This is a genomic window from Streptomyces sp. NPDC058620, from assembly GCF_042717135.1.
Classification (GTDB): domain Bacteria; phylum Actinomycetota; class Actinomycetes; order Streptomycetales; family Streptomycetaceae; genus Streptomyces.
Map to the genome: position 1 here is coordinate 1 of NZ_JBHXQO010000042.1, position 56211 is coordinate 56211.

At 70.5% G+C, this 56211-nt stretch carries 55 protein-coding genes, 1 pseudogene and 2 riboswitches (1 of these 58 only partly in view); of the genes and pseudogenes, 21 read left to right on the top strand and 35 right to left on the bottom strand.

Translation table 11 applies throughout. From position 1 onward, the window contains the following. Positions 1 to 408: 408 nt before the first annotated feature. Positions 409 to 594: pseudogene (locus ACFWSK_RS28420) on the top strand (DUF4126 domain-containing protein); the annotation flags it as partial. A gap of 82 nt (positions 595 to 676) precedes the next feature. Further along, on the top strand, positions 677 to 2188 hold the full coding sequence (locus ACFWSK_RS28425; protein ID WP_383792038.1) for a phytoene desaturase family protein: 1512 nt from the start codon (positions 677 to 679) through the stop codon (positions 2186 to 2188). A 19-nt stretch (positions 2189 to 2207) separates the two neighbouring features. Here the strand turns inward: ACFWSK_RS28425 and ACFWSK_RS28430 are convergent, their stop codons facing one another. From ACFWSK_RS28430 to ACFWSK_RS28450, 5 genes are all read right to left on the bottom strand, one after another. Further along, positions 2208 to 3116 (bottom strand): hypothetical protein, encoded by a 909-nt coding sequence (locus ACFWSK_RS28430; protein ID WP_383792040.1) that lies wholly within the window; start codon positions 3114 to 3116, stop codon positions 2208 to 2210. A gap of 50 nt (positions 3117 to 3166) precedes the next feature. After that, a complete protein-coding gene (gene metF, locus ACFWSK_RS28435) occupies positions 3167 to 4084 on the bottom strand; it encodes a methylenetetrahydrofolate reductase [NAD(P)H] (protein WP_383792043.1) in 918 nt (305 codons plus the stop codon). A gap of 146 nt (positions 4085 to 4230) precedes the next feature. After that, the gene (gene thiE, locus ACFWSK_RS28440) at positions 4231 to 4881 is read right to left on the bottom strand and encodes a thiamine phosphate synthase (RefSeq protein WP_383792046.1); all 651 of its coding nucleotides are present in this window, start codon (positions 4879 to 4881) and stop codon (positions 4231 to 4233) included. An 80-nt stretch (positions 4882 to 4961) separates the two neighbouring features. Then, positions 4962 to 5327, bottom strand: a complete 366-nt coding sequence (locus ACFWSK_RS28445) for an Rv2175c family DNA-binding protein (protein ID WP_383792049.1) — start codon at positions 5325 to 5327, stop codon at positions 4962 to 4964. An 80-nt stretch (positions 5328 to 5407) separates the two neighbouring features. Further along, complete coding sequence (locus tag ACFWSK_RS28450) at positions 5408 to 6652, bottom strand: NAD(P)/FAD-dependent oxidoreductase (protein ID WP_383792052.1); 1245 nt, start codon at positions 6650 to 6652, stop codon at positions 5408 to 5410. A 130-nt stretch (positions 6653 to 6782) separates the two neighbouring features. Further along, positions 6783 to 6895, top strand: a riboswitch (TPP riboswitch). On the opposite strand from ACFWSK_RS28450, the gene thiO reads away from it, so the two are divergent. The 6 genes from thiO to ACFWSK_RS28480 all read left to right on the top strand — a co-directional run bounded on the left by thiO (position 6893) and on the right by ACFWSK_RS28480 (position 12642). Next, a complete protein-coding gene (gene thiO / locus ACFWSK_RS28455) occupies positions 6893 to 8083 on the top strand; it encodes a glycine oxidase ThiO (protein WP_383792055.1) in 1191 nt (396 codons plus the stop codon). It overlaps the preceding riboswitch by 3 nt. Beyond that, positions 8080 to 8304: a sulfur carrier protein ThiS gene (gene thiS, locus ACFWSK_RS28460; RefSeq protein ID WP_383792057.1), complete on the top strand. Its 225-nt coding sequence runs from the start codon at positions 8080 to 8082 to the stop codon at positions 8302 to 8304. Before thiO ends, thiS begins: the two co-directional genes overlap by 4 nt. 4 nt (positions 8305 to 8308) lie before the next feature. After that, on the top strand, positions 8309 to 9103 hold the full coding sequence (locus ACFWSK_RS28465) for a thiazole synthase (RefSeq protein WP_383792060.1): 795 nt from the start codon (positions 8309 to 8311) through the stop codon (positions 9101 to 9103). A gap of 99 nt (positions 9104 to 9202) precedes the next feature. After that, complete coding sequence (gene pknB / locus ACFWSK_RS28470) at positions 9203 to 11128, top strand: Stk1 family PASTA domain-containing Ser/Thr kinase (RefSeq protein WP_383792063.1); 1926 nt, start codon at positions 9203 to 9205, stop codon at positions 11126 to 11128. A 6-nt stretch (positions 11129 to 11134) separates the two neighbouring features. Further along, complete coding sequence (locus tag ACFWSK_RS28475; protein WP_383792065.1) at positions 11135 to 11998, top strand: deoxyribonuclease IV; 864 nt, start codon at positions 11135 to 11137, stop codon at positions 11996 to 11998. A 68-nt stretch (positions 11999 to 12066) separates the two neighbouring features. Further along, a complete protein-coding gene (locus tag ACFWSK_RS28480) occupies positions 12067 to 12642 on the top strand; it encodes a DUF4396 domain-containing protein (protein ID WP_383792068.1) in 576 nt (191 codons plus the stop codon). Between the two features lie 18 nt (positions 12643 to 12660). Here ACFWSK_RS28480 and ACFWSK_RS28485 read toward each other — a convergent pair whose 3' ends face one another. Continuing rightward, entirely contained in the window at positions 12661 to 13293 is a 633-nt protein-coding gene (locus ACFWSK_RS28485) for a sulfite oxidase-like oxidoreductase (protein ID WP_383792071.1), read from the bottom strand. 154 nt (positions 13294 to 13447) lie between these two features. Here ACFWSK_RS28485 and bfr point away from each other — a divergent pair, with 154 nt between their 5' ends. Next, positions 13448 to 13927, top strand: a complete 480-nt coding sequence (bfr, locus tag ACFWSK_RS28490) for a bacterioferritin (protein ID WP_383792074.1) — start codon at positions 13448 to 13450, stop codon at positions 13925 to 13927. Between the two features lie 66 nt (positions 13928 to 13993). On the opposite strand, the gene ACFWSK_RS28495 is transcribed toward bfr, so the two are convergent. Beyond that, positions 13994 to 14263: a bacterioferritin-associated ferredoxin gene (locus tag ACFWSK_RS28495; protein WP_383792076.1), complete on the bottom strand. Its 270-nt coding sequence runs from the start codon at positions 14261 to 14263 to the stop codon at positions 13994 to 13996. Positions 14264 to 14425: 162 nt separating this feature from the next. After that, positions 14426 to 15781: a class II 3-deoxy-7-phosphoheptulonate synthase gene (locus tag ACFWSK_RS28500; protein ID WP_383792079.1), complete on the bottom strand. Its 1356-nt coding sequence runs from the start codon at positions 15779 to 15781 to the stop codon at positions 14426 to 14428. Between the two features lie 146 nt (positions 15782 to 15927). On the opposite strand from ACFWSK_RS28500, the gene ACFWSK_RS28505 reads away from it, so the two are divergent. After that, a complete protein-coding gene (locus ACFWSK_RS28505; RefSeq protein ID WP_079159714.1) occupies positions 15928 to 15984 on the top strand; it encodes a trp operon leader peptide in 57 nt (18 codons plus the stop codon). A gap of 93 nt (positions 15985 to 16077) precedes the next feature. Next, positions 16078 to 17964: an anthranilate synthase family protein gene (locus ACFWSK_RS28510; protein ID WP_383792081.1), complete on the top strand. Its 1887-nt coding sequence runs from the start codon at positions 16078 to 16080 to the stop codon at positions 17962 to 17964. A gap of 37 nt (positions 17965 to 18001) precedes the next feature. Here the strand turns inward: ACFWSK_RS28510 and ACFWSK_RS28515 are convergent, their stop codons facing one another. The 4 genes from ACFWSK_RS28515 to ACFWSK_RS28530 all read right to left on the bottom strand — a co-directional run bounded on the left by ACFWSK_RS28515 (position 18002) and on the right by ACFWSK_RS28530 (position 21845). Continuing rightward, positions 18002 to 19006 carry a 2-hydroxyacid dehydrogenase gene (locus ACFWSK_RS28515; protein WP_383792171.1) on the bottom strand — a complete coding sequence of 335 codons (1005 nt, stop codon included), beginning with the start codon at positions 19004 to 19006 and terminating at the stop codon, positions 18002 to 18004. A gap of 93 nt (positions 19007 to 19099) precedes the next feature. Further along, positions 19100 to 19795, bottom strand: a complete 696-nt coding sequence (locus tag ACFWSK_RS28520; RefSeq protein WP_383792084.1) for a response regulator — start codon at positions 19793 to 19795, stop codon at positions 19100 to 19102. Next, positions 19792 to 21015, bottom strand: coding sequence for a MacS family sensor histidine kinase (gene macS / locus ACFWSK_RS28525; RefSeq protein ID WP_383792087.1), 1224 nt, complete (start codon positions 21013 to 21015; stop codon positions 19792 to 19794). Before macS ends, ACFWSK_RS28520 begins: the two co-directional genes overlap by 4 nt. 32 nt (positions 21016 to 21047) lie before the next feature. Beyond that, on the bottom strand, positions 21048 to 21845 hold the full coding sequence (locus tag ACFWSK_RS28530) for a lysophospholipid acyltransferase family protein (RefSeq protein ID WP_383792090.1): 798 nt from the start codon (positions 21843 to 21845) through the stop codon (positions 21048 to 21050). Between the two features lie 243 nt (positions 21846 to 22088). Here ACFWSK_RS28530 and ACFWSK_RS28535 point away from each other — a divergent pair, with 243 nt between their 5' ends. Further along, on the top strand, positions 22089 to 22868 hold the full coding sequence (locus ACFWSK_RS28535; protein WP_383792092.1) for an alpha/beta hydrolase: 780 nt from the start codon (positions 22089 to 22091) through the stop codon (positions 22866 to 22868). Further along, the gene (locus ACFWSK_RS28540; RefSeq protein WP_383792095.1) at positions 22861 to 23529 is read left to right on the top strand and encodes a hypothetical protein; all 669 of its coding nucleotides are present in this window, start codon (positions 22861 to 22863) and stop codon (positions 23527 to 23529) included. Before ACFWSK_RS28535 ends, ACFWSK_RS28540 begins: the two co-directional genes overlap by 8 nt. Before the next feature lie 42 nt (positions 23530 to 23571). Here the strand turns inward: ACFWSK_RS28540 and ACFWSK_RS28545 are convergent, their stop codons facing one another. The 6 genes from ACFWSK_RS28545 to ACFWSK_RS28570 all read right to left on the bottom strand — a co-directional run bounded on the left by ACFWSK_RS28545 (position 23572) and on the right by ACFWSK_RS28570 (position 28533). Continuing rightward, positions 23572 to 24345, bottom strand: a complete 774-nt coding sequence (locus ACFWSK_RS28545) for an endonuclease/exonuclease/phosphatase family protein (RefSeq protein ID WP_383792098.1) — start codon at positions 24343 to 24345, stop codon at positions 23572 to 23574. Positions 24346 to 24415: 70 nt separating this feature from the next. Further along, complete coding sequence (locus ACFWSK_RS28550) at positions 24416 to 25357, bottom strand: ROK family glucokinase (RefSeq protein ID WP_382737914.1); 942 nt, start codon at positions 25355 to 25357, stop codon at positions 24416 to 24418. Positions 25358 to 25443: 86 nt separating this feature from the next. Continuing rightward, positions 25444 to 25911, bottom strand: coding sequence for a DUF5304 domain-containing protein (locus ACFWSK_RS28555; RefSeq protein ID WP_383792102.1), 468 nt, complete (start codon positions 25909 to 25911; stop codon positions 25444 to 25446). 60 nt (positions 25912 to 25971) lie between these two features. Beyond that, positions 25972 to 27177: an ArsA family ATPase gene (locus ACFWSK_RS28560; RefSeq protein WP_383792105.1), complete on the bottom strand. Its 1206-nt coding sequence runs from the start codon at positions 27175 to 27177 to the stop codon at positions 25972 to 25974. Positions 27178 to 27181: 4 nt separating this feature from the next. Beyond that, the gene (locus ACFWSK_RS28565) at positions 27182 to 27625 is read right to left on the bottom strand and encodes an SRPBCC family protein (RefSeq protein ID WP_383792107.1); all 444 of its coding nucleotides are present in this window, start codon (positions 27623 to 27625) and stop codon (positions 27182 to 27184) included. Positions 27626 to 27723: 98 nt separating this feature from the next. Next, positions 27724 to 28533, bottom strand: coding sequence for a metallophosphoesterase (locus ACFWSK_RS28570; protein WP_383792110.1), 810 nt, complete (start codon positions 28531 to 28533; stop codon positions 27724 to 27726). Positions 28534 to 28812: 279 nt separating this feature from the next. Between ACFWSK_RS28570 and ACFWSK_RS28575 the strand changes: the two genes are divergently transcribed. Then, a complete protein-coding gene (locus ACFWSK_RS28575) occupies positions 28813 to 30609 on the top strand; it encodes an AMP-dependent synthetase/ligase (protein ID WP_383792113.1) in 1797 nt (598 codons plus the stop codon). 80 nt (positions 30610 to 30689) lie between these two features. Here ACFWSK_RS28575 and ACFWSK_RS28580 read toward each other — a convergent pair whose 3' ends face one another. After that, entirely contained in the window at positions 30690 to 31832 is a 1143-nt protein-coding gene (locus tag ACFWSK_RS28580; protein ID WP_383792174.1) for a glycosyltransferase family 4 protein, read from the bottom strand. A 100-nt stretch (positions 31833 to 31932) separates the two neighbouring features. On the opposite strand from ACFWSK_RS28580, the gene ACFWSK_RS28585 reads away from it, so the two are divergent. Next, entirely contained in the window at positions 31933 to 33183 is a 1251-nt protein-coding gene (locus ACFWSK_RS28585; RefSeq protein ID WP_383792116.1) for a glycosyltransferase 87 family protein, read from the top strand. On the opposite strand, the gene ACFWSK_RS28590 is transcribed toward ACFWSK_RS28585, so the two are convergent. The 5 genes from ACFWSK_RS28590 to ACFWSK_RS28610 all read right to left on the bottom strand — a co-directional run bounded on the left by ACFWSK_RS28590 (position 33159) and on the right by ACFWSK_RS28610 (position 38671). Then, positions 33159 to 34418: a hypothetical protein gene (locus ACFWSK_RS28590; RefSeq protein ID WP_383792118.1), complete on the bottom strand. Its 1260-nt coding sequence runs from the start codon at positions 34416 to 34418 to the stop codon at positions 33159 to 33161. The two genes, ACFWSK_RS28585 and ACFWSK_RS28590, sit on opposite strands and share 25 nt — an antisense overlap. Before the next feature lie 16 nt (positions 34419 to 34434). Continuing rightward, on the bottom strand, positions 34435 to 35466 hold the full coding sequence (locus tag ACFWSK_RS28595) for an NlpC/P60 family protein (protein ID WP_383792121.1): 1032 nt from the start codon (positions 35464 to 35466) through the stop codon (positions 34435 to 34437). A 248-nt stretch (positions 35467 to 35714) separates the two neighbouring features. After that, complete coding sequence (locus ACFWSK_RS28600; RefSeq protein ID WP_383792124.1) at positions 35715 to 36740, bottom strand: NlpC/P60 family protein; 1026 nt, start codon at positions 36738 to 36740, stop codon at positions 35715 to 35717. A gap of 291 nt (positions 36741 to 37031) precedes the next feature. After that, positions 37032 to 38393, bottom strand: a complete 1362-nt coding sequence (locus tag ACFWSK_RS28605; protein ID WP_383792176.1) for an NYN domain-containing protein — start codon at positions 38391 to 38393, stop codon at positions 37032 to 37034. A gap of 35 nt (positions 38394 to 38428) precedes the next feature. After that, a complete protein-coding gene (locus ACFWSK_RS28610; RefSeq protein ID WP_328909734.1) occupies positions 38429 to 38671 on the bottom strand; it encodes a hypothetical protein in 243 nt (80 codons plus the stop codon). Between the two features lie 169 nt (positions 38672 to 38840). Between ACFWSK_RS28610 and ACFWSK_RS28615 the strand changes: the two genes are divergently transcribed. Further along, positions 38841 to 39593 (top strand): rhomboid family intramembrane serine protease, encoded by a 753-nt coding sequence (locus ACFWSK_RS28615; RefSeq protein ID WP_383792128.1) that lies wholly within the window; start codon positions 38841 to 38843, stop codon positions 39591 to 39593. After that, on the top strand, positions 39590 to 39871 hold the full coding sequence (locus ACFWSK_RS28620) for an Lrp/AsnC family transcriptional regulator (RefSeq protein WP_003969641.1): 282 nt from the start codon (positions 39590 to 39592) through the stop codon (positions 39869 to 39871). Before ACFWSK_RS28615 ends, ACFWSK_RS28620 begins: the two co-directional genes overlap by 4 nt. A gap of 80 nt (positions 39872 to 39951) precedes the next feature. On the opposite strand, the gene ACFWSK_RS28625 is transcribed toward ACFWSK_RS28620, so the two are convergent. From ACFWSK_RS28625 to ACFWSK_RS28650, 6 genes are all read right to left on the bottom strand, one after another. After that, positions 39952 to 41376: an aminotransferase class V-fold PLP-dependent enzyme gene (locus ACFWSK_RS28625; protein WP_383792131.1), complete on the bottom strand. Its 1425-nt coding sequence runs from the start codon at positions 41374 to 41376 to the stop codon at positions 39952 to 39954. Between the two features lie 175 nt (positions 41377 to 41551). Next, positions 41552 to 41668, bottom strand: a riboswitch (SAM riboswitch). An 84-nt stretch (positions 41669 to 41752) separates the two neighbouring features. Next, positions 41753 to 42817, bottom strand: a complete 1065-nt coding sequence (gene trpD / locus ACFWSK_RS28630) for an anthranilate phosphoribosyltransferase (RefSeq protein WP_383792134.1) — start codon at positions 42815 to 42817, stop codon at positions 41753 to 41755. Positions 42818 to 42940: 123 nt separating this feature from the next. Further along, a complete protein-coding gene (locus ACFWSK_RS28635; RefSeq protein WP_383792137.1) occupies positions 42941 to 44566 on the bottom strand; it encodes a cytochrome bc complex cytochrome b subunit in 1626 nt (541 codons plus the stop codon). After that, positions 44563 to 45615: a Rieske 2Fe-2S domain-containing protein gene (locus tag ACFWSK_RS28640; protein ID WP_383792139.1), complete on the bottom strand. Its 1053-nt coding sequence runs from the start codon at positions 45613 to 45615 to the stop codon at positions 44563 to 44565. The genes ACFWSK_RS28635 and ACFWSK_RS28640 overlap by 4 nt, the downstream gene beginning before the upstream one ends. Continuing rightward, the gene (locus tag ACFWSK_RS28645) at positions 45612 to 46421 is read right to left on the bottom strand and encodes a c-type cytochrome (protein ID WP_383792142.1); all 810 of its coding nucleotides are present in this window, start codon (positions 46419 to 46421) and stop codon (positions 45612 to 45614) included. The genes ACFWSK_RS28640 and ACFWSK_RS28645 overlap by 4 nt, the downstream gene beginning before the upstream one ends. Positions 46422 to 46476: 55 nt before the next feature. Then, the gene (locus ACFWSK_RS28650; protein WP_266807862.1) at positions 46477 to 47097 is read right to left on the bottom strand and encodes a heme-copper oxidase subunit III; all 621 of its coding nucleotides are present in this window, start codon (positions 47095 to 47097) and stop codon (positions 46477 to 46479) included. 187 nt (positions 47098 to 47284) lie between these two features. On the opposite strand from ACFWSK_RS28650, the gene ACFWSK_RS28655 reads away from it, so the two are divergent. After that, positions 47285 to 47686: a hypothetical protein gene (locus ACFWSK_RS28655; protein WP_383792146.1), complete on the top strand. Its 402-nt coding sequence runs from the start codon at positions 47285 to 47287 to the stop codon at positions 47684 to 47686. 55 nt (positions 47687 to 47741) lie between these two features. On the opposite strand, the gene ACFWSK_RS28660 is transcribed toward ACFWSK_RS28655, so the two are convergent. The 4 genes from ACFWSK_RS28660 to coxB all read right to left on the bottom strand — a co-directional run bounded on the left by ACFWSK_RS28660 (position 47742) and on the right by coxB (position 52229). Then, positions 47742 to 49001 (bottom strand): Ig-like domain-containing protein, encoded by a 1260-nt coding sequence (locus ACFWSK_RS28660; protein ID WP_383792149.1) that lies wholly within the window; start codon positions 48999 to 49001, stop codon positions 47742 to 47744. A gap of 131 nt (positions 49002 to 49132) precedes the next feature. Further along, positions 49133 to 49531, bottom strand: a complete 399-nt coding sequence (locus ACFWSK_RS28665) for a cytochrome c oxidase subunit 4 (protein WP_383792152.1) — start codon at positions 49529 to 49531, stop codon at positions 49133 to 49135. Further along, on the bottom strand, positions 49528 to 51264 hold the full coding sequence (gene ctaD / locus ACFWSK_RS28670) for a cytochrome c oxidase subunit I (protein ID WP_383792155.1): 1737 nt from the start codon (positions 51262 to 51264) through the stop codon (positions 49528 to 49530). Before ctaD ends, ACFWSK_RS28665 begins: the two co-directional genes overlap by 4 nt. After that, positions 51261 to 52229, bottom strand: a complete 969-nt coding sequence (coxB, locus tag ACFWSK_RS28675) for a cytochrome c oxidase subunit II (protein WP_383792156.1) — start codon at positions 52227 to 52229, stop codon at positions 51261 to 51263. Before coxB ends, ctaD begins: the two co-directional genes overlap by 4 nt. Positions 52230 to 52497: 268 nt before the next feature. Between coxB and ACFWSK_RS28680 the strand changes: the two genes are divergently transcribed. Then, positions 52498 to 53880, top strand: coding sequence for a cysteine desulfurase/sulfurtransferase TusA family protein (locus tag ACFWSK_RS28680; protein WP_383792159.1), 1383 nt, complete (start codon positions 52498 to 52500; stop codon positions 53878 to 53880). A 10-nt stretch (positions 53881 to 53890) separates the two neighbouring features. On the opposite strand, the gene ACFWSK_RS28685 is transcribed toward ACFWSK_RS28680, so the two are convergent. Beyond that, complete coding sequence (locus ACFWSK_RS28685) at positions 53891 to 54865, bottom strand: carbohydrate kinase family protein (RefSeq protein ID WP_383792162.1); 975 nt, start codon at positions 54863 to 54865, stop codon at positions 53891 to 53893. 160 nt (positions 54866 to 55025) lie between these two features. On the opposite strand from ACFWSK_RS28685, the gene ACFWSK_RS28690 reads away from it, so the two are divergent. Both ACFWSK_RS28690 and ACFWSK_RS28695 read left to right on the top strand, forming a co-directional pair. Continuing rightward, positions 55026 to 55223, top strand: coding sequence for a hypothetical protein (locus ACFWSK_RS28690; RefSeq protein ID WP_383792165.1), 198 nt, complete (start codon positions 55026 to 55028; stop codon positions 55221 to 55223). Positions 55224 to 55361: 138 nt separating this feature from the next. Beyond that, on the top strand, positions 55362 to 56211 hold the 5' portion of the coding sequence (locus ACFWSK_RS28695) for a hypothetical protein (RefSeq protein ID WP_383792168.1). 584 nt of this gene lie beyond the right edge of the window; 850 of the gene's 1434 nt are visible here — the first part of the coding sequence; its start codon is at positions 55362 to 55364; its stop codon lies beyond the right edge, outside the window.

Here is a 56211-nt window from a genome sequence, read left to right on the forward strand (position 1 = left end):
GGATGTCCTGGCGGGGGCCGGGGGGGGTCCGGGGGCGCTGCGGCGGCGCCGGGGGGCCCCCGGGGGGGCCGCCCCCCAAGCCGCCGTTCGGGGGGTTTTCGACCCCCCTCAACCCCCACCGGACCGGCGTTTTCCGTGCTGCCGGAGAACCCTTCCCCCGTGACCCCGTGCTTCCCCCGTGGTCCCGGGCCCTCCGCCGTGCACCCCCGTTGCGTCAGGGGTGCGCACCGTTCCGCCGCCCCGTGCCGGCGGTCCCGGAGCCGCGCCCCTTCCGTGCCCCACACTCTTCCGTATGCGCAGGTGAGGGCCTATCCGCGTCCCTACTCATCTCGCCCGCTAGGTACGGATACTCAGAGCTGTGTGCGCGACCCCGCCCGGGCCGGACCCCGTCTGGTTACGATCGCGTCCGTGTCCGAACTCCCCCTGGTGTTCACGAGTGGCTGGGCGAGCGGGATCAACGCCTACGCGGTGGTCCTGTTGCTCGGCGTCTTCGGTGCGACCGGCCTCACCGACGAGGTGCCCGCCGCGCTGCAGCGCACCGATGTCCTCGTGGTGGCCGGTGTGCTGTTCCTGTGCGAGGCGGTGGCCCAGCGGCGCGAGGAGAGACGCATCGCGGAAGCGGGCGGGCACCGGCCTCCCGGCTGAGCTGTCGGAGGCACCCCTTAGGGTCAATGACATGGCACGAATTGCGGTGATCGGCGCCGGGACGGGCGCGATGGCGGCGGCGGCCCGGCTCGCCGTGGCAGGCCACCGGGTGACGGTGTACGAGCGGTCCGCGACGTACGGCGGCTCGGTCGGCCGGTTCGCCCGGGACGGCTTCGCCTTCGACACCGGGCCGCCCCTGCTGCACCTGCCCGCCGTCTACCGCGATCTGTTCGTGAAGACCGGCAAGGAGTCCCTGGAACAGTGCGTCACGCTGACCCAGGTGGACCCGGCGAGCCGTCATGTCTTCGCGGACGGCATCACGGTGTCGCTGCCGAACGCCTCCCGGGCCGGTGTGGTCGCCGCTCTGGACGAGGCGCTCGGAGCGGGCGCCGGTGGCCGCTGGGGTGCGTTCCTGGACCGGGCCGGGGACGCCTGGGACCGCTCGCGGCGCCCGCTGCTGGAGGAGCCGCTGCGTCCCGACTGGCAGGTCCTCGGCCGTGATCCCTACCCCGCGGTCCGGCAGCGCAGACTGCTGCGCCCGGCCCGGCAGGCGGGGACGGTGGCGGAGATCGGCGCCTGGGAGCTGACCGACCCCCGGCTGGCGGCCCTGCTGGACGGGTACGCCCTGTCGTACGGACTGGACCCGCGCACCGCTCCGGCGAGCGCCGCCCTCGTGCCGTACATGCAGGAGACCTTCGGCAGTTGGTACGTGACCGGAGGCATGAGGGCGCTGGCCGAGGCGCTGTACGAGCGGTGCCTGGCCCGGCGGGTGAGCTTCGTCTTCGGGGCCGAGGTCGTCCGGATCACCGAGAAGGACGGCCGGGCGGCGGGCGTCGAGCTGGCGGACGGGGAGAGCGCCGAGGCCGATCATGTGGTGCTGGCCGCGCAGCCGCGACCTGAGCTGACGCCGGGTCAGGAGCTGTGGCGGGACGGGGACGTGGCGGCACGGCCGCGTCCGGGGCGCGGTGCGGTGCCGGGCCGGTTCCTGGTCCTGCTGTCCTTGCGCGGGGCCCGGGAGCCGGGTGCGGTGCACCGGACCGTGGTGCACGGCTCGGACGCGGAGCGGGATGCCGTCTTCGGGGGCCGGATCGCCGAGCGGCCGACCGTGACGGTGGTGCGGCCCGATGATCCGTCGACCCGCCCGGACGAGGCGCACGAGGCGGTGACCCTGATGGCGACGGTCGCCCCGCACGGCCCGGTCGACTGGACGGACGCGGCGCTGCGCGAGCGGTTCGCGGACACGGTGATCGGTGCGGCCTGCGCCGCCGTGCCGGACCTCCGGGACCGGGTGATCCATGCGGAGGTGCGGACGCCCGCGGAGACCGCGGCGGACACCGGCGCCGAGGGCGGTTCGGTGCCCGCGCCCGCGCTGGCCGGGGCCGACGGCGCCTGGCTTCACCCCGGCAACCGCACCCGGCTGCCGGGCCTGTATCTGGCGGGCGGCTGGGCGCATCCCGGCGGCGGACTGGCGCACGCCGGGATGTCGGGGGCCCTGGTCGCCGGCCTCATCGTGGAGGGCGACGGGTTCCGCGGCTCCCGGTGAAGCCCCGGAGGGGGCCGGCTCAGTAGCGGTACGGCTCGTTCTGGCCGGTGTCGTACCCGTTGCCGTACGGCGCGGGTTCCGCGGGCTCCTGCTGCGGCATCGGCGGGTACTGCTCGGCGTCGCGCTGCTGCGGAACCCAGACCCCGCCCGGCGGGGTCTCGCCGTACTGCTGCGGGTAGGGCTCGGCGTACTGCTGCTGGCCCCCGTAGCTGTCGTACCCGTTGCCGTAACTGTCGTACGAGGCGTACGGCGCGGAACCGCCGGTGGTGCCGGTCCCGATGTACGGGTCGGAGTACGCGGCGTAGCTCTGCCGGTCCGTGCCGTAGTCGTACTGGCCGGCGTAGGTGTCCTGCCCCGGGGACGTGCCCTGCGTGGCGTAGCCGTCCTGGCCGGTGTAGGCGTCCTGGGCGGGCGGACTGTAGTCGGGGTACGGCGCGTAGGCGTCGTACTGGACCTCGCCCTGCTCCGTCCGGCTCCCGCCGGCGCCCGCGGCCGCGTAGGCGGCCTCGGTGTACACGCCGTACTGCCCGGTGTCGTCCGGCAGCGGTTCCGGCGCGTAGACCGCGGCCGGAGCCTCCGATTCGGCCCGGTACTCCAGGTCGGAGACCTCAAGGGTGGGTTCCCTGGTGTCGGCGCGCTCGGCGCCGCCACGGCGGCGGCGGCTCTCGCCGGGGCTGCCCCCTATGGCCCAGCCCGTCGAGAAGCCCCGCCGGAAGGAGAGCGTCACATAGGTCTGACCGGTCGCGAAGGCGATCGCCCCGAGGGCGATCACCAGCACGGACGGGATCAGGACACCTATGACCACAGCGAGGAATCCGGCGAAGGCGAGCAGCCGCCAGCGCAGCCGTGCCTTGTACTGCAGCAGCACCTCACCGAGCAGCCACAACGCCACGATGCCGAATGCGATGTAGAGGACCGTCCAGCCCACGCCCGCCCCCTCCTGCGGCCACCGCCCCGGTTGGTGGCGGGTACGGCCGGTCAGGACTGCTTGTGCAGTCCGAGATTCTCGTAGATCTCGAGCGTTGCCGTTGAGTTGTTGAGCGTGATGAAGTGCAGTCCGGGGACACCCTCGGAGAGCAACCTCGCGCAGAACTCCGTTGCGAACTCGATGCCAATGGAGCGTACAGCGGCGGGATCGTCCTTGGCTGCGAGGATGCGTTCTTTCAACGAGGATGGGAGAGACGCGTTGCTGAGCTGCGCGAATCTTTCGAGCTGTCTGGCGCTGGTGAGCGGCATGACCTCGGGAATGACGGGCGTTTCGCAACCCGCCGCGACCACGCGGTCACGCATCCGGAGATAGTCCTCCGGATTGAAGAACATCTGAGTGATCGCGTAATCGGCACCGGCACGGCACTTGTCCACGAAATGACCGATGTCGGTGTCCCAGTCGGTCGACCGCGGGTGCATTTCGGGAAAGGCAGCGACGCCGACACAGAAATCGCCGGACTCCTTGATCAGCCGGACGAGGTCGGCCGCGTACCGCACACCTCGCGGGTGCCTGACCCACTCGCCCATCGGGTCGCCGGGCGGGTCTCCGCGCACGGCGAGGATGTTCCGGATCCCGGCGTCCGCGTACTGACCGACCATGTTGCGCAGTTCCGCGATGGAGTGGTCGACGGCGGTGAGGTGCGCGACGGGCGTCAGCGTGGAGTCCTCGGCGATCTGCTGCGTCGCCCTGACCGTCCCGGAGCGGGTGGAACCACCGGCCCCGTACGTCACGGAGACGAAGCTCGGGGCGACCGCCTCGACCCGGCGCAGCGCGTTCCAGAGGTTCCGCTCGCCCTTTTCAGTCTTGGGCGCCCAGAACTCGAACGAGTAGGAGGTCTTGCCGGTCGCGAGCAGCTCACGCACGGTGCGCGCGTGATCCGTCCTGGTGGAAGGTGTGCCAAGGGCCATACTGGGAGGTTAACCAGGGCCGGGCGGTACCCCAACCAGATCAGTGCAATTTGCCCGAATTGGCAGGGTTGTTGTCCACCCTTCGGACACCAACCCGGACAGCAGCGCGGCCAACGCTCCGGACGGCGACCCGGACTACGCCCTGCTCAGGCGGTACGTGCCCTGACGCGCTCGGCGAGGTGGGCGGCAGCGGCGGCCGGATCGTCGGCCTCGGTGATCGCCCGTACGACGACGACGCGGCGGGCGCCGGCGTCCAGCACCTCGTCCAGATTGCCCGCGTCGATCCCGCCGATGGCGAACCAGGGGCGCGGCTGGTCGAGCGAGGCTGCGTACCGGACGAGCCCGAGGCCGGGCGCGTAGCGGCCGGGCTTGGTCGGGGTGGGCCAGCAGGGGCCGGTGCAGAAGTAGTCCACGCCGGGCTCGGCGACCGCGGCGTCGACCTCGGACTCGGCGTGGGTGGAACGGCCGATGACCACGTCCTGGCCGATGACGGCGCGGGCGGCGGGCACCGGCAGGTCACCCTGCCCGAGGTGCAGTACGTGGGAGCCGATGGCGTGGGCGACATCGGCGCGGTCGTTCACCGCGAGGAGCTTGCCGTGGCGCTTGCAGGCGTCGGCGAACACCGCGAGGTGGTCGAGCTCCTCCGCGGCCTCCATGCCCTTGTCGCGCAGTTGGACTATGTCCACACCGGAGCTGAGGACGGCGTCCAGGAACGCGGGGAGGTCACCCTGCCGCCTGCGTGCGTCCGTGCACAGATAGAGCCGGGCGTCGGACAGCTGCGCGCGAGGCGTGGACATGGTGAGGTTCCCCCGTCGGTACGGCGGGGTGCGGGCCGGGCCGTGGGGCTCGGCCCGCACTCCGTGTGCGGTTGTCTCGGTCAGACGGCGAGCGCCTGGGCGCGGCGCTTCACCTCCGTACCGCGATTCTCACTCAACGCCTGCGCGGGGGTACCGGGCAGGGTCGGGTCGGGAGTGAAGAGCCACTCCAGCATCTCTCCGTCGTTGTAGCCGTCGTCCCTCAGGACCGTCAGGAGCCCCGGGAGGCCCTTGACCACCTTGTCGCCGTCGATGAAGGCGGCAGGTACCTGGAGCGCCCGGTTCTCGCCGCGTCGTACGGCGATGAGCTGGCCATCCCTGACCAGCTGCCGCACGCGCGTCACCTCGATATCGAGCATTTCCGCGATGTCGGGGAGGTAGAGCCAGGCAGGGACGAGAGCATCGATCTTTGCGTCAATCTCGGTCACAGGGACAAGCGTGCCATCCCGGACCGACAGTCGGTAGCCGGGCCGACCGTAAGGGGGTCACGAGGTGGCATCGGAGCGGGTCAGAGCGTCGCCGCCTTCAGGGGCACGGAGGGGTCGGCGGCCCGCTCCGGGTCGACGCGGGCGCCCGACTCGATGAGTTTGCGCCCCTGCGCCAGGTCGCGCGGGCGGCCGACGGCGAGCACCGCGACCAGCACTTCTTCGCGCAGCCAGCACACCGACCAGGCGGCTTCCGCAGGGTCGCCGCGCCACAGCAGGGTGTCCGCACCGGCGTGGTGGCCCGCGTACTGCACGAACCGGTCGAACTGCTCGGACCAGAAGTAGGGCACCGGGTCGTACGGCTGCGGCTGCCCGTCACCGTCGGTGGTGACGATGGCGGCGGCGACGGTCCGCGGGCCCTGGAGCGCGTTGTCCCAGTGGTGGACGAGCAGACGCTCGCCGTAGCGGGCGGAGGGGAAGGAGGCGCAGTCCCCGACGGCGTACACATCGGGCAGTGAGCTGCGCAGCGCGCTGTCCGCGGTGACCGAGCCGTCCGGGCCGAGTGCGATGCCGGAGCCGGCCAGCCAGCCGGTGGCGGGCCGGGCGCCGATGCCCACGACCACCGCCCCGGCCTGAATCACCCGGCCGTCCGCCAGGACGACGGCGCCGGGTTCGATCCGGGCCACCCGGGCGCCGGTGAGGAGTTCGGCGCCGCTCTGCGCGTACCAGTGGGCCATGGGGGCGGCGACCTCGGCGGGCAGGGCGCCCGCGAGGGGGCGCTCGGCCGCCTCGACGACGGTGACCGCGCAGCCCGCGGCGCGGGCGGCGGTGGCGAACTCCGCGCCGATCCAGCCCGCCCCGACGACCACGATGTCGTGCTGCCGCTCCAGGACGGGCTTCAGCCGCGCGGCGTCGTCGAGGGTGCGCAGGAGGTGGACGCCCGGGACGCCCTCGGACCCGGGCAGCACGATCGGTTCCGCTCCGGTGGCGACGACCAGGGTGTCGTACGGGACGGGGCCGTCCACGGTGTCCAGTTCGTGCGCCCCGGGCCGCAGCCCCGTCACGTCGAGCCCGAGGCGCAGGGTGATGCCGACTGCCTCGAAGTCGATGTCGAAGGCGGAGTCCTCGGCCTTGCCGAGCAGGACCGCCTTGGAGAGCGGCGGCCGGTCGTACGGCTGATGCGGTTCGGCGCCGATCAGCGTGACGGGGCCGGTGAAGCCCTGTTCGCGCAGGGCCACGGCGGTCTGTACCCCGGCCATGCCCGCTCCGACGACCACGACGTGCCGGGTCAGGCGTCCCGCTGTCTGCTGTTCCGTCTGCTCACTCACCCGTCCACCTTAAGCACCTGACGGTTCGTCAGGAAGGTGGCTCCCTCACGACGGCCGGGCCGCGACGGCCCGAGCAGGTCCTTGAGTGGGTCTTACTGACCACGGGTGACGGGGTTTAGGGTGGCCAACGTAAAAGACTCGCGGGAGCCCGGACGCACCGGGCTGAGAGGGAGGCTGGGCGGCCTCCGACCGTACGAACCTGATCCGGGTCATGCCGGCGAAGGGAGGGGCTGGAAGCCCATGCGTGTTCCAAGGAGCGGAAACGGATGCGACGTCCTCGTCATCGGGGGCGGCATCATCGGGCTGGTGACCGCCTGGCGGGCGGCGCAGCGCGGCCTGCGTACGGCGGTGGCCGACCCCGGGCCGGGCGGCGGGGCCGCCGGAGTGGCGGCCGGGATGCTCGCCGCCGTCACCGAACTCCACTACGGCGAGCAGACCCTGCTCGGCCTCAACGTCGCGTCCGCCGCCCGCTATCCCGCGTTCGCGGCTGAGCTGGAGGAGGCGAGCGGTCAGGAGATCGGCTTCCGCGCCTGCGGCACCCTGGCCGTGGCGCTGGACTCCGACGACCGGGCCCATCTGCGCGAACTGCACGCGCTGCAGCAGCGTTCGGGGCTGGAGTCCGAGTGGCTCACCGGGCGCGAGTGCCGCCGTCTGGAGCCGATGCTGGCCCCGGGCGTACGCGGTGGGCTGCGCGTCGACGGCGACCACCAGGTCGACCCCCGGCGGCTGGCCGCTGCGCTGCTGACCGCCTGCGAACGCGCCGGGGTGGTCTTCCACCGGGCCTGGACGCAGCGGCTGACGGTCACGCACGACCGCGCCGCCGGAGCCGTACTCGCGGGAGGGACCGAGCTCCGCGCCGACCAGGTCGTCCTCGCCGCGGGAAGTCTCAGCGGCCGGCTCGCGGGGCTGCCCGAGGAGGTCGTGCCGCCGGTCCGCCCGGTCAAGGGCCAGGTCCTGCGGCTGACCGTGCCACCCGCGTACGCCCCCTTCCTCAGCCGGACGGTGCGCGCCGTCGTCCGCGGCAGCCACCTCTACCTGGTGCCCCGGGAGAACGGCGAGCTGGTCGTCGGCGCCACCAGCGAGGAGCTGGGCTGGGACACCACCGTCACGGCAGGCGGGGTCTACGAGCTGCTGCGCGACGCGCACGAACTGGTGCCCGGCATCACCGAGCTGCCGCTCACCGAGACCCGGGCGGGCCTGCGCCCGGCCTCCCCCGACAACGCCCCGCTGCTGGGCCCGACGGCCCTGCCCGGCCTCCATCTCGCCACCGGACACCACCGCAACGGGGTACTGCTGACCCCGGTCACCGGCGAGGTGATGGCACACGTGCTGACCACCGGCGAGCTGCCGGACGTGGGCCGCGCCTTCACACCGAGCCGTTTCACCCCCTCGCCCTCAGCCACCCCCGTGCCTCAGGAGCAGCCCGCATGACCGAGCATCTGTCCGGCCCCGTTCTGATCTCCGTGAACGGGGAACGCCGAAGCGTTCCCCTCGACACCCCGCTCGACACTCTCGTGGCGACGCTCACCGCCTCGCACTCCGGCGTGGCCGCAGCCGTCAACGAGACCGTGGTCCCGCGCAGCCAGTGGTCCTCCACCGCGCTCGCCGACGGAGACCGTGTCGAGGTCCTCACCGCGGTCCAGGGAGGCTGACCCGATGTCCGACGATCTCTTCACCCTGGGCGGTACGCCCTTCTCCTCCCGGCTGATCATGGGTACGGGCGGCGCTCCGAGCCTGGAGGTCCTGGAGCGCTCCCTGCTCGCCTCCGGCACCGAGCTGACGACCGTGGCGATGCGCCGGCTGGACCCGACCGTGCAGGGCTCGGTCCTCTCCGTCCTGGAACGGCTCTCCATCCGCGTCCTGCCGAACACGGCGGGCTGCTTCACCGCAGGCGAGGCCGTACTCACCGCCCGGCTGGCCAGGGAGGCGCTGGGGACCGACTGGGTCAAGCTGGAGGTCGTGGCGGACGAGCGCACGCTGCTGCCCGACCCGATCGAGCTGCTGGACGCCGCCGAGATCCTCGTGGACGACGGGTTCACGGTCCTTCCGTACACCAACGACGATCCGGTGCTGGCCCGGAAGCTGGAGGACGTGGGGTGCGCGGCGATCATGCCGCTCGGCTCCCCCATCGGTTCCGGCCTCGGCATCCGCAACCCGCACAACTTCCAGCTGATCGTCGAGCGGGCCGGGGTACCGGTGATCCTGGACGCCGGCGCCGGGACCGCTTCGGACGCGGCGCTCGCGATGGAGCTGGGCTGTTCGGCGGTGATGCTGGCGTCGGCGGTGACCCGGGCCCAGGAGCCGGAGCTGATGGCGGGCGCGATGAGGCATGCGGTGGAGGGCGGGCGCCTGGCGTTCCGGGCCGGCCGGATTCCACGCCGCCACTTCGCCGAGGCGTCGTCCCCGGGCGAGGGCCGTGCCGTACTGGACCCGGAGCGTCCGGCGTTCTAGGACACGGCCGGAGCGTGTCCCTGTCACGGCTCGGCTGCAGTAGCCCCCGGAGCTGCCCGGACCGTCGGCCGTGTCGGCGCCGGCTCGTAGACTCGATGCGTGGATACGACCCTCCAGGACCCCATGATCGGGCAGCTGCTCGACGGCCGCTATCGCGTCGACGCGCGGATCGCCGTCGGCGGTATGGCCACGGTCTACCGGGCCATGGACACCCGGCTCGACCGGGTGCTCGCGCTCAAGGTGATGCACCCGGCACTGGCGACCGACGCCTCGTTCGTCGAGCGCTTCATCCGCGAGGCCAAGTCCGTGGCCAGGCTCGCGCACCCCAATGTCGTCGCGGTCTTCGACCAGGGCGCCCAGGGGGCGTACGTCTATCTGGCGATGGAGTACGTCGCGGGGTGCACGCTCCGTGACGTCCTGCGCGAGCGCGGTGCCCTGCAGCCCCGGGCCGCTCTGGACATCATGGAACCGGTACTGGCCGCCCTCGGCGCCGCGCACCGCGCGGGCTTCGTGCACCGCGACATGAAGCCGGAGAACGTCCTGATAGGGGACGACGGCAGGGTGAAGGTCGCCGACTTCGGGCTCGTACGGGCCGTGGGTACCGTCACCGAGACCACCGGCTCGCTCCTGGGCACCGTGTCGTATCTCGCACCCGAGCAGATCGAACACGGCACCGCCGATACGCGGGCCGATGTGTACGCGTGCGGGGTCGTCCTCTACGAAATGCTGACCGGTGGCAAGCCCCACACCGGGGACACCGCCGCCCAGGTCATCTACCAGCACCTCAACGAGGACGTCCCGGCGCCGTCCGCGGCCGTCCCGGGGCTCCCGGTGGAGCTGGACGCTCTGGTGGCGAGCGCCACCGCCCGTAACGCCGAGGTGCGTCCGCAGGACGCGGTGGTCCTGCTGGCCCTGGCACGGGAGTGCAGGGCCGCCCTCACCGACGAGCAGCTCGACGCGAAGCCCCCGCGGGCCCGCGGCGAGGAGCACGACGCCGCCGACGACCGTACGAGCGTGATCCCGCGGGTGCTTCCGCCCGGCCAGGGCACCACCCACCACACGAGCCGGCTGGAGATGCCGCCGTCCCTGCCGCCCCGGCGGACCGGACCCGGCCGACGCGTCCCCTTCGGCGGGAACCCCCGGCGCGGCATAGCCGCCGCGCTCGCCGCCCTCCTGCTGGTGCTGGGCGTCGGCGCGGGTGTCTGGTACATCAACTCCGGGCAGTTCACCCGGGTCCCCTCGCTGCTGGGCCAGAGCCAGCAGACCGCCGAGCAGCGGCTCGATGACGCCGGTCTCGATGTGCAGCGGATCGACCGCGCGTACAGCGACACCGCCGCCCGTGGCACGGTGGTGAGCAGCGATCCGGGTTCCGGCGAACGCATCCGGGGCAACGACTCCGTGCGGCTCGTCGTCTCCCGGGGCCCGGAGATGGTGGACGTGCCCGATGTCCAGGGCGTCGCTCTCGCCGAAGCCAGGCGCGACCTGAAGGAAGCGGGTCTGGTCCCCGGGAGGGTGACCCGGGAGTTCAGCGAGGACGTGGCGCGGGGCGATGTGGTCCGTACGGACCCCGGGGCCGGCACCGAGCGCCACTCCGGATCCGCCGTCGCGCTGGTGGTCAGCAAGGGCAGCCCGATCGACGTCCCGGACGTCACCGGTCTCTCCGTCGAGGACGCCACCCTCGCGCTGGAGGAGGAGGGCCTGAAGGCCGAGGTCCGGCCCGGCCGGGTGAGCTCCGCCGAGGTCGCGGGCGATATCGCCGAGCAGTCACCCGCGGAGGGCGCCGTGGCGGCCGAAGGCGACTCCGTGGAGCTCACGGTCTCCAAGGGGCCTCGGATGCTCGACGTCCCGGACGTCACGGGCAAGGACGTGGACGAGGCCAGGAGCACACTGGAAGAGGCGGGGTTCGAGGTCGAGGTCGACCGGCCCTTCCTGTCCTTCGGCGACACCATCGAGAAGCAGTCCGTCGACGGTGGCGAACAGGCCGCCGAGGGCTCCACGATCACGATCAGGACCAAGGGACTGTAGATCCACATGCGAAACCCGGTAGGCGCCCATGTCCCGGTGGCGGGCGGACTCGCCAAGGTCGGTCTCGACTACGCGCGTGAGCTGAGCGCGGAGGCCGTGCAGGTCTTCGTCGCCAATCCGCGCGGCTGGGCGACGCCGCCCGGGAATCCGGCGCAGGACGATCTGTTCCGCGCGGAGTGCGAGGCAGGGTCGATCCCGGCGTACGTCCACGCCCCGTATCTGATCAATTTCGGCTCGCACACCGAGGCCACGGTCGAGCGGTCGGTGGAGTCGCTGCGCCACTCCCTGCGCAGGGCCAGGGCGATCGGCGCGCTGGGCGTCGTGGTGCATACGGGTTCGGCGACCGGCGGACGGCCCCCCGCGGAGGCCCTCGCGCAGGTGCGCAGGCACATGAGGCCGCTGCTCGACGAGCTGACGCACGACGACGACCCGTGTCTGCTGCTGGAGTCGACCGCGGGGCAGGGCTTCTCGCTCTGCTCGCGGACCTGGGACTTCGGTCCGTACTTCGAGGCACTGGACTCCCATCCCAAGCTGGGCATCTGCCTGGACACCTGCCACATCTACGCGGCGGGGCACGACCTGACCGGCCCCGCGGGCATGCGTCAGACCCTCGATCTGCTGGTGGACACCGTCGGCGAGGGCCGGCTGAAGCTGATCCACGCCAATGACTCCAAGGACGTGGTGGGGGCGCACAAGGACCGGCACGAGAACATCGGCGCGGGGCACATCGGTGCGGAGCCGTTCCGTGAGCTGTTCTCGCACCCGGCGACCGACGGCGTACCGCTGGTCATCGAGACGCCCGGTGGCAAGGCTGGGCATGCCGCGGACGTTGCACGACTGAAGGAGCTGCGAGATCCCGCACACCCTTGATAAGTACCCCTAGGGGGTATACGGTTTCTGTTGTCGACAGGAACCGCTGTCCGGCTTTGGGGAAAACCATGCGGCACGACCACGACACCCGGCACGACCCGCACGCCGGACACGCCCACCAGGCGCACGCGGGGCAAGAGGCCCACGCAGGACACGGCGGCCACGCGGGACACGGCGGGCCCGCGCCCTCGGGCTCCGCGCCCGGCAAGGCCGGCTGGGCCGTGGCCGCCAAGGCCACGCTGCACTGCCTCACCGGCTGCGCCATCGGCGAGGTCCTCGGCATGGTGATCGGCACCGCGCTCGGCTGGGGCAACGTGCCGACGATGGTGCTCGCGATCACCCTGGCGTTCTTCTTCGGTTACGCGCTGACCCTGCGCGGCGTCCTCAAGGCCGGCGTGGACTTCCGCACGGCGATCCGGGTCGCCCTGGCGGCCGACACCCTCTCGATCGCCGTGATGGAACTGATCGACAACGGTGTGCTCGCCCTGTGGCCGGGGGCCATGGACGCGCATGTGGCCGATGCGATGTTCTGGATCGTCCTGGCGATCGCACTGGCGGCCGCCTTCGTCGTCACGGTGCCGTTCAACAAGTGGATGATCGGCCGCGGCAGGGGCCACGCCGTGGTCCACCAGTACCACCACTGAGGCGCGGAGCCTCCCGGATCAGAGCTCGGGGCCGTCCCCGGGCTCTTCCTGGTAGGAGTAGCGCTGCTCGCTCCACGGGTCGCCGATGTTGTGATAGCCACGCTCTTCCCAGAAACCGCGGCGGTCGGCGGTCATGTACTCGATACCACGGACCCACTTGGGGCCCTTCCAGGCGTAGAGATGCGGCACCACCAGCCGCACCGGAAAGCCGTGTTCGGCGGTGAGCAGGTCGCCGTCCTTGTGGGTGGCGAATACGGTCCGGTCCGCGACGAAGTCGTCCAGGCGGAGATTCGAGCTGAATCCGTACTCGGCCCACACCATCACATGGGTGACATTGGGTGCGGGCGGTGCGAGATCCACGAGGGTACGGGCGAGAACTCCGCCCCATTCGGCGCCGACCATGCTGAATTTCGTCACGCAGTGCAGATCGGCGACGACCGAGGAGAACGGCAGCGCCGTGAACTCCTGGTGATTCCAGCAGCGTTTGTCGCCGTCCGCCGTGGCCCCGAAGACCCGGAACTCCCAGCGGTCGGGCTTGAACTTGGGTACGGGCCCGTAGTGGGTGACCGGCCAGCCGCGCTGCAGACGCTGCCCCGGCGGAAGCTCGGACTGCCCTGATTCGCTGTATTCCCGGCTTTCCGGCTGACCCATGCCTCCATGGTGACAGACAGCCAGGGGTGGTCATGACCAGGGCAGACCCGATTCGGGCAACTCGTACTAAGCGTGCACTTACTGGACGACCGGCAGGCGCAATGCGAGGATGCGGCCAACTTGCCCAGTACACCGGTTGGAAGGAGCCTCTGCGATGCAGGGCGACCCCGAGGTCCTCGAGTTCCTGAACGAACAGCTGACCGCCGAACTGACTGCCATCAACCAGTATTTCCTGCATGCAAAGATGCAGGACAACTTCGGCTGGACGAAGCTCGCCAAGTACACCAGGGCCGAGTCGTTCGACGAGATGAAGCACGCCGAGATCCTGACCGACCGCATTCTGTTTCTCGACGGCCTGCCCAATTACCAGCGGCTTTTCCATGTACGGGTCGGCCAGACGGTCACCGAGATGTTCCAGGCCGACCGACAGGTCGAGGTGGAGGCGATCGACCGTCTCAAGCGGGGCATCGAGCTGATGCGCAACAAGGGCGACATCACGTCCGCAAATATCTTTGAGTCGATCCTGGCGGACGAAGAGCACCACATCGACTACCTCGACACCCAGCTGGAACTGGTCGAGAAGCTCGGCGAGCCGCTCTACATCGCGCAGCTGATCGAGCAGCCGGACAGCTGAGCCGAGGGCTCAAGAACGTGGGAACTCGGGGGCTCGGGGGCTCGGTGACCCAGAAACCGGACGGATTCAGGCCGCGTCGGAGAGCCGGATGTCCGGCGAAGCGGTGACGCCGGCCGCCGCACCGACGGAACCGGCCACCGGCTCCTGCTTCTGGTCGAGCAGCTCGCGGCGCGGGCAGTCACCGCGCCCCAGCAGCGCCTGAATCCTCCGGACGCAGCCACCGCAGTCCGTGCCGGCCTTGCAGGCGGATGCTATCTGCCGGGGCGTACAGGCACCGGCGTCCGCATGCTGCTTGACCTGCTGTTCCGTGACTCCGAAACACGAGCAGACGTACACGCGGTTCACCTCCCGCCGGGGTCGATCGCTGAGCCGCCCCGATCTTTTCGGTGAGGCTAACCTAACCTTACCCGTCGCTCCTGGTGGGTAAAAGCCCCGGAACGACCTGTGGGGCACGGATCACATCGATCCGTGCCCCACAGTCGTACAGTCCGGTGATTCCTACTGGTCGCGGTACATCTCGGCGACCAGGAACGCCAGGTCGAGGGACTGGCTGCGGTTGAGCCGGGGGTCGCAGGCCGTCTCGTACCGCTGGTGCAGATCGTCCACGAAGATCTCGTGGCCGCCGCCGACGCACTCGGTGACATCGTCACCGGTGAGCTCGACGTGGATGCCGCCCGGGTGCGTCCCGAGACCCTTGTGCACCTCGAAGAAGCCCTTGACCTCGTCGAGGACGTCGTCGAAGCGGCGGGTCTTGTGGCCGGACGCGGCCTCGAAGGTGTTGCCGTGCATCGGGTCCGTCACCCACGCCACGGTGGCGCCGGATGCGGTGACCTTCTCGACGAGCTCGGGGAGCTTGTCGCGGACCTTGTCGGCGCCCATGCGGACGATGAAGGTCAGCCGGCCCGGCTCGCGCTCGGGGTCGAGGCGGTCGATGTAGCCGAGCGCGTCGTCGACGGTGGTCGTCGGGCCGAGCTTGATGCCGATCGGGTTACTGATCTTCGAGGCGAACTCGATGTGCGCGCCGTCCATCTGGCGGGTGCGCTCACCGATCCACACCATGTGGCCCGAGGTGTCGTACAGCTTGCCGGTGCGCGAGTCGGTGCGCGTCAGCGCCGTCTCGTAGTCCAGCAGCAGACCCTCGTGCGAGGAGTAGAACTCGACCGCCTTGAACTCGGCCGGGTCCGTGCCGCACGCCTTCATGAAGTTCAGCGCGTTGTCGATCTCACGGGCCAGGGCCTCGTAGCGCTGACCGGAGGGCGACGACCTCACGAAGTCCTGGTTCCAGGCGTGCACCTGGCGCAGGTCGGCGTAACCGCCGGTGGTGAAGGCGCGGACCAGGTTCAGCGTGGAAGCGGATGCGTGGTACATCTGCTTCAGCCGCTGGGGGTCCGGAATGCGGGCGGCCTCGGTGAAGTCGAAGCCGTTGACGGAGTCGCCGCGGTAGGTCGGCAGCGTCACGCCGTCGCGGGTCTCGGTCGACTTGGAGCGCGGCTTGGAGTACTGACCGGCGATCCGGCCGATCTTCACGACGGGCACGGAGGCCGCGTAGGTGAGGACGGCGCTCATCTGGAGCAGCGTCTTGAGTTTGGCTCGAATGTGCTCGGCCGACACGGCGTCGAACGCCTCGGCGCAGTCGCCGCCCTGCAGCAGGAACGCCTCGCCCTTGGCGACGGCTCCCATGCGGGCACGCAGCTGGTCGCACTCGCCGGCAAAGACGAGCGGCGGATACGACTCGAGGTCCGCGAGCACATCGCGCAGGGCCTCGGAGTCGGGGTACTCGGGCTGCTGCGCCGCGGGAAGGTCTCGCCAGGTCGCCTTGTCGGCGACGCTCAGGGATTCAGCTTTCACGATCACGACAGCAAGACTACGGGGTCGCCGCTCCCCGGCCGGCACTCGCTCGCCTGATGAGACAGACCGTCCGAAGTCGCGCGGTGGAACGATCCGCGCCACGGGGCACGAAGACGTCCCCGCCCCGCCCGCCGTGCGCTACGATCCATGGCATGTTCGCGCAGACAATCCAGAACTGGTGGTGGACCGCTCATCCGGCGGCCCGCTGATTCAGCGCGCGTACACACTTCGCGAAGGCCGCCCGAGGGGCGGCCTTCTCTGCGTTTCGGAGCCGTTCCTCCTCCTCATCGGAAGGAACACCCATGACCGACCGCGTGACCGACCTCGTCCGGAGACTGCTCCGGGACGACTGCCCGCCGTTCGCACTGCTGCGCAGACGCACCCCGGGCCACGACCACGACACCGTCGACGTACTGATCGGCCAGGTCCGTGAGGTGGACCGGCTCGCAGGCATCCCCGTGGGCGAGCAGCCCTCACTCGCCCTGGTGCCGTTCCGGCAGATCGCCGAGCGCGGCTTCGACGTCCGCGACGACGGCACTCCGCTGTCCGTGCTCCTCGCCCAGGAGTCCTACGCGCTGCCGCTCGGTGAGGTGCTCGCCGCGCTGCCCGTTCACGAGGTGCGGGTGGAGGGCGGGAGCTTCGACGTGCCCGACGCGGAGTACGCGGAGACCGTCCGGCGGGTCATCGAGGACGAGATCGGGCAGGGCGAGGGCGCGAACTTCGTGATCCGGCGGACCTTCGGCGGCGAGATCCCCGGGTTCGGCCGGGCCGACGCGCTGGCGCTGTTCCGGCGGCTGCTGTCGGGCGAACGGGGCGCCTACTGGACGTTCGTCGTCCACACCGGGGACCGGACGCTGGTCGGCGCCAGCCCCGAGGTGCATGTGCGGATGTCCGGCGGCACGGTCGTGATGAACCCGATCAGCGGCACCTACCGCTACCCCGCGGAAGGCCCCACGGCCGAGAGCCTGCTGGCCTTCCTCGGCGACCGCAAGGAGACCGAGGAGCTCTCCATGGTGGTCGACGAGGAACTCAAGATGATGTGCACCGTGGGCGACTTGGGCGGGGTCGTGGTCGGCCCCCGGCTGAAGGAGATGGCCCACCTCGCGCACACCGAGTACGAACTGCGCGGGCGCTCCTCGCTGGACGTGCGGGAGGTCCTGAAGGAGACCATGTTCGCGGCGACGGTCACCGGCTCCCCCGTCCAGAACGCCTGCCGGGTCATCGAGCGGTACGAGCCCGGAGGCCGCGGTTACTACGCGGGCGCGCTGGCCCTCCTGCGGCTCGACGCGAACGGGACGCAGACCCTCGACTCACCGATCCTGATCCGCACGGCCGACATCTCGGCCGACGGCCGGCTGAAGGTGCCGGTCGGCGCCACGCTCGTACGTCATTCGGACCCGGACAGCGAGGTCGCCGAGACCCATGCCAAGGCGGCCGGGGTGCTGGCGGCCCTGGGCGTGCGGCCGGGTCGGCCGCAGGCGGAGGCGGACCGCCCGCGACTGGCGTCCGATCCGCGGGTGCAGGCGGCGCTGAACGACCGGCGCGGCGGGCTCGCGCCCTTCTGGCTGCGGATGCAGGAACGTACGCGGGAGCTGTCCGGTCACGCGCTCGTGGTGGACGGCGAGGACACCTTCACCGCGATGCTGGCACATCTCCTGCGGTCGTCGGGGCTCCAGGTGTCGGTGCGCCGGTACGACGAGCCGGGGCTGCGCGAAGCCGTACGGGCGCACGAGGGGCCCGTCGTGCTGGGCCCCGGGCCCGGGAATCCCGCCGACGCCACCGATCCGAAGATGCGGCTGCTGCGCGCACTGGCCGCCGAGTTGCTCAGGGACCACCGGCACGGGCTGCTCGGGGTCTGCCTCGGGCATGAGCTGATCGCGGCGGAACTGGGCGTCGAGATCGTCCGGAAGGCCGTGCCGCACCAGGGTGCGCAGACCCGGATCGAGCTGTTCGGCCGTCCGGAGACCGTCGGTTTCTACAACAGCTTCATGGCCCGCTGCGACGAGTCGACGGCCGCCGAGCTGGCCGCGCACTCCATCGAGGCGAGCCGCGACTCGGCGACCGGTGAGCTGCACGCGCTGCGCGGGAACGGCTTCGCTTCGGTGCAGTTCCACCCCGAGTCGGTGCTGACGCTGCGCGGGGCCGCGATCGTGACGGAGCTGCTGGCAGGGCTGCCGGTGGCCGGCTGACCGAGGGAGCGCGGGGCCCCGGCGGCCGGCCGGGGCCTCACTTCGCGGGCGGGGCCGGCACGAGGACGTTGTCGCTGCGGCGGCCGGCCAGGTAGTCGGCGACGTTCTGCACGGTCGCTTCGATGATCTGGCCCACCGCGTCCCGGGTGTAGTACGCCTGGTGCGAGGTCACGATGACGTTCGGGAAGGTGACCAGCCTGGCCAGGGTGTCGTCGTCGATGCCTTCGAGGGACTTGTCGAGGAAGAAGAGTCCGGCCTCCGCCTCGTACACATCGAGTCCCACCCCGGTGAAGCGGCCCGCCCGCAGCTCGGTGACCAGCGCCGTGGTGTCGATGAGTCCGCCGCGGCTGGAGTTGATCAGGATCGCGTCGTCCTTCATCGCGGCCAGGGCGTCCTGGCCGATGAGGTGGCGGGTCGCGGGCAGCAGCGGTACGTGCAGGCTGATCAGGTCGGACTCGGCGAGGAGCCGGTCCTTCTCGACGTACTTCATGCCGAGCTCCAGGCACACCGGGTTCTCGGCGATGTCCCAGCCGAGCAGGTTCATGCCGAAGCCGTGGGCGATCCGGGTGAACGCCTCGCCGATCTTCCCGGTGCCGATCACACCGACGGTGCGTCCGCGCATGTCCCGGCCGAGGAGGCCGTCGAGACGGAAGTCGAAGTCCCTGGTGCGGCTCGCGGCGCGGATGATGCGCCGGTTGACCGCCATCGCGAGGGTCCAGGCGAATTCCGCGACGGAGTACGGCGAGTAGTACGAGACGCGGGCGACACGCAGGGCCAGGCGTTCGGCGACGTCGAGGTCGATGTTGTTGAACCCCGTGGAGCGCTGGGCGATCATCTGCGTGCCGCCCGCTGCGAGGGTCTGGAGGACCTTGCCGCTGAGGTCGGCGTTGACGCTGGTGGAGATGATCTCGTAGCCCGCCGCGATCGGTGCGGTGTCCCCGTTGAGGAAGACGTCCAGGCAGCGGACCTCGTGCTGTCCGGCGAAGGCGTTCTCGATCAGGGGCTTCTCGTCGGACTGCACACCGAAGGCCAGGATTTCCACGACGTCTCCCGATTTCGCGCAGGCGGGCAGGGACCGGTGTTCGCGCATATGCCGGTCCTCGCGAATATACGGCCCGCGCCCCCAGGGCGCCGCTCAGCCGACGTCGTCGAGGCCGCGCTCGATCGCGTACCGCACGAGCTCCACCCGGTTGTGCAACTGGAGCTTCCCGAGCGTGTTCTGCACGTGGTTCTGGACGGTGCGGTGGGAGATGACGAGCCGTTCGGCGATCTGCTTGTACGAGAGGCCCTTCGCGACCAGACGCAGCACTTCCGTCTCGCGGTCGGTGAGTTCCGGAGCCTTCGGTTCGTCGGAGGCAACGGGCACCGGGTCGGAGGCGAGCCTGCGGTATTCGCCGAGGACCAGACCGGCGAGGCCCGGGGTGAAGACCGGGTCGCCGGCAGCGGTGGAGCGCACGGCGTCGGTCAGCTCCTGGGTGCTGGCGGACTTCAGCAGGTAGCCCGTGGCGCCCGACTTCACCGCCTCCAGGACGTCGGCGTGTTCACCGCTCGCGGAGAGCACCAGGACGCGCAGGCCGGGGTGGGAGCCGACGAGCTCCTTGCAGACCTGGACGCCGGGCATCCCGGGCAGATTCAGGTCGAGGACCAGGACATCGGGCCGCGCGGCCTTCGCCCTGCGCACCGCCTGCGGGCCGTCACCGGCCGTCGCCACCACGTCGAAGCCGGACTCCGCCAGATCGCGGGCGACGGCGTCGCGCCACATCGGGTGGTCGTCGACGACCATCACCCTGGTGGGCCGCTCCTGGGCGTCCTGCTCGTTCGCTGTACTCATCGGGCCGATCCTGCCTTCCCCCGTGAAACCTTCGGAACCTTCAACTCGACCTCCGTGCCCTGGCCGGGCACCGAAATCAACGCGGCCGTGCCGCCCAGGTCACGCAGCCGTCCGCGGATGGACAGGGCCACCCCCAGCCGGCCCTCGCCCTCCGCCTGGGCGAGCCTGCCTTCCGGGATGCCCGGGCCGTCGTCCCGGACGGTCACGATCACTTCGTCACGCTCGTCCTCGACGAGAATCCATGCCTGGGCGTCCTGTCCTGCGTGCACCCGCACATTGTCCAGGGCGGCACTGACAGCCGCGGCGAGCTCCCGGGCGGCCTCCGGCGGCAGCAGCACCGGAGCACCTGGTTCCGCGAAGCTGACCCGGGAGCCCGCGTGCGGGGCGAGCAGGGCGCGCAGATCGCAGTCGGCTCCCCCGGCCCGGTCGTCGTCGACCTCGACGGTCCGGACGACGGCGCCGTCGGCCGCGTCCTCGGAGACCCGGGTGGTGGGAACGAGGCCGCTGGAGACGAGCGTGCGCAGGGCCACTTCCTGCTCGCCGGCCATCCTGCCCAGTTCGGCGGCCTCGCCGCCGAGCGCCGAGCCGCGGCGCTGCACCATCGCGAGGACCTGGAGCACGCTGTCGTGGATGTCGCGGGCCAGCCGCTCCCGCTCGCGGGTGGTGGCCTCGATCTCCAGGGCGCGGGCCAGGGTGCGTTCACTGGCGCGGGCCACCTCGACGACGTACCCGATGGCGATGGAGGCGACCCAGACCAGAAGGACGTTGTGCACGGTGTCCCGGCTGGGGTGACCGCGCTCGATGATGTTGGCGACGGCGACGAACGTGGAGGCGAAGGCCGCCCAGCGCCAGCCGCCCTTGATGGCGAACGCCAGGACGGAGCCGGCCGTCCAGATCGAGGGAAGGGTCGGGCCGTCGACGTACCGGGCGTCGAAGTCGGCGAGCGGGGTGAGGAGGATGCCGGTGAGGGCTATGACGAGGTCCGCACCGAGGAAGCGCTTGGTGCAGCGCACCGCGCCGGCGACCTTGGGGAGGGTGGCGAGCGTCCACAGGACCATCACGGCCAGATAGGCGACGGCCACCCACGGCCGCTCGTACTTCTCACGGCCGAGGACGGCGAGGATCACCGCGTAGACCATGGTCAGCAGGCGGTACGCGGTCAGAGCACGCCACAACGGCTGCTCCACGGACATGCGTACGACCCGCTCGCGCTTGGTCATCTCCCCCACCCCCCGGACGGACAGCGACGCGGCTACGCGCCGGTCCGCTCCGTTCCGTCCTTGTCCCCGGCGTGCGCGGCATCCGCCGTGCCCGCCTCGTGCCGCTGCTTCTGTGCGCGCTTCTCGTCCTCGGCCCGGAGCTTCGCCTCGTCCGCGAGCTGCCGCTTGGCCGCCGTCGCGTAGATGTCGACGTACTCCTGGCCGGAGAGCTTCATGATCTCGTACATGACCTCGTCGGTCACCGAACGCAGGATGAAGCGGTCGCCGTCCATGCCCTGGTAGCGGCTGAAGTCGAGCGGCTTGCCGATCCTGATGCCCGGTCGCATCAGCTTGGGCATCACCTGCCCGGGCGGCTGGATCTTCTCCGTGTCGATCATCGCGACAGGGATGACGGGCGCACCGGTGGCGAGGGCCACCCGGGCGAGGCCACCGGGCTTGCCGCGGTAGAGACGGCCGTCGGGCGAGCGGGTGCCCTCGGGGTAGATACCGAAGAGCCCGCCGCTCTCGATGACCTGTATGCCCGCCTTGATGGCCGCCTCACCGGCGCCGCGGGCCCCGGAGCGGTCCACCGGGAGCTGGCCGACCCCCTTGAAGAAGGCCGCGGTGAGCCTGCCCTTCACCCCGGGAGCCGTGAAGTACTCGGCCTTCGCGATGAAGGTGACCTTGCGGTCGAGTACGGCCGGCAGGAAGAACGAGTCGGAGAACGACAGATGGTTGCTCGCGAGGATCGCCGGCCCCTGCTCGGGGATGTTCTCCAGGCCCTCCACCCACGGCCTGAACGCGAGCTTCAGAGAGCCGCCGATGGAGAACTTCATTGCGCCGTAGATCAACTCGGGTGCCTCCTGTGTGCTGTCCGACAGACCTTAACCTGTGGCATCGCCCGCGCTCCCGCCCGGCACGGGACGGCGCCGGCGGCCGGTCCCGCGGCTGTCAGCGGTGACGGCCCTGGTCGGTGTCGGTCCGGTCGCGTACGGTGAAGTAATCCTTCTTCGCACTCCCCTTTCAGCCCCACCGCTCCACCCCCTTACGCGCGCGTCACCCACCCGTCACAGCCTCACGAACAGGAGACCCCGGTGCCGGTCCTCCCTGGAGCCGAGCCTTTCCGCCACGAGGGCGGAGAGATCGGCGTCCTTCTCTGTCACGGATTCACCGGATCGCCGCAGTCGCTGCGCCCCTGGGCCGACTACCTCGCGGAGCGGGGGCTGACCGTCTCGCTCCCGCTGCTGCCCGGGCACGGCACCCGCTGGGAGGACATGGCCGTCACCGGCTGGCAGGACTGGTACGCGGAGGTGGACCGGGAGCTGCGCGTCCTGCGGGAGCGGTGCAGCCAGGTCTTCGTCTTCGGGCTCTCCATGGGCGGTGCCCTGTCGCTGCGGCTGGCGGCGAAGCACGGGGACGCGATCACGGGCCTGGTGCTGGTGAACCCCGCGAACAAGGTGCACGGCCTGTCGGCGTACGCCCTGCCGGTCGCCCGTCATCTCGTGCGGACGACGAAGGGCCTCACCAGCGACATCGCGCTGGCGGGCGCCGAGGAGGTCGGCTACGACCGGGTGCCGCTGCACTCGGCCCATTCGGTGCGCAATTTCTTCCGCCTGGTCGACGCCGAGCTGCCGCAGGTCACCCAGCCGCTCCTGCTGCTGCACAGCCCGCAGGACCACGTGGTGCCGCCCGCCGACTCGGCCCGCATCCTGAGCCGGGTGTCGTCGACGGACGTCGAGGAGATCCTCCTGGAACAGAGCTACCACGTGGCGACGTTGGACCATGATGCGGAGCGGATCTTCGAGGAGAGCTACTCGTTCGTCGGCCGCCTCGCACCCAGCGTCGGGAAGAAGGGGAGCACGTCCGGTGGCTGAGCACGACGCGGAGCGCACAGGCAGTGACGAGGAGCGCGAACCGCGTCCCACGGAGGGCACCGATGTCCCCGAGGGGACCGAGGACGCCCGGCCGATCGACGAGGACGCGGCCTGGGAGGCCATCGTCGCGGGGTACGGCGACGAGCCGCCGGACCCGCCGGGCGCCAAGCCCTTCAAGTCGATCGAGGATCTGGCGCTGCTGGAGGACGACCAGCTGAACGTCCTGGAGCCGGACGCGGGCACGGGCGACGACGACGTGGACAAGGGTGCGGGCAAGCCGAAACCGGCGAAGCCCCCGGAGAAGAAGGCGCTGGGCAGTTCCGTCGTCTTCGCGCCCGGGGTCGCGGGTCCGCGCGACTACGAGGTCGAGGAGCCCAAGGACGGCGACGCCGACGGCCCGGACGACAGCGAAGAGGGGCATTTCGTCCCTCCGGAGCCGCCGCCGCTGCCGGAGGCCGACGTCACGGCGAAGTTCGCCTGGCTCGCGGTCGTCGGCGGCCCCGTCCTGATGCTGGTCGCCGTGCTGCTGCAGTGGGAGATGACGTGGTGGCTCACCACGCTCTGCATCGGCGGTTTCCTCGGCGGCTTCGCGACGCTGGTGGCGCGGATGCCCCACGACGACGAAGAAGACGACGACCCGGGGCGCGGCGCGGTGGTCTGATGCGTCGCGCATGACACGAGACCTGACGCGACACCCGTACGGTCAGGTCTGTCGGGCCGTCGAGGACAGGGCGGGCACCCGGAGTGCCGCCAGCACCGGAAGGTGGTCCGTGGCGGCCCGCAGGTCCACTTCGGTGATGCCCGCGAGCCCCGACGGAACACCGCAGCCGAGCACCTCGATACCCTCCGTGGCGAAGACCGCGTCGATGCGCCGCCGGGGATCGTCCGGCGAGAAGGTGTGCTCGCCACCCCAGGGGCGTACGGCCCGGCAGTCCTGGAGCCGCCCGGCCAGCCGCTCGAACGCCCGCCCTCCCGGTCCCTCGTTGAGGTCACCGGCCGCGATGGCATGGGGCACCTGCATCGCGTCCAGCCGTTCGAGCAGGAGGTCCACCTGGGCCAGGCGTTCCTCGCGCTGAAGGCTGAGATGGCAGCTCAGGAGCCCGATCCGGGTCCCTGCGATCCGCACCACGGCGGTGGCGAAGCCCCTGCGGTGCAGGCCGGGGGTGAGCGGCAGCAGCACGTCCTCGGTCCGCTCCACCGTGGCCCGCAGCGAACAGAGCAGGAGGGGCCCGGCAGCCGTGGCGCCGCCGCCGAGGACCACCAGGTCGGTACGGGCGGCGAGCCTGGCGGCCGCCTTGCGCCAGCGGAAGAAGCGCGGGGCCTCCTGGACGAAGACCAGATCGGGACGGCAGGCGCGGATGACACGGGCCAGGGCCTCGGTGTCGTCACGCATCGACCGCACGTTGTAGCTGAGCACTCTGATGACGGCTGAACCGTCCGGCTGGGTACGGGAGTCGGGCAGCGGCGTCATGACCATGTGCTTCACGATACGACGGACGCCCGCCGCTCCCCAGAGGGCGCGACGGGCGTCCGGTCGTGCTGTGGACTCAGCCCTGGCGGGCCAGGTCGGCCGCGCCGACAAGGCCGGCCTTGCCGCCGAGCTGAGCGGCGAGCACCTGCGCGTGCGGGCGCCACTCGCCGCCGATCAGCCAGCGCCGGAAGGACTTGCGGATCGGGTCGAGGACGAGTTCGCCCTCGTCCGAGACGCCGCCGCCGACGATGAACGCGGACGGGTCGAAGAGCGAGGCGAGGTCGGCGAGTCCGGCTCCGGCCCAGCGGGCCAGCTCACGGAACGAGTCGACGGCGACCAGGTCGCCCTGGCGGGCGGCGGCGCTGACGTGCTTGCCCTCGATGCCCTCCACCGTGCCGTCGCCGAGCGACAGGAGGATCGCGGCGTTCTCCGGGGTGGCGTTGGCGCGCTGCTTCGCGTACCGGACGAGCGCGCGCCCGGAGGCGTACTGCTCCCAGCAGCCCTGGCTGCCGCAGCCGCAGAGCAGACCGTCCGGGACGACCCGGATGTGGCCGAACTCGGCGGCCACGCCGAAGCGTCCGCGCCGCAGCTTGTTGCCGATGATGATGCCGCCGCCCAGGCCCGTGCCGAGCGTGATGCAGATGACGTCGTCGTGGCCCTGGCCTGCTCCGAAGCGGTATTCGCCCCAGGCCGCGGCGTTGGCATCGTTCTCGACGACGACCGGCAGGCCGACCCGCTGCTCGACCTTGTCCTTCAGCGGCTCGTGGCGCCACTTGATGTTCGGTGCGAACAGCACGGTGGCGCGCTTGTCGTCGACATATCCGGCAGCGCCGATGCCGACCGCCTCGACGTCGTGGCCCTCGCTCGCTCCGGCCACGGCTGAGCAGATGGCGTCGACGATGCCTTCGGCCGTCGGCGGGGTCGATACCTTGAACATCGAGAGGATCTGGCCCTCTTCGTCGACCACTCCAGCCGCGATCTTCGTGCCGCCGATATCGACGCCGATGGTGAGTCCCATGAATCCCTCAGTTTCGGTCGAGCCCCGCTACGGCCAACCGTACCCGAGGCAGGGAAGGCCACGGGCCTTCTGCCTCCGGCCCGCGGTCAGTCCAGGTCGATGTGCTCGCTGCCGCCGGGGCCCTCGTCCCGGGGGTCGGACGGGTTCTCGGCGGCCTTCTTCGGGGTGTCCGCACCGCCCGCGCCCTCGGTGGTCCGGGTCCAGCGGGCCTCCTGGCCCTCGACGGCCGAGCGGTAGGCGGCCAGGAGTTCGTTGCCCGCTGCCGCGAGATGGTCGAAGAGGTCCGGATTGCGTTCGATGACGGGCTCGACCGCGGACTTCGCCTGCTTGATGACCTGCTGGACGGCTCCCTGGGCGGCCACGCCGAGCAGCGGCGACTGGAGCGAGGCGACCTTGTCGGCCACCGCGTCGACCAGCTTGCGCAGTTCCTCGGCGGCGGATCCGGGCTGCGGCCCGTACTGGGCGCGGCGCCTGGCCTTCTCGGCTTCGAGGTCCTCGGCGCAGGCATCGGCCCACGCGTCGCCGTCGACGGGACGATCGGTGGATTCACTCATGGCGGGCTCCTGCGGCAAGGGTGACGTAGTACCGACGTTACCCGAACGGGGGTAAACCGTTCATCGGGTCCGCGGCCAGAGCGCCGGGTCGGGCGTGAACCGGACGCGCAGCACGCCGTCGGTGAGCGCGGCTCCGGAGACGGCACAGCGGCGCAGTCCCGGCTCCAGGCGCACGATCCGGTGGAACGGGCCGACGGTGAGGAGCAGTTCGTCACCGCGGCGGACCAGGTGGACGTCCTTCTTACCGGCGCCGGGCAGCGGCAGGCACCAGACGAGGGTCGCCTCGGCCGGCTCACCGGAGGTGTCAGGTCCGGGAGTGTCCTCGATCCACCAGGGGCCGTCGGCGCGGCCGGGTGTGCGGCCGTCGGGGGCGAGGCCGCCGACGAGGAGGGCCAGATCGTCCAGGCCCCGCGGATCGTGGCCGAGGTGGGCCGCCTCGCGCAGTGTCCCGGGGGCCCATTCCTGCGCCCAGTGGCCGAGGCACTTCTCCTGCTGGGCGGCGAGACCGGCGAACCAGGGGTCCTGAGAGTGCCGGGGCAGCACCCGGCTGGCCACGAGCGCGTCCACGCGCAGGCCCTGCAGGGCGAGTCCGGTACGGGCGGTGCGCAGGGCGTCCTCGGCAGCCGTGCCGGGTTCGGCGACCAGTCGTACGGTCGTCGATCCATCCTCGATCAGGGCCTGGACGGCGGCCAGCTCGGCGTCCTTGCGGGCGGCGGCCTCGTACAGCCACTGCGCGGGTGCGGGCACTCCGGCGAGCTGGGCGAGGACCGGGCGCAGGGCCCGTGCGGCCTGGCGTTCCTGCGGCAGGAGGCGGCGCAGGTAGCGGCGCAGCTGCTCGGGCAGGGCGAGCACGGCGAGTGCCTCGCGCAGCGGCGGAAGGTCGACGACGAGGACGTCCGTGCCGTCCTTCGACCAGTCGCCCTCGGCGGCGCGGTGCAGGGTGTGGAGGAGCGCGAGCTGTGCGCTGCCGGGCAGTTCGGTCAGTTCCTCGGCGTCGAGGCGGTTGGCACCGAGCAGGCCGAGGAGTCCGGACGCGCGGTCCTGGAGGCCGACGAGTTCGTCGCGGAAGTGTGCGCCGGAGTCGATCCGGGCGTACCGCAGACCGTCGGTGACCTCGACGGGTTCCGTACCGGCGGGGAATCCGGGTACGGCGTCGGCGGAGACGAGCAGGGTGCGCAGGCCGGTGCGGGCCGCGGCCAGTGCGGTCGCCGCGGCGACCGTCGTACGGCCCGCACCGCCGGGGCCGGTGACCAGGACCGTACGCACGCGGTCAGCCCCGCTGGACGGACTCGACGCGCTTCTTCAGTCCGGCGAGGGCCCGGTCGATGATGACCTTCTCCGCCTTGCGCTTGATCATGCCGAGGAGCGGGATCTTGACGTCGACGGCCAGCCGGTAGGTGACCTCGGTGCGGTCGCCGACGGGTGCCAGGGTGTACGAGCCGTCGAGGGCCCGCAGCATCTGGGACTTCACGAGGGTCCAGCTGACCTCGTTCTCACCGGTCCAGGTGTACGCGAGGACGTGGTCGTCCTTGATCGCTCCGGCGTCCAGGACCAGGCGGACCTGCTCGGCGCGGCCCCGGTCGTCGCCGGCCAGGACCTCGGCCTGCTTCACCTCGCCGGTCCACTCGGGATAGCGGTCGAAGTCGGCGATCACGCCCATGACGTCGGCCGGTGCGGCCTCGATCATGATGCTCGAGCTGGTGTGTTCAGCCATCGCCGTGGCCCTCCAGTGCGGTGTACCGGTCGCGTTCGGCAGAGGTCTGCCGCGTGCAGGCTATCGCGTACGGGACGGTCGTCGTTCCGCGGTCCGCGTCACCACTCCAGGGCCCATGGCCGCCCGGTGGAGGCGAAGTGACCGACGTTGACGCACTCGGTGACGCCGATGCGCATCCGGCGGACCAGTGGCTGGTGGACATGGCCGAAAAGCGCGTACCTGGGGCGAGTGCGCCTGATGGCGTCGAGGAGGGCCCGGCTGCCGCGCTCGAAGCGGCGCGCCACGGTGTCGTACGTCAGCTCGGGGACGTCGGGCGGGATGTGCGAGCAGAGCACGTCCACCGGCCCGAGCGCCTCGACCTTGGCCGCGTACTCCTCGTCGCTGATCTCGTACGGCGTGTTCATCGGGGTCTTGAGCCCGCCGCCGACGAAGCCGAAGATCCGGCCGCCGATCTCGACGCGCTCGCCGTCCAGGACGGTGGTGCCGGGGGCCGTGTACTCGGGCCAGAGGCCGGGGATGTCGACGTTGCCGTAGGTGGCGTACGTCGGGGTGGGCAGGGCGGCGAACATCTCCGCGTACTGCTTGCGCACGGCGGCGACGATGGCGGCGTTGCGGTCCATGCCCGCCCACAGGGCGCGGCCGAACGCGCGGGCCTCCTCGAAGCGGCGGGCGGTGCGCAGTTCGACGAGGCGGTCGGCGTTCTGCACGCCGAAGAGGTCGGGGAAGATGCCGCGCGAGTGGTCGGCGTAGTCGAGGAAGAGCACCAGGTCACCCAGGCAGATGAGGGCGTCGGCGCCGTCCCCGGCGCGGGCCAGCGCCTCGGTGTTGCCGTGCACGTCGCTGACCACGTGGATGCGCGTACCGCTCTTTACGGCCACGCTCCGGCCGTCCACTCCGCTGCCTCGCATCCGATCACCCTAGATCTCGGTCCTCTGCCTGGGTAGGGGCGGCCGGACCTGCGGTTACTTCCGGGTCGTCACGTCGGTGCACTACTGTGCGCGGAAGGCCCACCTCTATGTGTGATGCATAAGACATCTGGCCGGAACCCCCTATCGGGAACCACGTACCGGTGGGTAACGTCCGGGCAGTCCAGTCGTGCTCACCCCACGGAGCACGTGCCAGTCTTGGACCGCATCCGGTGCGTCACACAGAGCCGTGGCACCGGAGCCCGATGAGGAGCAGCAGTCTTGCGCGAGTTCAGCCTTCCGGCCCTGTACGAGGTCCCCTCGGACGGCAACCTGACGGATCTCATCCGCCGCAATGCCGCTCAGCATCCCGAAGTCGCGGTGATGAGCCGCAAGGTGGCCGGCGTCTGGACGGACGTCACCGCCACCCAGTTCCTCGCAGAGGTCAGAAGCGCGGCCAAGGGCCTGATCGCGGCGGGCGTGCAGCCCGGCGACCGGGTCGCCCTGATGTCGCGCACCCGCTACGAGTGGGTGCAGCTGGACTTCGCGATCTGGAGCGCCGGTGCGGTCACGGTCCCGGTCTACGAGACGAGCTCCCCCGAGCAGGTCCAGTGGATACTCGGCGATTCGGGTGCCGTCGCCGTCATCGTGGAGAGCGACGCCCACGCCGAGTCCGTCGCCTCCGTGCGCGACGGTCTCCCCGCTCTGCAGCACGTGTGGCAGATCGACAAGGGCGCGGTCGACGGCCTGACCACCGCCGGGGCGGAGGTCTCCGACGAGACCATGGATCTGCGCACGGTGAGCGCCAAGGCCGACGACCCGGCCACCATCGTCTACACCTCGGGCACCACGGGCCGCCCCAAGGGCTGCGTGCTGACCCACCGCAGCTTCTTCGCGGAGTGCGGCAACGTGGTCGAGCGGCTGAAACCCCTCTTCCGTACCGGCGAGTGCTCCGTACTCCTCTTCCTCCCCGCCGCGCACGTCTTCGGCCGGCTGGTCGAGGTGGCCTCGGTGATGGCCCCGATCAAGCTCGGCTGCGTGCCGGACATCAAGAACCTCACCGATGAGCTGGCGGCCTTCCGGCCGACGCTGATCCTCGGTGTGCCGCGGGTCTTCGAGAAGGTCTACAACTCGGCGCGCGCCAAGGCGCAGGCCGACGGCAAGGGCAAGATCTTCGACCGGGCGGCCGACACGGCCATCGCGTACAGCCGGGCGCTGGGCACCCCGCAGGGCCCGGCCCTCGGTCTCAAGGTCAAGCACAAGGTCTTCGACAAACTGGTCTTCAGCAAGCTGCGGGCGGTGCTCGGCGGCCGGGGCGAGTACGCGATCTCCGGCGGTGCGCCGCTCGGTGAGCGGCTCGGGCACTTCTACCGCGGTATCGGTTTCACGGTCCTGGAGGGCTACGGCCTGACAGAGACCTGCGCGGCCACCGCCTTCAACCCGTGGGACCGGCAGAAGATCGGCACGGTCGGTCAGCCGCTGCCCGGTTCGGTCGTGCGGATCGCCGACGACGGCGAGGTGCTGCTGCACGGCGAGCACCTGTTCACGGGCTACTGGCAGAACGAGACCGCGACGGCCGAGGCACTGGCCGACGGCTGGTTCCACACCGGTGACATCGGGACGCTCGACGAGGACGGCTACCTCGCGATCACCGGCCGCAAGAAGGAGATCATCGTGACGGCGGGCGGCAAGAACGTCGCCCCGGCCGTGATCGAGGACCGGATCCGCGCGCACGCCCTGGTGGCGGAGTGCATGGTGGTCGGTGACGGCCGTCCGTTCGTGGGCGCGCTGGTCACCCTGGACGAGGAGTTCCTGGGCCGCTGGGCCGAGGAGCACGGCAAGCCCGTCGGTTCGACGGCCGTGTCGCTGCGCGAGGACCCGGAGCTGCTGGCCGAGGTGCAGCGTGCCGTGGACGACGGCAACGCCGCGGTGTCCAAGGCCGAGTCCGTACGCAAGTTCCGCATCCTGGCCGCCCAGTTCACCGAGGAGGCGGGCCACATCACGCCCTCGCTGAAGCTGAAGCGGAACGTGGTGGCGAAGGACTTCGCCGACGAGGTCGAGTCCATCTACCGCGCCTGAACGCGCTGTTGCGCGAAAGGGCCCGTCTCCTGGTGGAGACGGGCCCTTTCGCGCAGGCGCGTTGACGCGTCGTCAACTGCTCAGAGGAGCTCCTTGAGCTTCTCGGCGAGCAGGTCCCAGCGCCACTTCTCCTCGACCCAGGCCCTGCCCCGCTCCCCCATCCGCCGCCGCAGCTCCGGATCGCCGAGCAGGGTGACGATCCGGTCGGCCGAATCCTCGGCGGAGCCGCCCCGCACCACCCAGCCGGTCTCACCGTCGAGTACCGCGTCGGGCGCGCCGCCGGAGTCGCCCGCCACCACCGGCAGGCCGGTCGCGGACGCCTCCAGGTAGACGATGCCGAGGCCCTCGACGTCGAGCCCGCCGCGCCGGGTCCTGCAGGGCATCGCGAAGACGTCGCCGGCGCCGTAGTGGGCGGGCAGTTCCTCCCACGGCACCGGCCCGGTGAAGCGCACCGAGTCCGTCACGCCCGTCTCGGCGGCCAGCTTCCTCAGTTCCCCGGCGTACGGTCCGCCGCCGACGATCAGGAGCACCGCGTCCGGCACCCGCGCGAGGATCGCGGGCATGGCGAGGATCAGGGTGTCCTGGCCCTTGCGCGGCACGAGGCGTGACACACAGACGACGACGGGCCGGTCGGAGAGGCCGAGCCGGGCCCTGACCCGGTCCCCTCCCGAGGCCGGGTGGAAGGTCTTCTCGTCGACCCCGGGCGGCAGCTGGACCATGCGGCCCGCCGCCCGCGGAGTGAGCGCGGCGGCTATCCGGGAGCGCGTGTACTCGCCGAGGTACGTGATCGTGTCCGTGCCCTCGCCGATGCGGCGCAGCAGCTGCCGGGAGGCGGGCAGCTGGGCCCACCCCGCCTCGTGCCCGTGGGTGGTGGCCACGATCCGGCTGGCACCGGCCCTGCGCAGGGCCGGTGCCATCAGGCCGAGCGGGGCCGCGGCGCCGAACCAGACGGAAGAGCAGCCGTGTTCCCGCAGCAGCTGGACCGCTCGCCGGGTGACCCGGGGGGTCGGCAGCAGCATCGTCGTACGGTCGCGCACGACCGTGAAGGGCTGCTCGGCGTCGAAGGCGGCGGTGGCCGCGGCGCCCTCGGCGCCGCGCTTCCAGGTGGAGGCGTACACGACGAGCTGTCCGGGGTCCACGCGCAGCGCCATGTTGTGCAGGAACGCCTGGATACCACCGGGCCGGGGCGGGAAATCGTTCGTCACGATCAGGGTCTTGTCCATCGCCGCCGACAGTACCGAACGGCCCCGCTTCATCGCTCCCGCACCGTCCCGCCCGGCATCATGGCTCTCCGTAAGCGCCGCCGAACCGGATGGGACAGTCATGACGGGAGCAACCGGAACACGTCTGTCCCTCGCGGTGTGGGCCCTCACCCGAGCGACGCTGCTGCTCTGCGTCTTCAAGGTCTTCACTGTCCCGGGGCCGGACGTCACGAGCGACGTGTCGGTGATCTACCACGGTTGGTACGAGGTGCTGCGGAGCGGCACCTTCCCGGTCGACGACGTCACCTGGCAGTACCCGCCCGTCGCCGCCCTCGCCGTCCTCTCCCCCGCCCTGCTGCCGTTCCTGGACTACCCGCCGGCCTTCTACCTCCTGGTCCTGCTCTGCGACGCGCTGGTCCTCGGCCTGCTGCTGCACGCGCGGCGGCGGCCGGGCAGGAGTGGCGCGGGTGCCTGGGTGTGGGTGGCGGGGGTGCCGCTCCTCGGCCCCACCGCGTACGCCCGGTACGACCTGATGGTCACCGCGGTCGCGGTGGCGGCCCTGCTGGCCGGGGTGCGCCGCCCACGGGTGCTCGGGGCGCTGGCCGCCCTCGGGGCGCTGCTGAAGGTGTGGCCGGCGCTGCTGCTGGTGGGCACCGCGCGGGGGCGGACGAGCCGCAGGGCGTGGGTGGCCGCCGCGACGACGGCGGTGACGCTGGCCGTGCTGTGCGCGGCGGCGCTGCCCGGCGCGTTCGCGTTCCTGTCGTTCCAGCGGGACCGGGGCACCGAGATCGAGTCGCTGGGGGCGCTGGTGTTCCACGTGGCCCGGCAGTTCGGCTGGCGGGGCGGGGTGGAGCTGCGCTACGGCTCGATGGAGTTCACCGGCCCGTACGTCCCGCTGGTGTCCACGCTCGCCATGGGGCTGACGGTGCTCGCCTTCGGCTGGCTGCTGGTGTGGCGGCTGCGGGCCCGGACGTTCGCGGCGCACACTCCGGCGGACGCGGCGTTCACAGCGGTCCTGCTGTTCACCACGACCAGCCGGGTCATCAGCCCCCAGTACATGCTGTGGCTGGTCGGTCTGGCGGCCGTCTGCCTGGTGTTCCGGGGCAGCCGGATGGTGCTGCCCGCCTGTCTGGTGCTGGTGGCCACGGGTGTCACGCTGCTGGAGTTCCCGCTCGGCTTCGCGCACGTCGTCGCCAGTGACGCGGTGGGCGTGGGGCTGCTCCTCGTACGCAACGGGCTGCTGGTCGCCGCCACGCTGGCCGCCGGGCTGCGGCTGTGGCGGGAGACCGTGCCGGCCGGGGCCGGGAGGGCGCCTCTCGCGGACTCGGCCGACGGCCCGGAGAGCCGTCAGCCGAGCCGTGCCGCCAGATAGTCCCGCCAGCTCGCGGTGAACTCCTGCGGAGTCGTACCGAGCACCGTGTGCAGCGCCTGCTCCACCGCCCCGTCCCGCCCTGGATGGCCCCCCACGGCCTTGTAGAAGGCGATCAGCTTCTCCTCGCCCCAGCGGTCCTCGATGAGCTCGCAGGCCATCCAGCCCCCCTCGTACGCCCTCGCGAGCTTCCCGGCGGCGCCGCCGAAGCCGAAGTCCGCGTCGACGGGCAGCTCGGCGGGCAGCTCGCCACCGCGGACCGCTTCGGCCAGCTCGGGCGCGACCAGGCCGGCCGGGCGGCTCTCGTCGCGGTAGGCGACCCAGTCGGCGAAGCCCTCGGAGAGCCAGACCGGCGTGGCAGGGGAGGTGCGGACCCGGGTCGCGACATGGGTGGTCTCGTGCGTGAGGACGATCTGCTGTCCGAACGCGCCGAGCATCGCGTACGCCTGCGGATTGACGATCACCCGGTCGGCGGCGCCCGGAGCCCTGCCCGAGCCGCCGACCTCACCGGTGGTGACGGCCGCTATGCCCCGGTAACTCGCCTCGGGTGAGCCCAGCAGCCCCGCCATGTCCTCCACCGAGTCCGGTACGAGCACGACCACCCGGCGCACCCAGGACTCCGGCCAGGCGGCGGAGACGGCCGGCACGGCGCGGTCGGCGGTGCCGGCGATCCGGCGCAGCTCGGCGTCGGAGCGGCCCACTCCGAGGACGAGGCTGTGGCTGCCCCGGACGACCTGGACGTCGCCCTGCTGCCACAGCTGGCCCGCGGCGCCCTCGGCCGGCCGGTCGGCGGCGATGTACCAGCGGCCGTCCGCGCCGTCCCGGGCCAGCTCCAGGGTGCGGGCGGCGGAGACGGGGGCACGGTCGTAGCCCTTGATCCGGTACCGGAGGTCGACGTCCGCGGTGGCCCGGCCGGTGCCGTGCGGGGTCACGGTCTTCACGTCGTACGACCACGACTTCAGCGGTACGTCGGCGAGGTTGGCCAGCTCCGCGCGCTGGGCGGCCCGCAGGGCCGCGGCCTTCGGGGCGAGCACGGCCAGATATCCGGCCGGATCGTGGTTCAGGACCGCCGTCGCCCGGCGGTCGAGGGTGGCGCGGATCTCCTGGGCGGCCGTGTCCCGGGCCGAGTCACCGGGGGACGTGCAGGCGGACGCGAACAGCAGCCCGGCGAGCACGGCACCCGCCGCGCGCCGCGCCCGGGCCAGCTCGCACCCCGTCTCACGTCTCTGAACAGCCATCCTGCCGATCGTACGGTCACAGGCGGGTGACCGAGGAGACGGGCATCATGCCGACGGGGTCGTAGCGCACCGGGGCGCCGGGGTACGGGGCGTGGATGACCTGGCCGTCGCCCGCGTACATCCCGATGTGGCTCGCGTCCGCGCGGTAGGCGACGAGGTCCCCGGGGCGGGCCTCGGAGAGCGGCACCATCCGGCCGGCGTGGCGCTGGGCCTGGGAGGTGCGCGGGAGGCTGACCCCGGCCTGGGCGTACGCCCACTGCATGAGCCCGGAACAGTCGAAGCCGCTGGGCCCGTTGGCGCCCCACACGTACGGGAGCCCGAGCGCGTGCCTGGCCGCCATGAGGGCGGCCATGGCCCTCCCCGAGCCCGGCGCCTGGTCCGAGAGGGCGGGGACCGGCTCGTCGCGACCCGAGCGTGAGGCACGGTCCCGGGCCTCGCGGTCCTCGGCGGGCAGGGAGTTCAGCAGCTGCCGGGCCTGGGCGAGCTTGCCCTCGACGGTGCGCTTGTGGCGGGTGACGGCGGCCCGGCTGCTCTCCAGCTGGGCGAGGGACCTGGTGGCCTCCGCGCGGGTCTGGGCGACCGTGCGCATCGAGCTCTGGAGCCTGTGCAGCTCGACGGTCCGCCGCGCGGCCAGCCGGTCGAGGGTGGCGGCCCTGTCGAGGAAGGTGTCCGGGTCCGAGGAGAGCAGCAGCGCGATCGACGGGTCGATGCCGCCGGTGCGGTACTGCGCGCCGGCGAGCGAACCGAGGGCCGTGCGCATCCGGTTGACGTCCTCCTGGCCGCGGGCCGCCGCGTCCTGCGCCCGGGTCACCTCGCCACGCAGCCGGTCGACCTTCTCCCCGGCCTCGTTGTAACGCTCGGTGGCCTTCTCGGCCTCGCCGTACAGCCGGTCGACCCGGGCCTTGGCGGCCTCGTGCGTGTCCTGCGGGTCGGCGCTCACCGGGGCGGCCCCGAGCGTGGCCGCCGCGGTCGCCGCGGCGGCCGAAAGGACAGTGACCCGGACGGTCCGGTCGAGGCCGGACTGTGTGGAACGGCGATGGGACACCACAGGAAGCCGCACTCCCTTCCGCGTACCCGCCCGCTGGACGCGGACGGTGCGCGGCCCCTGCCGCCCGGGACGGGCGGAACGACGACCGGGAGCCGCACAGCAGACAGACAGTAATCGGCCGACTACGCGACGGCCAAAGACCACGCCGGAGGCGGGAGGGCGGGCAAACAGCTCCGCCCCGCCGGTGACCTTGGTCTCCGGCGGGGCGGGGCGTCAGCGAAGCGTGGCGCAATTCGCCCGTTCGGGCGTCAGATGCGCACGCCGAACTGGAAGGTGCCCATGTAATCCATCGACTCGTAACGGACCACGGTGCCCGGCTTCGGGGCGTGCAGGATCTGGTTGTTGCCCGCGTACAGGCCCACGTGCGAGGTGTTGTTGAAGAAGACCAGGTCGCCCGGCTTCAGCGCGCTGCGCCCGATCCGTACACCGTCGTTGATCTGGGTGTAGGTGGTGCGGGTGATCTGGACACCGGCCTGGGCGTAGGCCCACTGGGTCAGACCGGAGCAGTCGAACGAGCTGGGGCCCGTGCCGCCGGAGACGTACGGCTTGCCCTGCTGCGTGGAGGCCGCCTGGAGCGCGGCGGCTCCGCGGGCGGACGCGGGGACCTCGTTGCCGAGGCTGACCCGCTCGCTCGACGCCCGGCTGGCGCGGACCTCTTCCTGGCGCATCTTCTCGCGCTCGGCCTCGGTCAGGGTGTTGAGGAGCTGCTGTGCGTCAGCGAGCTTGCCCTGGAACTTCTTCTTGTTCTCACCGAGCGCCTTGCGCACGTCGGCGAGGTCGCCCAGCTTCTCCTGGGCCTCCTTGCGCTGCTGCGCCAGGGTGCGCTGCTTGCCCTGGATCTTCTGCAGCGATTCGGTCTGCTTGGCGGTCAGCTGGTCGAGCGCCGACGCCTTGTCGAGGAAGCTGTCCGGGTCCGAGGCGAGGAAGAGCTGGACGGACGGGTCGATGCCGCCGGAGCGGTACTGCGCGGTGGCGAGCGAACCGAGCTCGCCGCGCAGGGTGTTGAGATCGTCCTGGCCGCGGGCGACCTTGTCCTGGAGCGCGTCGACCTGCTTCTTGAGCTTGTCCTGCTGCTCCTTGGCGCCGTTGTACTTCTCGGTGGCCGCCTCGGCCTCGTGGTAGAGCTTGTCGACCTTTGCCTTGACCTCGTTCTTGGTCGGCTTGGGATCGGCGTGCGCCGCCTGAGAGGTCAGAGCCACGGCCGCAGCGGCGGTAGCGGTGAGCACGGTCACGCGGGTGCGGCTCGGCTGCTTGGGACGACGGTGGGACGCCACGAAGGCGAGCTCCTTCTTCCTCGAGCCGCCTACCGGGCTGTGGGGGAGGGAAATCCCCGGCTCCGTGCGATCACGGACTCGGCGGTTCCTTCGCTGCCACCCCGGATGGGTGATCAACCGTGCGAAGGTTCGAGGCCTGACCTTAGTGACCAACTTGTGATCAGTTCAAATCCTCACGAGCAAAATCTCGCCACACCAGGCACTTCTTTGGTCACACCACACCGCCTGTAGCGACAACTTGACGGTACGTTCCCAAAAAAGCGGCATGTCACACATGCGGGACACAACGCGTCAGACGCGCGAAAGCCGCTTCAGGAGCAAGGCGGACGCGACGGGCCTCGCACCCGCCTTCGCCACTCCGTCGGCCACTTCGCGGTCGGTGGAGACCACCACGACGGGCCTGCCGGGCGGTTCCGCGCGGGCCAGTTGCCTGATCAGCTCGTCGGCGGTCACGCCCGCCTTGCTGAACAGCACCCGCACCCCGCGCGGTGGCGCGAGCAGGACCGGAGCAGCCAGCTCCGCCCCGTCGAACACACAGGTCATCTCCGCCCCCGTCTGCGCCGCCAGGACCGAGAGACCGCCCAGCAGCCTCAACCGCTGCTTCTCCAGCGGCATCTGCGGATACCCGGTCTTGGTGACGTTGTAGCCGTCGACGATCAGATGCGCCTGGGGCAGCGCGAGCAACTGGTCGAGCAGGGCCGGATCGGTCTCCGAAAGGGCCCTGGCGGCAATGTCCTTGGGCGACATCCGGCCAGGCTCGACGGCCTCGACACTGTCCGCCGGACGGATGAACGAGGGCGGCAGGGCCAGTTCGCGCCGCAGTCCCTGCGCCGCGTCGAGCACCGTGTCCAGCAGCAGCCGCAGCCGCATGTCCTCGACCGAGCGCCCTTCCCTGGCGGCCCTGCGGCTCGCCTCGACGGATGCCTCCGCCTCGCCGAGCCGCGCCTTCAGCCGCCGGGACTCGCTCTCGGCGGCCGAGATCTGCACCGCGGCCTCGGCCCGTACGGCGTCGGCCTCAGCACCACCGCGGCGCAGGGCCGCCTCGCTGCGCTTCACTTCGCTGAGGGCGCTGCGGAGTTTGCGCTGCAGCGATTCCGCCTCCTTGCGGGCGGCGTCGAGTTCGGCACGCAGCCGCTCGGTCTCGCTCTTCGTCTGGCTGCGGGCCTGGGCCAGCTCCTCGCGCAGCTGCTCCAGCTCGCGCCGGGTCTCCTCGTCGGCCCTCTCGGCGTCGGCCCGCTGGACCTCTTCACCGGCGGCCTCGACCAGCTTGACCCAGCCGGCCGGCCGCAGCACGTAGGCCGCGGCGGCCACATCGACGGGATCGGCGGCCGCGGGCGGAGCTCCGGCCTCCAGCGAGGCCGCCAGTTCGGGCTGCGTCTGGGCGATCCGCTCACCGATGCGCCGGCGGAACACCGGCTCGCTCTCCAGGGCAGCCGCCATCGCGTTCCCGGCGAACTTGGCGCGCCGGGTCGGAGTGAAACGGGCGTACTGTCTGAGCTGCGTGGGAAGTTCGCCGACGGTCAGGCCGCCGAACGCGTCCGAGACCAGCGCGATGACCCGCCGTCGCACTCCCTCGGGCAGCGGGCGGTCGAGTGCCTCGACGGCGCCCTCGGCCTCATCGGCCGGTTCGGCGCCGCTGTTCGGCTGCTCCACCATCCGTCACCCCAATATGTTTGTCCGCGGCCCCGTCAGGAGTCGGCGCCCGGCCTGTCTACCAGCTCGATCTGGTCCACCGCGTTGCACCAGCGGCAGCGCACCGACTCGATGGTCTCACTGACCACCTCGCGCTCCTCGACGCTCGACTCCCCGGCCAGGTCCAGATGGACGTACTCCACGACCTTGGAGGAGCGGGTCACGTCGAACCGGGTGAGGTTTCCGCAGAGCGTGCAGCGCCAGCGGGTCCCGTCGGTCGGCATGGGGACCGTCGTCATCGTTGCGTCCTCTTTCGTCGTTCGTCGAGCCTGAAGCTGTCTGTTTCAACGATCTCGCGGTGCGCCGTCGAACTGCGGATGTCCTGTGGTAACCCTACGGCCTCGGGCATACCCGGAGACACGGCGAGGCGGTCTGTCCCGATCTCCCCCGGTGCGTCATGCTCTGTACATGATCGATTGGCGGGAAGTCGATTGGCGGGACAAGGCGAGAAGAGTCCGCGGGGTGGCCGCCGCGGACGGAGCGCCCGTCACCTACGGGCTCATCGCGTTGTGCTGCGCCGTCTTCCTGATCAGCCCGCTGTCCGGGTTCAACGCCTCCTACGGCACGGCCGACCGGCTGCTCGCCGCGCAGGCCGCGTACTTCGAGCGGTGGGGCGTGATCCCCAGCGAACTCTGGGAGGGCTCGACGCGCGCGCTGCTCACCCCGCTCACCGCGCTCTTCGTCCACGGCAGCTGGCTGCATCTGCTCGGGAACATGCTGTTCCTCTACGTGTTCGGGGCGATGGCCGAGGAACGCATGGGCCACCTCGGGTTCGCCGTCTTCTATCTCTGCTGCGGCTATCTGGCCCTGCTCGTCTACGCGGTGGCGCACGCCGAGTCCGACCAGACACTGGTCGGCGCGTCGGGGGCGATCTCCGCGGTGCTCGGCGCGTTCCTCCACCTCTTCCCCAAGGCCCGGGTCACCAGCATCTTCCCGTTCCTCTTCTTCCTGCCGCTGCGCTTCCCCGCCTGGATCGTGCTGATCTTCTGGTTCATCCTTCAGTGGCTGGCGGCGCAGAGCGTGGGGAACAGCCCGGGCGTGGCGTATCTCGCCCACATCGCGGGCTTCGCCGCCGGGTTCCTCTACGCCTGGGTGTGCTACCACCGTGGGGCTAGAGTGAAGTCTCCAGCCACGGCCACCGAGGGAGAAAGCCAGCCGTGATCACCGCGATCGTGCTCATCAAAACCAGCGTGGACCGGATTCCGGAGATCGCCGAGGCCATCGCCGCGCTGGACAGTGTCAGCGAGGTCTTCTCGGTCACCGGTACGTACGACCTGATCGCCATGGTCCGCGTGGCCAGGCACGACGATCTCGCCGACGTGATCCCCGGCCGGATCAGCAAGATCCCGGGCGTCGAGGGAACCGACACGCATGTGGCGTTCCGTACGTACTCGCAGCACGACCTCGAAGCGGCCTTCGCGATCGGCCTGGACGCCTAGAACCCTCGTCGCGCGTCGGCCGGGCACGAGGTGAAGTCCGTGCCCGGCCGACGTGTTGCGGTCCCCCGGCGCCCGGGACCCTAGACCTGAGCCGTTCCGCGGTCCGGGACGCAGCGGCCGTCCTCCGTGCGGTACTTCCACTGGGCGCCCTCACGGACCAGCTCCTTGACCGCCCGTACGAAACGCTCGACGTGCTCGTCCGGCGTACCGGCACCGAAGCTGACCCGGATCGCGTTCAGCGACCGCTCGCCCGGCCCGGCCTCCGGGGCGCCGCACTCGCCCGGGTCCTGCGGGGCACTGCCCAGCAGGGTCCGCACCAGCGGGTGGGCGCAGAACAGTCCGTCGCGGACGCCGATGCCGTACTCCGCGGAGAGCGCGGCGGCGAAGTGCGAGCTGTTCCAGCCGTCGACGACGAACGAGATGACGCCGACCCGCGGGGCGTCGTCGCCGAACAGGGAGAGCACCCGGACCTCGGGGACCTCGGCGAGACCGGCGCGGACCTCCGAGACGAGGTGCTGCTCACGGGCGACGAGGGTGTCGAAGCCCGCCTCGGTGAGCGCCTTGCAGGCGGAGGCGATCGAGTAGACGCCGATGACGTTGGGCGAACCGGCCTCGTGGCGGGCCGCGGTGGTGTGCCACTCCACGTCCACGCCGCCGTCGGTGCGCCGGGCGACCTTGCGCGAGGCCCCGCCGCCGGCCAGGTACGGCTCCGCGTCCTGGAGCCAGTCGGCGCGGCCCGCGAGGACTCCCGAGCCGAACGGCGCGTACAGCTTGTGTCCGGAGAAGGCGACCCAGTCGACGTCCAGCTCCGCGATGTCCACCGGGTGGTGGGGGGCGAGCTGCGCGGCGTCCAGCACGATGCGGGCACCGTGGGCGTGGGCGACTGCGGCCAGTTCCCTGACCGGCCAGAGCTCCCCGGTGACGTTGGAGGCACCGGTGACGCAGACCAGCGCCGGGCCGCTGCGCTTCGCTCCGCCTCGGCTGCCATTCTCGCCCTCGGACGCCGAGCGGGGGTCGCGCTCGGCGAGCGCCCGCTCCAGGGCCTCGACGGCCTGCCCCGGCGTACGGGGGGCGTTGAGGTAGGTCACGCGGGCATCGCGCCACGGCAGCAGCGAGGCGTGGTGCTCGGTCTCGTAGACGAACACCTGGCAGTCCGCGGGGAGCGCGGCGGCGAGCAGGTTGAGGGAGTCGGTCGTCGAACGGGTGAAGATCACCTGGTCATCGGCCCGGCAGCCGAGGAACTCCGCGACGGTCCTGCGGCTGCTCTCGAAGAGGTCCGTGGAGAGCTGCGAGAGGTAGCCGGCACCCCGGTGGACGCTGCCGTAGTACGGGGCGTACGCGGCGACGTCGTCCCAGACCCGCTGGAGTGCCGGGGCGCTGGCCGCGTAGTCGAGGGCGGCATAGGTGACTTCTCCGCCCGTAACGAGCGGAACAGTGACGTCCTTGCCCAGAACCGGCAGCGGTGCACAAATGGACTGGTCGAGGGCAGCGGCGGAGACAGACATGGCGAACTCCCGTAACAGGCAGGCGAATTCTGCGCGCCGACGTGTACGCGGCAGCGCAGGAGAAAGGGAAAGAGGGTGCGCGGAGAAGGGCGGAGAGGCCCTAACGCATTCGCTTGCTCACAAGAGACTCCCTAGGGACCAGGACCCCGGGGGTTGGCATTCACAGATGCCGAGGGGCCCGCGCTTGCCGTAGACCTCGCTGCCTACGGCCTGGTCTTCACCCGGGGCACCCCGCCACGGACGGAGGGTTGCCGGACAGCGAGCCGGGGCCTATTCGCTGTCACTCATGACCTGCGCAGCATCTTGCCATACGTGCGGACATACGCAAGGCGCGGTCCGGCATCCGGACCGCGCCCCTGTGCGTACCGCGCCTGTTTCAGGCGTTGCTGGCCGCCACCCAGCGCTCCAGCACCCGCTTGGCCGCGCCGGAGTCGATCGACTCGGCGGCCCGTACGATCCCGGCGGCGATCTGCTCGTTCAGCGTGCCCGGCCCGGCGTCCAGGGCGGCCAGTGCCGCCGCGGTGTTGAGCAGCACGGCGTCGCGTACCGGCCCGGTCTCGCCGTCCAGCAGCCGTCGGGCCACATCCGCGTTGTACGAGGCGTCGGCGCCTCGCAGGGCCTCCACGGGCACCAGCTCCAGGCCGACGTCACGCGGATCGAACGCCTCCTCGCGCACCGCACCGTCCCGGACCACCCAGACCCGTGAAGTCGCCGTGGTCGTCAGCTCGTCGAGGCCGTCGTCGCCGCGGAAGACCAGGGACGAGTTGCCGCGGTCTGCGAGCACGCCCGCCACGATGGGCGCCATCCGGAGATCGGCGACCCCGACGGCCTGGGCGCGCACCTGGGCCGGGTTGGTGAGCGGACCCAGGATGTTGAACGTGGTCTGCGCACCGAGCTCCTTGCGGGCCTTGGCCGCGTACCGCAGAGCGGGGTGGAACTTCACCGCGAAGCAGAAGGTGATGCCCGCTTCCTCGGCGACCTGCACGACCCGCTGCGGCGTCAGTTCGAGGTTGACGCCCAGCTTCTCCAGGACGTCTGACGCCCCGCTCGCCGACGAGGCGGCACGGTTTCCGTGCTTGACGACCTTGGCTCCGGCTCCCGCGATGACGATCGCCGACATGGTGGAGATGTTGACCGTTCTGGCCAGGTCACCGCCGGTCCCCACGATGTCGACCGTACGGCCCGGCACGTGGATGGTGTTGGCGTGCGCGTACATCGTCCGTACGAGTCCGGTGACCTCGTCGACCGTCTCCCCCTTGGCCCGCAGCGCGACCGCGAACCCGGCGATCTGCGCGTCGGTCGCCTCGCCGCTCATGATGCGGTCCATGGCCCACGCGGTGTCGTCCGAGGTCAGGTTCTCGCCGCGCAGCAGCGGGTTCAGCACGCCCGGCCAGGAACGAGCCGCCACGCTGTCGCCGCCGCCCGGGGTCACAACGTTCATGGTCCGCTCCTGGGGTCCACAGCCGATAAGGGGATGGCCTCCACCTTATCCAGCCCCGGGGGCGGCAAAGAGCCCCGTCCACTCGATGGACGGGGCTCTCGCTGTGGCGATCAGTTCAGGTGATCAGTGGTGGCCGTGGCCGCTGGTGATCTCCTTGTACTCCTCGGCAGTGGGCTTGGCGATCTGGTTGTCCTCGCCGTAGTAGCCCTTGCTGAGCTTGATACGCAGCTTCTCCATGGGAGAGACCTTGCGCTTGACGCCGTTCTCGTCGACCGCCGGGCCGATCTCGGCCGGCTTGTACTGCTCGTGCGCGGTGAGCGTGTGCAGCTGCCCCGGGCTGAGCGGCTCGTGGATCTCGACGAACTCACCGTGCGGCAGGCGCTTGATGATGCCGGACTCGCGTCCGTGCAGCACCTTGTCCTTGTCGCGGCGCTGGAGGCCGAGGCAGATCCGCTTCGTCACGATGAACGCGACGACCGGAGCCACGAAGAACGCGATCCGCACGAACCAGGTGATGGCGTTGATCGACAGGTGGAAGTGCGTGGCCCACAGGTCGTTGCCACCACCGACGAGCAGCACGAAGTACCACGTGATCCAGGCCACGCCGAACGCGGTGCGGGTGGGCACGTTGCGCGGGCGGTCCAGGATGTGGTGCTCCCGCTTGTCGCGGGTGACCCAGGACTCGATGAACGGGTAGACCGCGATCGCGACCAGGACCAGCGGGAAGATCATCAGCGGGATGAACACACCCAGGACGAGCGTGTGACCCCACAGGTTGATCTCCCAGCCCGGCATCACACGGATGAGACCTTCGGAGAAGCCCATGTACCAGTCGGGCTGCGCGCCGGTCGACACCTGGTCGATGCGGTACGGGCCGAGGGCCCAGATCGGGTTGATCGAGGCGATCGCCGAGATGATGGCGATGACACCGAAGACCAGGAAGAAGAAGCCTCCGGCCTTCGCCATGTACACCGGCAGCAGCGGCATGCCGACGACGTTCTTGTTCGTCTTGCCGGGACCCGCGAACTGCGTGTGCTTGTGGTAGAAGACCAGGATCAGGTGGGCGACCACGAGCCCGAGCATGATGCCCGGCAGCAGCAGGATGTGGACCGAGTAGAACCGGGCGACGAAGTCGACGCCGGGGAACTCCCCGCCGAACAGGAACATCGAGAGGTACGTTCCGACGATCGGCACCGACAGAACGGCACCCTGCATGAAGCGGACACCGGTGCCCGACAGCAGGTCGTCCGGGAGCGAGTAACCGGTGAACCCGGTGAACATGCCCAGGACGAACAGCAGGAAGCCGAAGACCCAGTTGACCTCACGCGGCTTGCGGAACGCGCCCGTGAAGAAGACGCGCATCATGTGCACGAACATGGCGGCCAGGAAGATCAGCGCGGCCCAGTGGTGGATCTGCCGGACGAGCAGACCGCCACGTACGTCGAAGCTGATGCGGAGCGTCGAGGCGTACGCCTCGGACATCCGGATGCCCTGCAGCGGCTCGTAGGAGCCGTGGTACACGACCTCGTTCATGCTGGGGTGGAAGAACAGCGTCAGGTACACACCCGTGAGGATGATGATGATGAAGCTGTAGAGCGCGACCTCCCCGAGCATGAAGGACCAGTGGTCCGGGAAGATCTTGCGCATGTTGGCCTTGGCCAGGCCGTAGATGCCGAGCCGGCCGTCTGCCCAGTCGGCCACCCGCTCACCGGCGGGTGCCTTGCGCTTCGTGTCTGTCGCAGTACTCATCCGCGCTCCCAGAATGCAGCACCGACGGGCTCTTCGAAGTCACCCAGCGCCTCGAGGTTGCCCTCATTGTTCACGCCGATCCGCAGCTGCGGAAGCGGGTGACCGGCCGGACCGAAGATGACGCGGGCGCCGTCGGAGAGGTCGAAGGTGGACTGGTGGCACGGGCAGAGGACGTGGTGCGTCTGCTGCTCGTACAGGCTGATCGGGCAGCCGACGTGGGTGCAGATCTTCGAGAACGCCACGATGCCCTCGTGGGCCCACTCGCGCTCACGCTTGTTCTTGATGTCGTCCGGCTCGATCCGGACGATCATCAGGGCGGCCTTGCCCATCTGCGTCTGGAAGTCGTGCGCGTCCTCCTCCAGGCCCTCGGGCATGGCGAAGGTCAGCGAGCCGACGACGATGTCCTCGGGACGCAGCGGCTCCATCGTGTTCATGTTGATGAGCTGCTTGCCCTTGCCCCACATGGTGGTGCGGAGCTTCCTCTCCGGCAGCGGGCCGAGGTCGCGCAGCAGCATGACGCCGGAGAGCGGCACCAGGGCCAGCGCGCCGAACATGGTGTTGCGGATCAGCTTGCGCCGGCCCAGGGCGGACTCGTCGGCACCGGCCGCGAAGTCGGCGAGCACCTGCGCCTTGACCTCGGGCTCGGCCTCGATGGGGTGACGCTCGGCGGCCGTCTCCACGTCGGACATCAGGGTGCGCGCCCAGTGGACGGCGCCCGCGCCGATGAAGAAGAGCGCCAGACCCAGGGTCAGACCCAGGGAGAAGTTCAGCGCACTCACGTGGCCGAACGGCCAGATGTAGACGATCTTGTCGACCGGGAAGATGACGTAGGACGCGATGAACGCGACCGTCGCCAGCATGGACAGCGTGAACATGAACGCGACCGCGCGCTCGGAGCGCCTCGCGGCCCGCTCATCGATGTCCTGGATGCGCGGCTTGTGGGCCGGCAGCCCCGGGTCGGCGAACGGATCGTCCGCCACCGTTACCGCGCCGTGCGCGGTGCCCTGCTCGACCGGCAGGGTCTCTTCTGGAATCTCTTGGCTACTCATGACTTCTTGGCCTTAGCGGTGTGGGCCGCGACCCAAACGGCAACTGCGATCAGTGCGCCGAGTCCGAAGATCCAGCCGAAGAGACCCTCGCTGACCGGACCGAGACCACCCAGCTTGAGCCCACCGGGGCTCGCGGAGTCCTCTCCGTTCACGGTCTGGACGTACGCGATGATGTCCCTCTTCTGCTGCTCCGGCATCGTCGTGTCGGGGAAGGACGGCATGCTCTGCGGGCCGGTCTGCATGGCCTCGTAGATGTGCTTCGGGCTCACGCCTTCGAGGCTCGGGGCGTACTTGCCGTGTGTCAGCGCGCCGCCCTCTCCCGTGAAGTTGTGGCACTGCGCGCAGTTGGTGCGGAACAGGTCGCCACCCTTGGCGATGTCCGCGCCTTCGGGGTTGACCTGCTTCTCGGTCGGCGTGATCGGACCGGCGCCGAGCGACGCGACGTACGCCGCGAGCTGGTCGATCTGTGCCTGGGTGTAAACGACCTTCTTCTTCGGTACCTGGGCGCCCGGCTGCTGTGCCGGCATACGGCCCGTACCGACCTGGAAGTCGACGGCGGCGGAGCCCACGCCCGCGAGGGACGGCCCGTCGGTGGTGCCCTGACCGCCGGTTCCGTGGCAGCTGGCGCAGCCTACGGAGTAGAGCTTCTTGCCCTCGTCGATAGCGAGGGACTGGGCGGTTTCGTCTGCCTGCGCCTTACCCGCAGGCGCAAAAGCGGCGTACAGCCCCCCGGTAGCCGCCAGCGCGAGGAGTAGTACGACGACCGCCGCCAGCGGATGGCGTCGTCGTGCGGAGAGCTTTTTCACGGATTACCCCGGTGTCAGGATCTTCTGCGTCGATGGTGTGTGGGTGCGAGCCCGGTTACTTGATCATGTAGATCGTGGCAAACAGGCCGATCCACACGACATCGACGAAGTGCCAGTAGTAGGACACGACGATGGCGGCGGTGGCCTGTTCGTGGGTGAACCTCTTGGCTGCGTACGTCCTGCCGAGAACCAGCAGGAAGGCGATGAGGCCGCCTGTCACATGCAGACCGTGGAAGCCGGTGGTCAGGTAGAACACCGAGCCGTACGGGTCGGACGACAGGGAGAGCCCCGCGTCCTTGACCAGCTCGGTGTACTCCAGGACCTGGCCTCCGATGAAGATCGCACCCATCACGAACGTGATGATGAACCAGGTGCGGAGCTTCTTCACATCGCCCCGCTCGGCGGCGAAGACGCCGAGCTGGCAGGTGAGTGAGGAGAGCACCAGGATCGTGGTGTTCGTCGCCGAGAACGGGAAGTTCAGATGATGAGCCATCTCCTTCCAGTGATCCGGTCCCATCACCGATCGCAGGGTGAAGTACATCGCGAAGAGGGCCGCGAAGAACATCAGCTCGGAACTCAACCAGATGATGGTTCCGACGCTGGTGAGGTTCGGTCGATTGACCGACGGGTGCGCGTGCCCGGTTTCTACTGTCGTTGCTGTCGCCACGACCGACATTATGTCGGTCGCTTATCCCGCCCTCACTCCCGGGGGTGCCGTTCGGTGTGTCCACCGCGTGTGTCCTCCCCGAACGGCCCATCGAATCGGTGTCATTACCGGTGCTGACAAGCTGTCCGTCGGAGTACGATCCGCGCATCGGTTCATGCCCGGAGAGCCCCGAAGACGCAGATGTCACGGAGGAACAATGCAGCCGACCGCCACGGTCCTGGTCTACAGCGACGACGCCAACACCCGCGAGCAGGTGAGGCTGGCAGCAGGTCGCAGGCCGGCGGCGGACGTGCCCCCGGTGGAGTTCGTCGAGTGCGCGACCCTGCCCGCCGTCCTGACCGCCCTGGACAACGGCGGCATCGACGTCTGTGTGCTGGACGGCGAGACCGCTCCCGCCGGCGGGATGGGTGTCTGCCGCCAGATCAAGGACGAGGTCTTCCACTGCCCGCCGGTGCTGCTGCTGATCGGGCGCCCGCAGGACGCCTGGCTGGCCACCTGGAGCCGCGCGGACGCCGCGGTGACCCTGCCGGTCGATCCGGTCGAGTTCGCCGACGCCCTCGCGGCTCTGCTGCGGGGCAGGCTGTCCGTGGACGCCTGAGGGTTTCCGGTCTCCTGTTCGCGGTCCCGCCGAGGGGCGGCGCACTCCGGCCGGGTCAGACGTGGGGGCGCAGGCGCGCCGCCTGGACGGTGTTCCCGACCGCACTGTCGGGCGTGCCGTTGTGCAGCGCGCTGCCCTTCTGCCACTTCTCCCAGGACAGATTCCAGTCGCCGAAACCGTTGTCGAACGGTGTCATCGTGTCGCCGATGCTTCCGACGACCTTGACGATGTCGCCTTGGCGCACGGTCTCGAAGAACCACTCGGCATCGCCCATGCTCATGCCCGTGCAGCCGTGGCTGACGTTGGCGTTGCCCTGGGAGCCGGTCGACCAGGGGGCCGCGTGCACGTACTCGCCGCTCCAGGTGACCCGCGTCGCGTAGTACACCGGCAGGTCGTACGACTCGGACGAGCCCTCGGCGATACCGATGCTCGTACCGCGCATGCGTACGTAGTACTCCTTGCCCAGCACCACCTTGACGCCGTTGCGGGTGGAGAAGCCGGGCTTCCCCGTGGTCACCGGAATGGTGTTGATCACTTTTCCGTTGCGCTTCACCGTCATCGAGTGGTCCGAGGCGTCGGTGATGGCCTCGATCCGGTCCCCGGTGGTGAGCTTCAGGGGCTTCGCGGCGGCTCCGTAGAGGGAGTTGGTCACCTTGATGCCCGCGAGGCTGCTCCGCACCTCGATGGTGGCGTTGGCGGGCCAGTACTCCTGCGGGCGGTAGTGCAGGTTCTTGTCGTCCACCCAGTACCAGGAGCCGGTGGCGGCGGGGGTCGACCTGACCCTCAGCGCGCGCTCCACCGTGGCCCTGGCGGCTTTGTCCCTCACCGGAGCGCTGAGTTCCGCTGTGACGGGCTGTCCGACGCCGTAGGTGCCCTTCTCAGGGCCGAAGGAGACCTTCAGCAGCTTCTTGGGCGAGGCGGTGTCGAAGGAGAGCGTACGGCTCCCGGGAGCGCCGTCCTCGTCCTCGGTGGAGACCTTGACGGTGTACCGGGCACCGGCCGCGAGGGGGGCCGTCGAATGCCAGCGCTTCCCGTCGGCGGCGAGCTCGCCGGCGAGATGGCGGCCTTCGGCGTCCACGGCCGTCACATCGGTGATGCGGCCGTCCTCCCCCTTGACGGTGACTTCGAGGGGCTTGTCCGGGTCGGCCTTCTCCTTACCGGAGGGGCCGTTGAAGGACACCTGCTCGGCCGCGTCGAACGGCCGGGCAGAAAGCTGATGACCATCGGGCTCGCCACAGGCGGTCGCACCTGCAACCAGGGTCACGACCAGCAGACTGCAGCTCACTACGGTGCGGATGCGCGGCGTGTGCGTCATGAACCCAACGTAAGAAGATTCATCCGATCCAGCGCGTTCAATGACTGCAAACGAGCGAAAGGGCCCGGCCGCTCGGTACTGAGCGGCCGGGCCCCCTGCGAGGTGGAACGGGTCCTACGGGTGGTGCGGTGTCACTGGGTGCGGTTCTCGCCGCGGTAGTACTCGAAGACCCAGCCGAAGAGACCGATCAGCAGGATCGGGGCCGAGAAGTAGAGCAGCCACCAGCCGAAGATGACGCCCATGAAGGCAAAGGCGCCACCGATGGCCAGCGAGAGCGGCTGCCAGCTGTGCGGGGAGAAGAACCCCACCTCGCCGGCCTCGTCCGCGACATCGGCTTCCTTGTTGTCCTGAGCCATCGCGTCGACCCGGTTGGCCGTGAAGGCCAGGTAGAAGCCGATCATGATGGACAGTCCGAAGGACAGGAACAGTGCGGTGGTACCGACCGGCTCCTTCGACCACACGCCGTACGTGATGGCCATGGCGAGGATGAAGACGCTCAGCCAGATGAACAGCTTGCCCTGGATCTTCACTTGCCTGCCTCCTTGCCACCGGCGAGAGCCTTGTCGGCGTCGGAGTGGTGCTCAAGCTGCTCGAGCGCCGCGATCTCCGGGTGGTGCAGGTCGAACGCCGGGGATTCGGAACGGATCCGCGGCAGCGTGAGGAAGTTGTGCCGCGGCGGCGGGCAGGACGTGGCCCACTCCAGCGAACGGCCGTAACCCCACGGGTCGTCGACCTCGACCTTCTTGCCGTACTTGGCGGTCTTCCACACGTTGTAGAAGAACGGCAGCATCGACAGGCCGAGCAGGAACGAGGAGATCGTCGAGATCGTGTTCAGAGCGGTGAAGCCGTCCGCCGCGAGGTAGTCCGCGTAGCGTCGCGGCATGCCCTCGGCACCGAGCCAGTGCTGCACCAGGAACGTGCCGTGGAAGCCCACGAACAGCGTCCAGAACGTCATCTTGCCGAGCCGCTCGTCCAGCATCTTGCCCGTGAACTTCGGCCACCAGAAGTGGAATCCGGAGAACATCGCGAAGACCACGGTGCCGAAGATGACGTAGTGGAAGTGCGCGACGACGAAGTACGAGTCGGAGACGTGGAAGTCCATCGGGGGCGAGGCCAGGATCACGCCGGTCAGACCACCGAAGGTGAAGGTGATCAGGAAGCCGACGGCCCAGAGCATCGGTGTCTCGAAGGACAACGACCCCTTCCACATGGTGCCGATCCAGTTGAAGAACTTCACACCGGTGGGCACCGCGATAAGGAAGGTCATGAACGAGAAGAACGGCAGGAGCACGCCGCCCGTGACGTACATGTGGTGCGCCCACACCGTCACGGAGAGACCCGCGATGGCGATGGTGGCCGCGATCAGACCGATGTAGCCGAACATCGGCTTGCGGCTGAATACCGGGATCACTTCGGAAATGATTCCGAAGAACGGCAGGGCGATGATGTACACCTCTGGATGGCCGAAGAACCAGAAGAGGTGCTGCCAGAGCAATGCGCCGCCGTTGGACGCGTCGAAGATATGCGCACCGAATTTACGGTCCGCCTCCAGCGCGAAGAGCGCGGCTGCCAGAACCGGGAAGGCGAGCAGGACCAGTACACCGGTCAGCAGCACGTTCCAGGTGAAGATCGGCATACGGAACATCGTCATGCCGGGCGCGCGCATGCAGATGATCGTGGTGATGAAGTTGACCGAACCGAGGATCGTACCGAACCCGGAGAAGGCCAGACCCATGATCCACATGTCGGCGCCGACACCCGGCGACCGGACGGCGTCTGACAGCGGGGAGTAGGCGAACCAGCCGAAGTCGGCCGCACCCTGCGGGGTCAGGAAGCCCGCCACCGCGATGATCGAGCCGAAGAGGTACAGCCAGTACGCGAACATGTTCAGCCGCGGGAACGCCACGTCGGGCGCGCCGATCTGCAGCGGCATGATCCAGTTCGCGAATCCGGCGAACAGCGGCGTCGCGAACATCAGCAGCATGATCGTGCCGTGCATCGTGAACGCCTGGTTGAACTGCTCGTTCGACATGATCTGCGTGCCGGGACGGGCCAGCTCGGCGCGCATGAAGAGCGCCATGAGTCCGCCGACGCAGAAGAACACGAACGACGTGACCAGGTAGAGCGTGCCGATCGTCTTGTGGTCAGTGGTGGTCAGCCACTTGATGACGACGTTTCCCGGCTGCTTGCGCCGTACCGGCAGCTCGTCCTCGTACGAGTCGTCTGCTGCCGCGGCACCCTGAGGTTCGTTGAGGATGCTCACAGTGTGTTCGTCTCCGCATTCCTGGCCGGGTCCGTCTGCTCGATGCCTGCCGGCACGTAGCCCGTCTGACCCTTCTCCGCCAGCTCCTTGAGGTGCTGCTGGTAACGCTCGGGGGAGACGACCTTGACGTTGAAGAGCATCCGGGAGTGGTCGACGCCGCAGAGTTCGGCGCACTTGCCCATGAAGGTGCCCTCCCGGTTGGGAGTGACCTCGAACGCGTTGGTGTGGCCCGGGATGACGTCCTGCTTCATAAGGAACGGCACCACCCAGAAGGAGTGGATGACGTCACGCGAAGTCAGGACGAAGCGGACCTTCTCGCCCTTCGGCAGCCACAGGGTCGGGCCCGGGTTGCCGTTCTGCGGGTTACGGGTACCGGGGACGCCCACGTCGTAGACGCCGCCGGCGCCCTCGGGGAAGTCCTCGCGGTACCGGTTGGGGATGGCGTCGAGCTCCTTGGGGATCTCGCTGCCTGCGGAGGGCTGGCCCTCCACCTTCTCGATGTAGTTGAAGCCCCAGCTCCACTGGTAGCCGACCACATTGATCGTGTGGGCCGGCTTGTCCTCAAGCGCCAGGAGCTTCGATTCATCGCGCGCGGTGAAGTAGAACAGCACCGAGACGATGATGAGGGGAACCACTGTGTACAACGCCTCGATGGGCATGTTGTACCTGGTCTGCGGAGGGACCTCCACCTTGGTGCGCGTACGCCGGTGGAAGATGACGCTCCAGAGGATCAGCCCCCAGACAAGGACACCCGTGACGAGCGCTGCCGCCCACGAGCCTTGCCAGAGGGAGAGGATCCGAGGGGCCTCTTCCGTTACCGGTGTGGGCATACCGAGGCGGGGAAAATCTTCCCAGTTGTACGAACAACCGGAGGCCGTCGCCAGAACCAGGCCCGCAGTCAGCACCTGCGGCAGCTTCCGCCGCATCGGGCGCCGCGACGAGCGGTCGGAGCCGTTGGGACTCACGTAGCGCCTTCCCGAGAGTCTCGCCCGCACGGTCGGCGCGCCCGTCTCTGGTCGGTCGCCGGCCCTGACGCGGGCAGGGGTTTGGATGTTTATGCGGACCAAACCCTACTGGACGCTATCTGGGGTCGCGCGGGGAGGGTGCCCAACGCGCCGCCCGGCTCCCCGAAGGGGTGGAATCCTGGCCTCCGGGCACCATCTGACGCCCCCTCTCCTGCCGGGACGGGTGTCCCCTTCCCGCTGCCGCCCGGGTGCGGGCTAGCGTGGCGCCGTGCCCTACTTCGACGCCGCCTCCTCGGCCCCGCTGCATCCCGTCGCCCGCCAGGCGCTGCTTGCCTCACTCGACGAGGGCTGGGCCGATCCGGCCAGGCTGTACCGGGAGGGACGGCGGGCCCGGATGCTGCTGGACGCCGCCCGGGAGGCCGCCGCGGAGGCCGTCGGATGCCGCCCCGACGAGCTCGTGTTCACCTCGTCGGGGACCCGGGCGGTGCACGCGGGGATCGCCGGGGCCCTTTCAGGGCGTCGGCGTGTCGGCCGCCACCTGGTCGTATCCGCGGTCGAACATTCGTCGGTGCTCCATTCGGCCGCCGCCCACGAGGCGGCGGGCGGCTCGTTCTCCGAGGTGGCCGTCGACCGGTCAGGGGCGGCCGGCCCCGAGGCGTTCGCCGAGGCCCTGCGCGCGGACACCGCGCTGGCCTGTCTGCAGTCCGCCAACCACGAGGTCGGCACCGAGCAGCCGGTGGCCGAGGTCGCCGGGATCTGCGGCTCGGCGGGGGTTCCGCTGCTGGTGGACGCGGCGCAGTCGCTGGCCTGGGGGCCGGTGCCCGAGGGCTGGTCGCTGCTGGCCGCCAGCGCCCACAAGTGGGGCGGACCCGCCGGAGTGGGACTGCTGGCCGTGCGCAAGGGCGTCCGGTTCGCTCCTCAAGGCCCCGCGGACGAACGGGAGTCGGGGCGGGCCGCCGGGTTCGAGAACCTTCCGGCGATCGTGGCGGCGGCGGCCTCGCTGCGGGCGGTGCGGGCCGAGTCGGCGGCCGAGTCCGTACGGCTGCGGGGCCTGGTGGACCGGATCAGGACACGGGTGCCGCAGCTGGTGGCCGATGTGGAGGTGGTCGGCGACCCGGTGCGACGACTGCCGCACCTGGTGACCTTCTCCTGTCTCTATGTCGACGGAGAGACAGTGCTCCAGGAGCTGGACCGTGCCGGATTCTCCGTATCGTCCGGTTCGTCCTGTACGAGCAGCACGCTGATGCCGAGCCATGTGCTCAGGGCGATGGGGGTGCTCTCGGAGGGCAACGTCCGCGTGTCGCTGCCCATGGGGACCACCGGGGCGGACGTCGACCGCTTCCTGGAGGTGCTTCCCGGGGTCGTCTCCGGCGTACGGGAGCGGCTGGGCGCTCCGGTCTCCGCGGCCCCCTCCCCCACCGCGACGGCTTCGCTGGTCGTCGACGCGCTGGGCAGGCGCTGCCCGATCCCGGTGATCGAACTCGCAAAGGTGATCGGGGACGTACCGGTGGGCGGCACGGTGACGGTCCTCGCCGACGACGAGGCGGCGCGGCTCGACATCCCCGCCTGGTGCGAGATGCGCGAGCAGGAGTACGCGGGTGAGGAGCCGGCGGACCGGGGCTCGGCCTACGTGGTCCGCCGGCTCCACTGAGCCGGTCTCCCTAGGAGAGGTGGGAGCGCACCTCGGCGGCGGCCTCGTGGCCGTACGCCTTGGTGAAGCGGTCCATGAAGTGGGTGCGGCGCAGGGTGTACTCCTGCGTGCCGACCGTCTCGATGACCAGGGTGGCGAGCATGCAGCCGACCTGGGCGGCGCGCTCCAGGCCGACACCCCAGGCCAGGCCGGAGAGGAATCCGGCGCGGAAGGCGTCGCCGACGCCGGTGGGGTCGGCCTTCCTCTCCTCGTCGGGGCAGCCGACCTCGATCGTCGCCTCGCCGGTTCGCTCGATCCGCACGCCGCGGGCGCCGAGCGTGGTGACCCGGTGGCCGACCTTGGCCAGGATCTCCTCGTCGGTCCAGCCGGTCTTGGACTCGATGAGCCCCTTCTCGTACTCGTTGGAGAAGAGGTACGTGGCGCCGTCGAGGAGGATGCGGATCTCTTCGCCGTCCATCCGCGCGATCTGCTGCGAGAAGTCCGCGGCGAAGGGGATACCGCGGGTGCGGCACTCCTCGGTGTGGCGGAGCATCGCCTCGGGGTCGTCGGCGCCGATGGAGACGAGGTCGAGGCCGCCCACGCGGTCGGCGACGTTCTTCAGCTCGATCAGGCGGGCCTCGCTCATGGCGCCCGTGTAGAAGGAGCCGATCTGGTTGTGGTCGGCGTCCGTCGTGCAGACGAAGCGGGCCGTGTGCAGGACTTCGGAGATCCGTACGGAGCCGGTGTCGACGCCGTGCCGGTCGAGCCAGGCGCGGTACTCGCCGAAGTCCGAGCCGGCCGCGCCGACGAGAATCGGGCGGGTACCGAGGAGTCCCATGCCGAAGGAGATGTTGGCCGCGACACCGCCCCGGCGCACGTCGAGGTTGTCGACCAGGAAGGAGAGCGAGACCGTGTGCAGCTGGTCGGCGACCAGCTGGTCCGCGAAACGGCCGGGGAAGGTCATGAGGTGGTCGGTGGCGATGGAGCCTGTGACTGCAATGCGCACGGGAATGCTGCTCCTGCGGAAAGCGGAGGAAACGCGTGAGCGCGCCCTCCGGGACGGCGTGACAGTTCACGCTACCCGTTCACCGCTCCAGGCCCGAGAGGGGAAAACTACCCGATAGTAGGGCTTTCTACCTGAGCCGTCGCGTGCGTACGGTGCGGATATGCCGAAGCACATCGCCCCGCGCGAACCCGAGATGAGCCTGGCCGAGCTGCGCGGAGACTGCGCGCGAATGGCGCCGCACTGGGTCGTACCAGCGAAGACCGCCACGGCGCCGGTGGCTCCGTCCTTGATTCACGGAGTCACGGTGCCGCCCGGCTCCGCCCGGCTCGTCGACGCGATGTCCGAGTACGGCGACTGAGAGGCACGCGGGCGTGGCGGAGGCGGCTTCCCGCCCCCGCCGTGGAACCGCGCGCTCCCCTGCTCCGTCCCACCGGTGTCCCCACCCGGGAGGCAGGCGGTAGGGCCGACCGGCCCATGCAGTCGAAGGAGCGATCCGGTGAGCACCGAGCGACCTGACAACGACGTGTCCGGCCCACGGCGGCGGCGTTCGCCCCTCGCTGTCGCCTCGGTGGCGGCAGCGGTGCTGATCGCCGGAGGGGGTGGCGCGTACTGGGCCGCCGCCGCGGCCGGTGACGGCGCCGCCGACGGCCGTGCCGCGGCGCGCGACGACCGCACCCCTCCCCCGCTCACGCTGGACCAGTCGGCGGACAGCCCCTCCGCACCGTCGAGGGGCATCGCGCCCGGCGAACCGCCGCCCGGCGGGGACGGAATCGTCTACCGGTCCTCTAGCGAGCTGCCCGACGGCCCGGACTCGGCGGCCGTCCACCGTTCGACGGGCACGGTGAGCGCGGCGGATGTGGCCCGGCTGGCCCGGGCACTCGATCTGGACGGCACTCCCACGGCGGCCGGCACCATCTGGAAGGTGGGCACCGCCAAGGACGGCTCCGGGCCCTTCCTCCAGGTCAACAAGCAGGCGCCGGGCACCTGGACCTTCGCCCGGTACGGCTCGGGCGGCCCGGACCAGTGCGCCTCCGTCACGGTCTGCGCGAGCGGGACCGCCGGGGACGCCATGGCCGGCCAGGTCGCCCCGGTGAGCGAGAAGGCCGCCAGGGCCGCGGCGGCGCCCGTGCTCAAGGCGCTGGGCCAGGAGGAGGCCGCCCTCGACACGGCCCAGGTGATGGGCTCGGTACGGGTGGTGAACGCCGACCCCGCGATCGGCGGACTGCCGACGTACGGCTGGTCGACCGGGATTCAGGTGGGCGCCGACGGCGAAGTGGTCGGCGGCAGCGGGCAGCTGAAGGGCCTGGAGAAGGGCGACACCTATCCGGTGATCGGCGCCGAGGACG

Excerpts from the sequence above, each read along its gene's own strand:
- ACFWSK_RS28425 (WP_383792038.1), top strand. The coding sequence starts at position 677 with ATGGCACGAATTGCGGTGATCGGCGCCGGGACGGGCGCGATGGCGGCG.
- metF (WP_383792043.1), bottom strand. The coding sequence starts at position 4,084 with ATGGCCCTTGGCACACCTTCCACCAGGACGGATCACGCGCGCACCGTG.
- thiE (WP_383792046.1), bottom strand. The coding sequence starts at position 4,881 with ATGTCCACGCCTCGCGCGCAGCTGTCCGACGCCCGGCTCTATCTGTGC.
- thiO (WP_383792055.1), top strand. The coding sequence starts at position 6,893 with ATGCGTGTTCCAAGGAGCGGAAACGGATGCGACGTCCTCGTCATCGGG.
- thiS (WP_383792057.1), top strand. The coding sequence starts at position 8,080 with ATGACCGAGCATCTGTCCGGCCCCGTTCTGATCTCCGTGAACGGGGAA.
- ACFWSK_RS28465 (WP_383792060.1), top strand. The coding sequence starts at position 8,309 with ATGTCCGACGATCTCTTCACCCTGGGCGGTACGCCCTTCTCCTCCCGG.
- ACFWSK_RS28475 (WP_383792065.1), top strand. The coding sequence starts at position 11,135 with ATGCGAAACCCGGTAGGCGCCCATGTCCCGGTGGCGGGCGGACTCGCC.
- ACFWSK_RS28480 (WP_383792068.1), top strand. The coding sequence starts at position 12,067 with ATGCGGCACGACCACGACACCCGGCACGACCCGCACGCCGGACACGCC.
- ACFWSK_RS28485 (WP_383792071.1), bottom strand. The coding sequence starts at position 13,293 with ATGGGTCAGCCGGAAAGCCGGGAATACAGCGAATCAGGGCAGTCCGAG.
- bfr (WP_383792074.1), top strand. The coding sequence starts at position 13,448 with ATGCAGGGCGACCCCGAGGTCCTCGAGTTCCTGAACGAACAGCTGACC.
- ACFWSK_RS28510 (WP_383792081.1), top strand. The coding sequence starts at position 16,078 with ATGACCGACCGCGTGACCGACCTCGTCCGGAGACTGCTCCGGGACGAC.
- ACFWSK_RS28520 (WP_383792084.1), bottom strand. The coding sequence starts at position 19,795 with ATGAGTACAGCGAACGAGCAGGACGCCCAGGAGCGGCCCACCAGGGTG.
- macS (WP_383792087.1), bottom strand. The coding sequence starts at position 21,015 with ATGACCAAGCGCGAGCGGGTCGTACGCATGTCCGTGGAGCAGCCGTTG.
- ACFWSK_RS28545 (WP_383792098.1), bottom strand. The coding sequence starts at position 24,345 with ATGGTCATGACGCCGCTGCCCGACTCCCGTACCCAGCCGGACGGTTCA.
- ACFWSK_RS28550 (WP_382737914.1), bottom strand. The coding sequence starts at position 25,357 with ATGGGACTCACCATCGGCGTCGATATCGGCGGCACGAAGATCGCGGCT.
- ACFWSK_RS28555 (WP_383792102.1), bottom strand. The coding sequence starts at position 25,911 with ATGAGTGAATCCACCGATCGTCCCGTCGACGGCGACGCGTGGGCCGAT.
- ACFWSK_RS28565 (WP_383792107.1), bottom strand. The coding sequence starts at position 27,625 with ATGGCTGAACACACCAGCTCGAGCATCATGATCGAGGCCGCACCGGCC.
- ACFWSK_RS28570 (WP_383792110.1), bottom strand. The coding sequence starts at position 28,533 with ATGCGAGGCAGCGGAGTGGACGGCCGGAGCGTGGCCGTAAAGAGCGGT.
- ACFWSK_RS28580 (WP_383792174.1), bottom strand. The coding sequence starts at position 31,832 with ATGGACAAGACCCTGATCGTGACGAACGATTTCCCGCCCCGGCCCGGT.
- ACFWSK_RS28585 (WP_383792116.1), top strand. The coding sequence starts at position 31,933 with ATGACGGGAGCAACCGGAACACGTCTGTCCCTCGCGGTGTGGGCCCTC.
- ACFWSK_RS28590 (WP_383792118.1), bottom strand. The coding sequence starts at position 34,418 with ATGGCTGTTCAGAGACGTGAGACGGGGTGCGAGCTGGCCCGGGCGCGG.
- ACFWSK_RS28610 (WP_328909734.1), bottom strand. The coding sequence starts at position 38,671 with ATGACGACGGTCCCCATGCCGACCGACGGGACCCGCTGGCGCTGCACG.
- ACFWSK_RS28615 (WP_383792128.1), top strand. The coding sequence starts at position 38,841 with ATGATCGATTGGCGGGAAGTCGATTGGCGGGACAAGGCGAGAAGAGTC.
- ACFWSK_RS28625 (WP_383792131.1), bottom strand. The coding sequence starts at position 41,376 with ATGTCTGTCTCCGCCGCTGCCCTCGACCAGTCCATTTGTGCACCGCTG.
- trpD (WP_383792134.1), bottom strand. The coding sequence starts at position 42,817 with ATGAACGTTGTGACCCCGGGCGGCGGCGACAGCGTGGCGGCTCGTTCC.
- ACFWSK_RS28635 (WP_383792137.1), bottom strand. The coding sequence starts at position 44,566 with ATGAGTACTGCGACAGACACGAAGCGCAAGGCACCCGCCGGTGAGCGG.
- ACFWSK_RS28640 (WP_383792139.1), bottom strand. The coding sequence starts at position 45,615 with ATGAGTAGCCAAGAGATTCCAGAAGAGACCCTGCCGGTCGAGCAGGGC.
- ACFWSK_RS28650 (WP_266807862.1), bottom strand. The coding sequence starts at position 47,097 with ATGTCGGTCGTGGCGACAGCAACGACAGTAGAAACCGGGCACGCGCAC.
- ACFWSK_RS28655 (WP_383792146.1), top strand. The coding sequence starts at position 47,285 with ATGCAGCCGACCGCCACGGTCCTGGTCTACAGCGACGACGCCAACACC.
- ACFWSK_RS28660 (WP_383792149.1), bottom strand. The coding sequence starts at position 49,001 with ATGACGCACACGCCGCGCATCCGCACCGTAGTGAGCTGCAGTCTGCTG.
- ACFWSK_RS28690 (WP_383792165.1), top strand. The coding sequence starts at position 55,026 with ATGCCGAAGCACATCGCCCCGCGCGAACCCGAGATGAGCCTGGCCGAG.